This is a genomic window from Pseudomonas sp. 05L36 (genome assembly GCF_056398125.1).
This window is the reverse complement of sequence record NZ_JBFTOU010000004.1, coordinates 225,231-280,672: the sequence shown is the minus strand read 5'-3', so window position 1 is coordinate 280,672 and position 55,442 is coordinate 225,231. Positions and strand designations below refer to the sequence as shown.

The window sequence follows — 55,442 nt, the reverse complement described above, 5'->3', positions numbered from 1 at the left end:
GACCCGCAAAATCAGGTGGCTAACCGATACTTGGGATGAAAGCTACCCTGCCATGACAGGAATGGCTCAGAATCAATCATGCAACTTGCCCGATTTCTCTGAGACTAAATAAAGATATTTATTAAGGAGCGCAGGAAAATGGAATCAGCCACTGAGCATCAAGGCCGCATTCTGCTGGTGGATGATGAGTCCGCCATCCTGCGTACTTTCCGTTATTGCCTCGAAGACGAAGGCTACAGCGTGGCCACCGCTACCAGCGCCGCGCAGGCAGAAGCCCTGTTGCAGCGGCAGGTCTTCGACCTGTGCTTCCTCGATTTGCGTCTGGGTGAAGACAACGGCCTCGATGTGCTGGCCCAGATGCGTATTCAGGCGCCCTGGATGCGGGTGGTGATCGTCACTGCGCACTCAGCCGTCGACACCGCAGTGGATGCGATTCAGGCCGGTGCCGCCGACTATCTGGTCAAACCGTGCAGCCCCGATCAATTGCGGCTGGCCACCGCCAAGCAACTGGAAGTGCGGCAACTGTCGGCGCGACTGGAGGCCCTGGAAGGTGAAGTGCGCAAATCCAAGGATGGCCTGGACTCCCACAGCCCGGCCATGAAAGTGGTACTCGAAACCGCCCGCCAGGTTGCCACGACCGATGCCAATATCCTGATTCTTGGTGAATCCGGTACCGGCAAGGGCGAGCTGTCCCAAGCCATTCACGGCTGGAGCAAACGCGCGAAGAAATCCTGCGTCACGATCAACTGCCCGTCGCTGAACGCTGAACTCATGGAAAGCGAACTTTTCGGCCACAGCCGTGGCGCCTTCACCGGTGCCAGCGAAAGTACCCTGGGGCGAGTCAACCAGGCGGACGGCGGCACGCTGTTTCTCGACGAGATCGGCGACTTTCCCCTGACATTGCAGCCGAAGTTGCTGCGTTTTATTCAAGACAAAGAATATGAGCGCGTCGGTGATCCGGTGACCCGTCGTGCCGATGTGCGCATCCTTGCGGCCACCAACCTCAATCTTGAGGACATGGCCCGCGACGGTCGTTTCCGTGAAGACCTGCTCTATCGCCTGAATGTCATTACCTTGCACCTGCCACCGCTACGCGAACGCCACGAAGATATTCTCAACCTGGCCGACCGTTTCCTGGCGCGCTTCGTCAAGGAGTACGCCCGTCCCGCGCGCGCCTTCAGCGACGAAGCCCGGGAAGCGCTGCTGAGCTATCGCTGGCCGGGCAACATCCGTGAGCTACGCAACGTAATCGAGCGGGCGAGCATCATCTGTCCGCAGGAGCGGGTCGAGATCAGTCATCTGGGTATGGCCGAAACTCCGGTCAACAATGCACCGCGCATCGGTGCGGCACTGAGCCTGGAGGAGCTGGAAAAGGCCCACATCAGCGCGATCCTCACCACCGCCGACACCCTGGATCAAGCGGCGAAAACCCTGGGCATCGACGCCTCGACGCTGTACCGCAAACGCAAACAGTACAACTTGTGAGCAGCAGCGGATGAAACTGGCGATGAAATTGCGGACCCGGCTGTTCCTGAGCATCTCCGCACTGATGACCATCGCGTTGCTCGGGCTCTTGCTCGGGCTGGTCAGCGTGATGCAGATGGCCGGCAGCCAGGAAGTGCCCACCCGCAACAACTTCGTCACTCTGGACCTGGGGCTCAAGCTGCGTCAGACCCTGGATGATCAACTGATCATCATGCTCAGCGAGAAACCTGAATCCGCCGCTTTCGCCGCCTCGAAACAGCATTACTTCGAACTGCTGGAGGAAGGTATCGCCCAGGAGCCAGCGCAGTCCGGAGGCGAGTACGGCTTCAGAAAAGCCAAGGCCGACTATGAGCGCTTTATCCAGGCTTATGAAACGTCCCCGGCCCCGTCGAATGTGCTCGGCAGCCACGGCAACCTGATGGAAAAATTCAACGCGCTACGCAATGGCCTGATCGCCGAGCACAAGCGCGCACTGGATAACATCAACGATACCGATCGTCAGGCCCGGGAGCAGGCGCTGCTGATTGCCGGTTTGCTTGGCCTGGTGGGGCTGGCGGTGCTGATCGTCGGCTTCGTGACCGCGCAGGCCATCGCCCGGCGCTTCGGGGAGCCCATCGAGGCTTTGGTCAAGGCGGCGGACAATATCGGCCAGGGCAATTACGATGTCACCCTGCCGATCTCTTCGGCGGTGGAGTTGAACCAGCTGTCCCGGCGTTTCGGGATCATGGCCCAAGCGCTGCGTGAGCATCAGGCCACTAACGTCGATGAACTGCTGGCCGGTCAACAGCGTTTGCAGGCCGTGCTCGACAGCATTGACGACGGACTGCTGATGATTGACCGTCAGGGTCATCTGGAACACCTTAACCCTGTGGCCCAGCGTCAGTTGGGCTGGGAATCCGATCGTCTGGGTCTAGGGTTGGGCACGGCGCTGGAGCGCCCCGAACTCGATGAGCAACTACAACTGGTACTGCGCGGCAGCACGCTGGAGCGGGCGCCGGAAGACTTGAGCATCGAAGTCGATGGCGAGTCACGACTACTGACCTATAGCCTGACCCCGGTAAGCCATACCCAGGGACATATTCTCGGTGCCGTGATGGTGCTGCATGACGTCACGGAACAGCGTGCCTTCGAACGGGTACGCAGCGAATTTGTATTGCGCGCCTCCCATGAGTTGCGCACACCGGTCACCGGCATGCACATGGCTTTCGGATTGTTCCGCGAGCGCGCTCACTTTGCCCCGGATTCCCGGGAAGCCGATCTGCTCGATACCGTGAATGAAGAGATGCAGCGGCTGATGCAGTTGATCAATGACCTGCTGAATTTCTCCCGTTACCAGAACGGCTTGCAGAAACTCACCCTGGCGCCGTGTGCCATCGAGGCATTGCTGGAACAGGCTCAATCGCGCTTTGCCACATCGGCCGAGGAGAAAGAAATCAGTCTGCTGGTGGAAGTGCAGGGGCCTTTGCCGCGGTTACAGGCCGACCAGCCACAACTGGACCGGGTACTCGACAACTTGCTCGACAACGCCTTGCGTCACACCGGCTCTGGCGGGCGGATACGCCTGCAGGCCCGGCGCCACGGCGACCGGGTCATCATCAGTGTCGAGGACAACGGCGAAGGCATCGCCTACGGTCAACAGGGGCGGATCTTCGAGCCGTTCGTACAGGTCGGACGCAAGAAGGGCGGGGCCGGGCTCGGCCTGGCCTTGTGCAAGGAAATCGTGCAATTGCATGGCGGGCGCATGGGCGTCTACTCCCGGCCGGGGCAAGGTACTCAGTTCTACATGGCGCTGACCGTTTAGCTCACCTTCACACCTCGTCATCCAGACGTCGGCCAGCGCCGGCCAGGCGTCGGCCCCGGGTTATCAATTCAATGAACTGCACGGAGCTCAGCGCGCGGGCGAACAGCCACCCCTGGCCGAACTTCACGCCTTCACTGCTGAGGAATTCGGCCTGGGCCTCATGTTCGATGCCTTCGGCAATCACCTTCAGGTGCAGCGACTGGGCCATGTGAATGATGTGCGGGGCCACACCGCTGCTGGCGGCGTCATGGCCCAATGCATCGATGAACGCCTTGTCGATTTTCAGGCAATCCACCGGCAGGGTTTGCAAATAGGCGAGGCTGCAATAGCCGGTGCCGAAGTCATCGATCAACACCTGGTGTCCGACATCCCGCAAGGCTTGCAGGTTTTCCCGGGCCACCACCACATCGACCAGCCCGCGCTCGGTGACCTCAAAGGCAATTTGCTGCGCAGCGACACGGTGCAGGGTCAGCAGCCGCGCCATCACCTGACCAATCCGCGGAACCATCACATCACACGCCGCGAGATTGACCGAGATGTACAGTTGCGGGTTGGCACGCAGCAACTGGCCGAGTTGCTCAAGCAGGCGTTGCAGGACGAAGTCCGTCATCTGGCGAATCTGCCCGGTGTTCTCCGCCATCGGGATGAACAGGTCGGGACTGGTCAGAGTACCGTCCGGCCTGCGCCAGCGTAGCAGCGCTTCGGCCCCGACACAGTTGCGGCTATCGAGGTCGAAGATCGGTTGATACAGCACCTGCAACTCGCCACGGCGAATCGCGCCGGTCAGTTCGGCGTCCAGCGACTGCCGCTGGCGCACCAGCAGAAACACCAGGAACCCAACGCATATACCCAACGCGAGGCTCGCCGGCAGCAGCCACCACCAGACCGCCGGGATGTGCATGCCGGTACGCGGGCTGATCAACACCAATTGATACTCCGGGTTGTCGGTGGGCATGCGGTATATCAGGCGTGTCTGGGTGATCTGCAGCGCATCACGGTTTTTCGGTGGCCAGGCCTCGGCTGGTGGCCAGATCTGAGAAGCACCCAGCACCGGAATCGCCCGCGCGCCATGGTCCAGGACTACCAGCAGGCTGCTGCCCGGTGACAGGTCGACCATATCGGTCAAATGACCGCGAGAGGTCGCGACCCGGAAATTCCCGCGCCCGAGCATCAGCGCGGCGCGGTTTTCATCGGGTTCGGTGGTGGTGTTGAGCCAATAGCTGTAAGTCGGGCCTTTTATGTCTGGCGATCGACTCAGCGACAGCCCTTCCTGGCGAGGGCGATTGGAGCAGATTCGCGAGGAGTCCATGTAGGCGGCTTCGTAGACGAAGCGATAATTGAACGTAACCTGTTGCAAGGTCGCGATCATTTCAGCATCGCAGCCGCGCAACGGTTGCGCTTCAAGATCGTCAAGGCTTTCACGCAGTTGCCCGAAGAGCTGTTCCAGGCGGGCGAGGAAGCGCTCCCCCTGAGCATTCATTTCTTCGCTTTCGTTTTGCTCGACCTGGTGTATGGCGACGAACAGGCTGCCGGCCATCAATAACGTTGCGCTCAAGACAGCAGACAGCAGCCCCAAAAACCAGGGGCGATGGAACCAACTATGGAAGGTCTCTCGAGCAGCAGGCATTGTGTAATATCCGACGGATTACCAATGAGTTATAGCTGCTGATTGGAAAAAAGCCCTGACCGTCGGGCGGGCGTCATTATTTTGTCTGATTCAACACCAAAAGTAGCGCTGCAGTTTGCGCATCCGGAGTGCCATCGAAGCGCGCCGGGCGGAAATGCATCTGGAATGCCGCTATCACATGCCGTGTCGCGACATCGAGCTCGCCGGTTTGTGGCGAGGTATAACCCAGGCGGGCCAATTGCGCCTGAAACCAGCTGATGCTCGGCAATTGTTCGGCGAACTGCATTTGCTGGCGCGCCACCGACTGTTCGTTCGGCCAGATGCCCAGGCCTTCGGCAGCAAGGCGCTTCCAGGGGAACAGCGGCCCCGGGTCGAGTTTGCGCAACGGTGCAATATCGCTGTGACCAATAATGTCGCGAGGCCTTATACCCTGACGCTTGCTGATGTCCTTTAGCAATACGATCAAGGACTGGACCTGATCTTCGGTGTAGGGGTACCACACGCGTCCGGTCGGGGTGTCCTTGAAGCCCGGGTTGACGATTTCGATACCGATGGAACTGGAATTCAGCCAGGTCCGGCCATTCCACTCGCTCTCCCCGGCGTGCCAGGCCCGCACATTTTCATCCATCAGTTTGTAGATGGTGGCGCCCTTGTCGTCGCCGATCAGGTAATGGCTGCTGACTTCACCGTGGGTCAGCAATTGCAACGAACGCTCCAGCGAGGCGTTGGTGTAATGCACCACCACGAACTGCACACGGCTGTCGTAATTGGCTGAAGGGTGGCTGGTGTCAAAACGGGGACCGCTGGCGCAGCCGGCCAGCAGAATCAGTGACGCGATCAGAGCAAAATATTTCATGGCGAAGGCAGTACACATAAGACAATAATGCAACAGTGTAACGTAATGCCTGGCGGGCGGACGGCAATCAAACAAAATGGAACAATTGACGATCAGCCCGGCTCCACGCGGTTGCGCCCGGCATTTTTTGCGCGATACAGCGCCTGGTCGGCTCTTTTAAGCGCTTGATCGCCATGCTCACCCTGCCTGAACGCCGTCATTCCGATAGACACGGTGATGGTCACCGGCTCTCCCTTGAAGTGGAACGGACAGGCCTCAATCGAGGCACGCAAGCTTTCCAGCAACTTCAGCCCCGCCGCCGGCACCGTGGATGGCATTAACAGCACAAACTCTTCGCCGCCAAACCGCGCAATGAAATCCGTCCCGCGCAGACGCTTGCGCAACACGCTGGCGATGATTTTCAGCACTTTGTCACCGGCCAGGTGCCCGTAGTTATCATTGATACGCTTGAAATGATCGAGGTCCAGCATGGCCAGCAGCAACGTGTTGCCATGTTGCTGCCATTGTGTGACTTCATGGTCCAGGCGCTCGCTCCAGGCCGCGCGGTTGGGCAGATCGGTCAACGGGTCGACCAATGCCTTCTGACGCTGCTCTTCAAGGTGCTCACGGTAACCTTGGGCCTCCTGCTCCATATGGGCGACCCGCTCGGCCAGGCTATGCAAGCGCACAGCGACCTCTTGCTCGCGCTCATCGCGCTGTTTCTGGTGCTGGTCCATGGTGCCCAGCAAGCCTTCGAGATGGTTTTCCAGGACGTGCTTGAGATCTTCCAGGTCCGCGGCTTCCTGCATGCTGCTTTGCAAGCCATCGACCTGTTCGCGGATCTGCGTGTCCATCTGCCGCGCAGCCGAACGGTTGTCGGCGTGCCCTGCGGTGGCGGCCTGCAAGTTGCTCTGGAACGATTCGAGGCGCTCGTTCAATCGTTGTAGATAGGCTTCGAACTCATGCTGGCCGCTGTCGGTAATGGCCAGCATCAACGTGGCGAAGTCGTCGAGGATCGGCAGCAATTCGTACCAGTTCAAACCGTTTTTCAGACGATCGCGCATGGATTCGGCTTGCGGGCGATAACGTTCGGGCAATGTCAGGTCGTCGAGCAGCCCTAGCAGCGTGTCCTCGATGTGACTGGCCACCGAACTGTAGGAGGGCTCGGGGGAGTCCGGGAGTGCGTAGAGAATGTCGTGTTCGGATGGCGCCTGATCGGTGGCGACCACGTCCTCCGTCGGAATCGGAGGTACGGGCACATTATCCGTCGATGCTTGCGCGGTCAGCTCGTCGGGGTTCGCTTGCGGCTCAGGAGGTGTCGCAATGGTTTCCGGAGCTGGTTGCTCGGCCGATTCGATTTCTGTCGAGGCTGCACTGGATGGTTGAGGCTCCGCAGCCGGAGGTGCAAAAGCCACGGCTGGCTCAGTCGGCACGGACTCGTCCTCAGCTCGCTCAACAGCGGGTACCTCGCAGATTGCTGGCTCAATCACGACCGGGGCCGACTCGATAATCGCCACAGGGCTCTCGGCTACAGGGGCAGCCAGCGCAGGAGAAGTAGCCGTCGAGGCCGCCGTCTCCTGCGCTTCACGACCGCCGAACAACCGCTGCAGCAAGCCCGGCCGATCGGGTTCCGTCGGGGTCTCCAGCTGGCTCAGGGCCTTGCCTTGCAAGCCACTCAGTTCGCTGAGCAACAACGGTATCTCACGTGCCTGACTGACCCGCGCCTCCAGTTGCTTGGCGAAACTCTTGAGTGGCCGGCTCACATCCCGTGGCAGCGGCAATGTTTGCAGTTGAGTGACCAGCGCAGTCAGGGCGGCACTGGTCTGGTTGATCCGGGTTTCCCGACGCTGCTCGGAGTCGAGCACGGCTTTTTCCAGGCGTGGAATCAGCGCGGCCAGGCCGGCGTCCATATCGTCGGTACGCACGACCTCGCGCATTTCCTTCATGCACTGGTCAACGGCGCGGTCAGTGCCTTCCGCCGCCAGGGTGCTGCGCACCAGTCCACGGCGCAGCAAGTCGAGCCGCGCGTCCCAGCGACGTTCGAGCTTTTCCTGTTGTTCAATGCTTTTGAGGTATTTCTCTTTCCAGCGCTGTGTTTCGTCGCTCATTCATGGGATCCGCGAAGGGCAGGACTCAACGCGGGCAATGCATCGGCCGTGAGCGAACCCGGCAGACGAATCTCTACCGCGACCGGCAGGTGATCGGAAATGGGCTGTGCCAGCACCTCGACCTTTTCCAGGGTCAGGCTCGGGCTCAGCAGGATATGGTCCAGGCAGCGCTGCGGGCGCCAGCTGGGAAACGTCGCTTCCAGTTGTGGCGCAAGCAGGCCGAGATCGCGCAACGCAGAGTTTTGCAGCAGGTCACTGGCATGGGTATTCATGTCGCCCATCAGTACCTGGTGTTTGTAATCGCCAATCAGATCGCGGATGTAGGCCAGTTGCAGGCTGCGCGCCCGGGCACCCAAGGCCAGGTGCATCATGACCACCACCAGCGCTTCCGGGCCTTCGCCGAACCGTACCAGAATGGCTCCGCGACCTTTTGGCCCCGGCAACGGATGATCTTCAATGGCCCACGGACGCAATCGACTGAGCACGCCATTGCTGTGCTGGGCCAGGCGACCAAGGTTGCGATTGAGTTGTTGATACCAGTAGGGGAAGGCGCCGAGCTGGGCCAGGTGTTCGACTTGATTGACGTAGCCTGACCGCAGGCTGCCGCCATCGGCTTCCTGCAAGGCGACCAGATCGAAATCGCCCAGCAGATTGCCGATTTTCTGCAGATTGTCGGCACGCCCGGTGTGCGGCAGCAGATGCTGCCAGCCCCGGGTCAGGTAATGCCGATAACGCTCGGTACTGATGCCGACCTGGATATTGAAGCTGAGCAAGCGCAGACGACTGTCTACGGGCAGGCCCGTGGACTCCAGATGATGCTCGTTGACCCGCGGATCATGCCGGCCAACGACACGTTCAGTACCCCATCGGCGCATGGCAGTGACTGCCCTTAGTTGGCGGCAGCCTTGTTAGCCGCCCGCTCTTTGTCGATCAGTTTGTCGGCCAGTTGCAGGGCCTGTTCAGCACCGCCGGCAGAACCCACGTCAAACCGGTACTTGCCGTTGACGATCATGGTTGGAACGCCGGTGATTTCATACTTCTTGGCCAGTTCACGCGCCTTGACGATCTGACCTTTGATAGCGAAAGAGTCGAAGGTCGCGAGGAACTTGTCCTTGTCCACGCCTTGGGTAGCGAGGAAGTCGGCCATGTCATCCTTGTCGGTCAGTTTCTTGTGTTCTTTCTGAATCGCATTGAACACCGCGGCATGAACGTTGTGCTCGACCCCCATGGCTTCAAGGGTCAGGAACATCTGACCGTGAGCATCCCACGGGCCACCGAACATGGCTGGAATGCGTACGAAATTCACGTCCGTCGGCAGCTTCTCGACCCACGGATTGATCACCGGCTCGAAGGCGTAACAATGCGGGCAGCCGTACCAGAACAGCTCTACCACTTCGATCTTGCCAGGCACAGCGACCGGAACCGGATTGCTCAGTTCCACATAAGGTGCGGCGGGGGCTTCAGCAGCCTGGGCGGTCATGCCGAACAGGCTGGCAGCGGCAAAAACGGCGCTGATGATCAGATTACGCATGCTTCACTCCTGGACAAATTTTATCGCCTCGCGCGACTGTTTTCAGACAGATCCTGACGGGCTTGAGTTCTGTAGTGTAACGGCAGCGGCCACAAAAAAGGGCGGCCAAGGCCACCCTTTTTATACTTGCTGTCACGGATTAATCGAGCGTTAACGTTGCAGGCGATAAGCACCCTGTTCAACACCCGATCCGCCGGCCTCAGTGCAGGCCTTGAATGTAGCTGGACACCGCAGCGATGTCTTCGTCGCTCAGCTTCTTGGCAATGGTCTGCATGGTTTTGGCATCGCCGTCGTTGTTGCGGCCGCCTTCTTCCTTGCGGAAGTCGGTCAGCTGCTTGCCGATGTATTGAGCGTGCTGGCCGCCGAGGTGCGGGAAACCGGCAGCCGCGTTACCTGCGCCATTTGGCGAATGGCACCCGGTGCAGGCTGGCATCCCCTTGGCCAGGTCACCACCACGGAACAGGGCTTCACCGCGAGCGACGACTTTCGGATCGGCGGCGCCGACGCTGCCTTTCTGGCTGGCGAAGTAGGCGGCGATGTCCGCCAGGTCCTGATCGCTCAGGTTGGTCAGCAGACCGGTCATTTCCAGAACGGTGCGCTTGCCCGACTTGATGTCGTGCAATTGCTTGGTCAGGTAGCGTTCACCCTGACCCGCCAGTTTTGGAAAATTTGGCGCCATGCTGTTGCCATCCGGGCCGTGGCAGGCGCCACATACGGCGGCTTTGGCCTGGCCGGCTTTTGCATCACCCGGTTGTACTGCCTCACCTGCAGCATGGGCCATGCCGGAGATGCCCACGGTCAACAGCAGACTCACGATCAATTTCTTCATCAGCTAATCCAACTACGGCTAAGGGTTAAGAGTTATGGACCGGGCTTACTCGCTCATCCAAAGGATGGTGGCTTGGTAATCCTCGGCACTGCAGTCCATGCACAAACCACGCGGCGGCATCGCCTTGAAACCCTGGGTCACGTGTTGCACCAGCGTCTCCATACCTTTCGCCAACCTCGGCGTCCAAGCTTCCTGATCGCCTTTTTTCGGCGCCATGGGGAGTTGGCCGGAATGACAGGCACCACAAACACGGTTGTACACAGCTTCCGGATCCTGTGTAGCCTGAGCGCTGTAAAGCGGCATCAAGACACCGGCAGCTAGCAGCCATTTCGTCATAAAACGACCTTTTCAGGGTTGAGAGCGAGCTGCGTTCTAGTGCGCAATCAAGGTTTGTCGCTCTCGTGAACTTCATCCTACGCTGGGACAAAGCGCACACAAAATCTGCGGCATTATATACTGGCGTCACTGAAACGGAAGCGACACTGCTTGCCGCACCCATTCCTGGCGCCGCCCACATCGGAAATCCCATGCAACTCAAGAATCCCATCCTCGGTCTGTGCCAACAGTCCACCTTCATGCTCAGCGCCGCCAAAGTCGACCAATGTCCGGATGACGAGGGCTTCGAAGTCGCCTTCGCCGGGCGTTCCAACGCCGGCAAGTCGAGTGCCTTGAACACCCTGACCCATGCCAGCCTGGCGCGCACCTCGAAAACCCCGGGGCGCACACAGCTGTTGAACTTCTTCAAGCTAGACGATGAACGCCGCCTGGTCGACCTGCCGGGCTACGGTTATGCAAAAGTACCGATCCCGCTCAAGCAACACTGGCAGCGTCACCTGGAGGCATATCTGGGTGGTCGCGAGAGTTTGAAAGGTCTGATCCTGATGATGGACATCCGCCATCCGATGACCGATTTCGACCTGCTGATGCTCGACTGGGCCGTGGCTGCCGGCATGCCGATGCACATTCTGCTGACCAAAGCAGACAAGCTGACCTATGGCGCGGCCAAGAACACGCTGCTCAAGGTTCAGGCGGAAATCCGCAAGGGCTGGGGTGATCTCGTGACGATTCAGCTGTTTTCGGCCCCGAAACGCATGGGCCTGGAAGATGCCTACACCGTACTGGCTGGATGGATGGAACTGGCGGACAAGGGTGCCGAAGTAGAAGCCCAGTAAGCAGCGAAGGTTGCCTGGGGCGCCCCAGGCAGTTTTCTGCAGGCAAAAAAAACCCCGGGCTTCATATGGGGAGGGAGAAGTTCCGGGGTTCAAGCTCTAGACCGCTAGGGCGGGGTCCAGATATCTGCCAACACTTAACACAACATAGGAGCATCGAAGGGCTTCACCAGCCATTCAGTAACTCTGAGTGGTGGTTCGCAAGATTAGTTCAGATTTTTTTCAAATAGCTTTGGAATAACTCTGATAATTTTCCGGACTAAGTGGTTCACGCCCTTCTGCCGCGGCACTATGCCGCAGCAGAACACGACAATTTTCTGTAGGAGCGAGCCTGCTCGCGATGGAATTTCAGTCGAAATCGATGTGCCTGACACTCCATCGTCGGAACGCCGCCCGGAGCAAGCTCGCTCCTACAAGAAGGCTCAGTGAGCCTCATCCCAGTTATTTCCGACACCCACTTCGACCAGCAACGGGACATCCAGTTTCGCGGCCTCGCTCATGTGCACGCGAATTTCATCGCGAACCTGGTCGATCAGGTCTTCACGCACCTCAAGCACCAGTTCATCGTGCACCTGCAAAATGACTTTGGCGTCGAGGCCAGACGCGGTCAGCCAGTTATCCACCGCGACCATGGCTTTCTTGATGATGTCCGCCGCAGTGCCTTGCATCGGCGCGTTGATCGCCGTGCGTTCGGCGGCGGCGCGCTCTTGCGGCTTGTTGGAGTTGATGTCCGGCAGGTACAGGCGTCGGCCGAAGAACGTCTCGACATAACCTTGCTCGGCGGCCTGGGCACGCGTGCGGTCCATGTACTGGCGAACGCCGGGGTATCGGGCGAAATAGGTATCGATGTAGGCCTTGGCGGTCTTGGTGTCGACGCCGATGTCCTTGCCGAGCTTCTGCGCGCCCATGCCGTAGATCAGGCCGAAGTTGATCGCCTTGGCGCTGCGGCGCTGGTTGGAGGTCACGTCGGCCAGTTCGACCTTGAACACTTCGGCGGCGGTCGCGGTGTGCACGTCCAGATTGTGGCGGAAGGCGTTCATCAGCCCTTCGTCCCGGGAAAGGTGCGCCATGATCCGCAGTTCGATCTGCGAATAGTCCGCCGCCAGCAGCTTGTAACCTGCCGGGGCCACGAAGGCCTGGCGAATGCGACGCCCTTCGGCGGTGCGCACCGGGATGTTCTGCAGGTTCGGGTCGCTGGAGGACAGCCGCCCGGTGGACGCCACCGCCTGATGATACGAGGTATGGATCCGCCCGGTACGTGGGTTGATCTGCTCCGGCAGACGGTCAGTGTAGGTGCTTTTCAGCTTGCTCATGGAGCGGTATTCCATGAGCACTTTCGGCAATCGATAGTCGTCTTCTGCCAGTTTGGCCAGCACTTCTTCGGCGGTGGACGGCTGGCCCTTGGCGGTTTTCTTCAATACCGGCAGGCCGAGCTTCTCGTAAAGGATCACGCCCAGTTGCTTGGGCGAACCGAGGTTGAACTCCTCGCCGGCAATCTCGAAGGCTTCACGCTCCAGCGCCACCATCTTGTCGCCCAGTTCGATGCTTTGCACGCCCAGCAAGGCGGCATCGACGAATGCGCCCTGACGCTCGATTCGCGCCAGCACCGGCACCAACGGGATTTCGATGTCGGTCAGCACGCTGGCCAGGCTCGGAATGGCCGAGAGCTTTTCGAACAGGGTCTGGTGCAGACGCAAGGTGATATCCGCATCTTCGGCGGCGTAAGGCCCGGCCTGCTCCAGGGCGATCTGATCGAACGTCAGCTGCTTCACGCCTTTACCGGCGATGTCCTGGAAACTTACCGTGGTGTGGTCCAGATACTTCTGCGCCAGGCTGTCCATGTCATGGCGGGTGGCCGTGGAGTTGAGCACGTAGGACTCAAGCATGGTGTCGAAGGCGATGCCCCGCACGGTAATGCCATTGTCCTGATCGCCGCCGATGGCGCAGTTGGCCAGGATGTTCATGTCGAACTTGGCGTGCTGGCCGACCTTGAGTTTGCTCGGGTCCTCCAGAATCGGCTTGAGCGCACGCAGAACAGTGTCGCGGTCCAGCTGTTGCGGCACGCCGATGTAGGAATGGGTCAACGGGATGTAGGCCGCTTCGTTGGCCTGAACCGCGAATGACAGGCCCACCAGTCGTGCCTGCTGCGCATCGATGCCGGTGGTTTCGGTGTCGAAGGCAAACAGCTTGGCGTTGTTCAGCTTTTCCAGCCAGGCATCGAACCGCGCCTGATCGAGGATGGTTTCATAGGCGGCTTCAGCAGCGGCAACCGGTGCTTCGGCCTCTGGTTCGCTGAACAGATCCGCGGCCGGTGCAGGCTCGGCGGCAGCACTCAGTTCCAGGCGTTTGGCGTCGCGATCAAGGTCGTTCAGCCAGCTCTTGAATTCCAGCAGGGTGTACAGCTCGTAGAGTTTGGCCGGATCTTCAGGACCCATTTGCAAGTCGTCGAGTCCAACGTCCAGCGGCACGTCGACCTTGATGGTCGCCAGTTGATAGGAGAGGAAGGCCATCTCCTTGTGCTCTTCGAGCTTGGCTGGCAGGGTCTTGGCGCCGCGAATCGGCAGGGTCGGCACGATGTCGAGTTGCGCATAGAGTTCGGTCAGGCCGCCGTTCACACCAACCAGCAGGCCCGAAGCCGTCTTCGGACCGATGCCCGGAACGCCCGGAATGTTGTCGGACGAATCGCCCATGAGCGCCAGATAATCGATGATCTGCTCCGGAGCGACGCCGAATTTCTCCTTCACGCCCTCCACGTCCATGCTGCTACCGGTCATGGTGTTGACCAAGGTAATGTGACCGTCGACCAATTGCGCCATATCCTTGTCACCGGTGGAGATGATCACCGGACGATCCGCCGCCGCGCTGCTTCGGGCCAGAGTACCGATCACGTCATCGGCCTCGACGCCTTCGACGCACAGCAGCGGGAAGCCCAGGGCGATCACGCTCTGGTGCAGCGGCTCGATCTGCACGCGCATGTCGTCAGGCATGCTCGGACGGTTGGCCTTGTATTCGGCGTACATGTCATCGCGAAAAGTCCCACCTTTGGCGTCGAACACCACAGCGAACGGACTATTCGGATATTGCTTGCGCAGGCTCTTGAGCATGTTCAAGACGCCCTTGACCGCGCCGGTCGGCAGGCCTTTGGACGTGGTCAGCGGCGGCAACGCGTGAAAGGCGCGGTACAGGTAAGAAGAACCGTCCACCAGGACGAGGGGGGCTTGGCTCATGAGCAGGATCAACCTTTTCGGCGGGTCCGGCGCTAGAATAGCGGGACCGTTGACGACAAAGGGACAAGGTTATCATGCGCACACTAAATCGCCTGTTGCTGGCTGGCTTGTTTGCAATCGCACCATTGGCCGTCATGGCGGCGGACGATGCGCCGACACCCGAGCCGGAAGTCACGATCCACACGGAAGGGGATAAAGTCATTCAGGAGTACCGTCAAAACGGTTTTCTGTATGCCATCAAAGTCACGCCCAAGGGCGGAAAGCCATACTTTCTGGTGCGTGCGGACGGTACAGATGCAAACTACATCCGCTCGGATTACCCGGATATGCTGATTCCGGCGTGGAAGATCTTTGAGTGGAAATAGTTTCCTAATTTCAATTGGCGCTGGCTCACGAGCGGCGCCCGTACTGGCAGTTTAAACATGTCTGTGTTCACCCCCCTGGCTCGGCCCGAGCTGGAAGCTTTTCTCGCCCCTTATGGCCTCGGCCGCCTGCTTGATTTCCAGGGGATTGCCGCCGGTAGCGAAAACACCAATTTCTTTATCAGCCTGGAGCAGGGCGAATTTGTCCTGACCCTGATCGAGCGCGGTCCGGTTCAGGAAATGCCGTTCTTCATCGAACTGCTCGACGTGCTGCACGGCGCCAACCTGCCGGTACCTTACGCCCTGCGCACCACAGACGGCGTGGCCTTGCGCGAACTGGCGGGCAAGCCTGCGTTGCTGCAACCGCGCCTGGCCGGCAAGCACATCAAGCAAGCCAACGCGCAACATTGCACACAGGTCGGTGAATTGCTCGGCCATCTGCACCTGGCGACCCAGGCCAATATGATCAAGCGCAAAACCGATCGCGGCCTGGACTGGATGCTGGAAGAGGGCACGCAGTCCCTGTCGCATCTCGGTGCCGAGCAGAAAGACCTGCTGCAACGGGCGCTGGAAGAAATCACCCGGCAGAAAGAAAAAATCCTGGCACTGCCGCGGGCGAACATTCACGCCGACCTGTTCCGCGATAACGCGATGTTCGAAGGCACGCACCTGACCGGGCTGATCGATTTCTACAACGCCTGCTCCGGGCCGATGCTCTACGACGTGGCGATTGCCTTGAACGACTGGTGCTCCGACGACGATGGCGTGATCGATGGACCGCGAGCGCGGGCCTTGCTGGGCGCTTATGCAGCCCTGCGACCGTTCACCGCTGCCGAAGCCGAGTTGTGGCCGACCATGCTGCGGGTGGCTTGCGTACGGTTCTGGTTGTCACGCTTGATCGCCGCGGAGTCGTTCGCCGGACAGGATGTGTTGATTCACGATCCGATGGAGTTCCAGTTGCGCCTGGCGCAGCGGCAGACGGTCAATACGCCGTTGCCTTTCGCCCTTTAAAGCAAAAGATCGCAGCCTTCGACAGCTCCTACGGACCGCGGTAGGAGCTGCCGAAGGCTGCGATCTTTTTATGGGTTTATAACGACTCCAGACACCCTGCCAAATCATTCCCCAGCTTCTCCAACACCTGCTCATAGCCTAGGGCAGTCGCCGGCGTATACCCGCCCAGCGCATCCAGTTCAGCCAGTTTCACCGGCAAACCCGCCACCAGGGTTTCCGCCAGGCGCGGCCGCAGAGGCGGTTCGCTGAACACGCAGGTCTTGCCGACTTCCTGCAATCGCGCGCGCATCGCCGCGACATGCTGGGCACCGGGTTGCACTTCGGCCGCGACGCTGAACACACCCACGTGCTTGAGGCCGTAGGCGTCCTCGAAGTAGTCGAAAGCTTCGTGGAACACGAAGTAGGGCTTGCCCTGAACATCGGCCAGGCGTTTCTTCAGGCGCGTATCCAGTGCATCAAGGCGCTCGTCGAAGGCTTTCAGATTGCTCTGATAGCGCGCAGCATTGTCAGGATCGGTGGCACTCAGGTCGGCCGCCATTTTCGTAGCGATGACCCGGGCGTTAACCGGCGACAGCCACAGGTGCGCATCCAGGCTGCCCGGGCGGTGATCGTGGTCATGTTCGTCGGCTTCTTCAGCGTGGGAGTGGCTATCTTCGGCAAAGCGGCGCAGTTTCATGCCCGGCAAATCCTGCACGGCGACGCTGGGCAACGTACGACCATTGAGCACCCGCGGCAGGAAACCTTCCATGTCCGGGCCGATCCAGTACAGCAGGTCCACCGATTGCACCTTGCGCACGTCGGAAGGGCGCAACGCATAGTTATGCGGCGATGCTCCAGGTGGCAGCAAGACCTCGGGAATCGCCACACCGTCCTGCACCGCCGCGGCGATCAATTGCAGAGGCTTGATGCTGGTAAGGACCTTGACCTCGGCCTGCGCCGAACCGATCAGCAGAAAACTTGCGGTAAATGCGACAAAGATAGAAAAAAGTCGGGACACGATGACCACTCGAAGAGGCGAGAACGGGTAACATAATAACGTCTCTCACAAAACTCGTCGCCGCCCATGCTAAAAACACCGATCGCCAGCCGTCCCCACGACCACTCACATTGCGTTCACAGCGCTTTGTCCGAGGCCGATGCCCTGTGCGCACGTCAAGGCCTGCGCCTGACCGCGTTGCGCCGGCGAGTGCTGGAACTGGTGTGGCAAAGCCACAAGCCGCTGGGTGCCTACGACATTCTCGCGGTCCTCAGCGAGCAGGACGGTCGCCGTGCCGCGCCGCCGACGGTGTACCGCGCGCTGGATTTCCTGCTGGAAAACGGCCTGGTCCATCGGATCTCCTCGCTCAACGCCTTCATCGGCTGCAATCACCCGGAACATGCTCACCAGGGTCAGTTCCTGATCTGCCGTGGGTGCCACGCCGCCATCGAGCTCGAACAAAAATCCATCAGCGACGCGATCATCGCCAGCGCCAGGGATGTCGGGTTTATCGTCGAAAGCCAGACCGTTGAAGTGGTCGGTCTCTGCTCGGGTTGCCAGGGGGCTTGATGAGCAACGCGCTGATCCGTCTTGAGCAGGTTGCCGTCACCTTCGCCGGGCAACCGGTGCTGGACAACATCGAGCTGAGCGTCGAACCGGGGCAGATCGTTACCCTGATCGGCCCCAACGGCGCCGGCAAGACCACACTGGTGCGTGCCGTGCTCGGCCTGTTGAAACCGGACAGCGGCAGCGTATGGCGCAAGCCGAAACTGCGGGTCGGTTACATGCCGCAAAAACTTCACGTCGATCCAACCCTCCCGCTATCGGTCCTGCGATTCTTGCGCCTGGTGCCGGGCGTGGACCGTGCGATGGCCTTGGCGGCACTCAAGGAAGTCGGTGCCGAACAGGTGATCGACAGCCCGGTGCAAAGCGTTTCCGGTGGCGAAATGCAGCGCGTGTTGCTGGCCCGGGCCTTGTTGCGCGAGCCGGAACTGCTGGTGCTCGACGAGCCGGTGCAGGGTGTCGATGTGGCCGGCCAGGCTGAGTTGTACAGCCTGATCACCCGCCTGCGCGACCGTCACGGTTGCGGCGTGCTGATGGTCTCCCACGATTTGCATCTGGTGATGAGCACCACGGACCAGGTGGTTTGCCTTAATCGCCACGTCTGCTGTTCCGGCCATCCCGAGCAGGTCAGCGGCGATCCGGCTTTCGTCGAGCTGTTCGGAAAAAACGCACAAAGCCTGGCGATTTATCACCACCACCACGACCACGCCCACGACTTGCATGGCTCGGTGGTCAAGGCGCCCGCGTCGGGTAAACCCCATGTTCACGGAGATAGCTGCAAGCATGGCTGATTTTCTGCTCTACGCCCTGCTTGCAGGCCTGGCCCTGGCCGTCGTTGCAGGCCCGCTGGGGTCTTTCGTGGTCTGGCGGCGCATGGCCTATTTTGGCGACACCCTGTCCCACGCGGCATTGCTCGGTGTGGCCCTGGGCTTCCTGCTGGATGTCAGCCCGACCGTTGCCGTCACCGTCGGCTGCTTGCTATTGGCAGTGTTGCTGGTGACATTGCAACAACGCCAGCCGCTGGCATCCGACACACTTTTGGGAATTCTCGCACCCAGCACGCTCTCTCTGGGCCTGGTGGTACTAAGCTTCATGCACGAAGTGCGGATCGACCTGATGGCCTATCTGTTCGGCGACCTGCTGGCGATCAGTCCGACCGATCTGGCCTGGATTCTTGGCGGTAGTGCTGCGGTACTGGTCTTGCTGGTTGCGTTGTGGCGCCCATTGCTGGCGATCACGGTGCATGAAGAACTGGCCCGGGTCGAAGGCCTGCCGGTGGCTGGATTGCGCCTGGCCCTGATGCTGTTGATCGCCGTAGTAATTGCCGTGGCGATGAAAATCGTCGGCGTGTTGCTGATCACTTCATTGCTGATCATCCCGGCGGCTGCGGCACAACGTCACGCCCGCTCGCCAGAGCAGATGGCACTGGGCGCGAGCCTGCTGGGCATACTCGCCGTGTGTGGCGGGCTGGCACTGTCCTGGTTCAAGGACACCCCCGCTGGCCCATCGATTGTGGTGGCAGCCGCCGCACTGTTTCTGCTGAGTTTTGTTCTGCCCCGTCGAGGGGTGTAGACTTGCTCGTTTTTTGCGCAAATAGAGAGTCGCAGGAATGAAGTCGTTCGCCTCCCGTTATCTGCTCCTTGTCGCATTTTCTTTGCTGCTGGGCGCCTGCCAAAGCACGCCATCGGAAGCCACCAAGGCCGCCGACGCACGGGCCACGGCCATCGTGCAGCTGGAGCAAAACATCGCCAGCGATGAACTGGCCACCGCCGAGGACCAATTGGCAGCCTTGCAGGCCGAATCGCCCAACGATGCTTCCCTTGAGCAATACCAGCGGCAACTGGCCGAAGCCTACCTGCGCCGCAGCCAGATCGTGCTGCAAAAGGGTGATGTGGATGCCGCCGCGACCGCCCTGAGCCGTGCCCGCGCGTTGATGCCCAAGGCTCCGGCACTGACCGGCGGAGTCAACGGCTCGATTGCCCAGGCGCGCAAGGCCGAGCTGGAAAAAGCCGAAGCCGCCCTCAAGGCTGCCGAAGCCAAGCCAAAAGCCAAGGTTATCGACCTGACGGCTGAAAGCACCACGATCGTGCTGAATATCAACGATATGGGCAAACTGCGTCGCCAACTGGATGCCATTGCCGCTGATGTGGTGAATTTTCAGTGCGACGTGAGCATTCAGGCTCCACGCACCAATGATTACCCTTGGCTGGCTAACTTGCTGACCAAACGGGTGAAGAAGCTCGATCCTGAGTTTGATCTGAAGCTTGAGCGGCAGATTTTGCGCAGTGTTCCGGCGCAGATGGTTCTTAGCCCTCGGAAACCCTGAAAAGCTTCGCGGGCAAGCCCGCGAAGGCATCCTTTCTGGCAATAAAAATGCTCAGGCCGAAATCGCCTTGGCCTTCGCATACCTCTCCCAAACCCGATGCCGACCAATCGCTGGAGTGAGCCTCTTCAGCCGTTCCTTTTTTCTGACCTTTGATCGCGTTATTTCCAAATGACAGGACAAATGCGAAATAAATGCTAAGAACCTCTATACGGACAGGCTAAAATGCGCGCCCGGCTAACCGCTGATCCTTTTCTAACGCGCCCCACAAGGTTCGCTACGTGATCGAGTTTCAAAACGTCCATAAAACCTACCGCATCGCCGGTAAGGAAATCCCCGCTCTGCATCCGACCAGTCTGACGATTGAGAACGGGCAGGTTTTCGGCTTGATCGGTCATTCCGGTGCAGGAAAAAGTACCCTGCTGCGTCTGATCAATCGCCTGGAAAACGCCAGTGGCGGCAAGATCACCGTCGACGGTGAAGAAGTCACCGCGCTCGACGCCAATGGCCTGCGCCGCTTCCGTCAGCAGGTCGGGATGATTTTCCAGCACTTCAACCTGCTGGCCTCCAAGACTGTCGCCGACAACGTCGCGCTGCCACTGACCCTGGCCGGCGAGCTGTCGCGCAGCGAGATCGACTCGCGCGTGGCCGAGCTGCTGGCGCGGGTCGGTTTGTCCGACCACGCGAAAAAGTACCCGGCGCAATTGTCCGGCGGACAAAAGCAGCGTGTCGGCATTGCCCGCGCCCTGGCGACCAAGCCAAAAATCCTGCTGTGCGATGAAGCCACCAGCGCCCTTGACCCGCAAACCACCGCATCGGTGTTGCAGTTGCTGGCCGAGATCAATCGCGAGCTGAAACTGACCATTGTGTTGATCACCCACGAGATGGACGTGATCCGTCGGGTTTGCGACCAGGTAGCCGTGATGGACGCTGGCGTGATCGTCGAGCAAGGCTCGGTGGCCGAGGTATTCCTGCATCCGAAGCACCCGACCACCAAGCGTTTCGTGCAGGAAGACGAGCAGATCGACGAAAGCGAGCAGCGTGACGACTTCGCTCACGTACCGGGGCGCATCCTGCGCCTAACCTTCCAGGGCGAAGCGACCTACGCGCCTCTGCTGGGCACTGTCGCCCGGGAAACCGGTGTGGACTACAGCATCCTGGCCGGTCGTATCGACCGCATCAAAGACATCCCTTACGGGCAACTGACCCTGGCCGTGACCGGCGGTGACATGGAAGCGGCCTTTGCCCGCTTCACCGCAGCCGACGTCCACATGGAGGTGCTGCGCTAATGGAAGCCCTGACAAGTTTCTTCGCCAATATCGACTGGTTCGAAATCTGGCTGGCCACCGGCGACACCCTGCTGATGCTCGGCGGTTCGCTGCTGTTCACCGTGCTGCTCGGATTGCCCCTGGGAGTGCTGCTGTTCCTGTGCAGCCCGCGCCAGTTGCTGGAAGCCAAAGGCGTCTACGCGTTGTTGTCGCTGGTGGTGAACATCCTGCGTTCGCTGCCGTTCATCATCCTGTTGATTGTGATGATCCCGTTCACCGTGTTGATCACCGGCACGTCCCTGGGTGTCGCCGGTGCGATTCCGCCGCTGGTGGTGGGTGCCACGCCGTTCTTCGCCCGCCTGGTGGAAACCGCCCTGCGTGAAGTGGATCGCGGCATCATCGAAGCGACCCAGGCCATGGGCGCGACCACGCGACAGATCATCACCAATGCCTTGCTGCCGGAGGCTCGCCCGGGCATCTTCGCGGCGATAACGGTGACAGCCATTACACTGGTGTCCTACACGGCGATGGCCGGTGTCGTGGGTGCCGGTGGTCTGGGTGACCTGGCGATCCGCTTCGGATACCAGCGTTTCCAGACCGATGTGATGGTCGTGACGGTGGTGTTGCTGCTGGTACTGGTCCAGGTGCTGCAAACCGTCGGCGACAAACTGGTTGTGCATTTCTCCCGTAAATAAGACATGAGCCGGCCATTCGCTGGCAGGCGCCGGAAACCGGCGCCGCAAGCGGGCACCCACAAGGAGTTAGCTGAATGAAAAAACTACTCGTCGCCTTCGCTGCTGTTGCCGCATTCTCGGCCCACGCGGCCGACACCCTGACCGTCGCGGCTACTCCGGTTCCGCACGCCGAGATCCTCGAATTCGTGAAGCCGGCCCTGGCCAAAGAAGGCGTGGACCTGAAGGTCAAGGTATTCACCGACTACATCCAGCCGAACGTGCAGGTCGCGGAAAAGCGCCTGGACGCCAACTTCTTCCAGCACCAGCCGTACCTGGATGAGTTCAACAAGGCCAAGGGCACCCACCTTGTGTCGGTGGCGGGCGTGCACCTGGAGCCTCTGGGTGCTTACTCCAGCAAGTACAAGACCATTGCTGAACTGCCTGGCGGCGCCAACGTGGTGATCCCGAACGATGCGACCAACGGCGGCCGTGCGCTGTTGCTGATGGCCAAGGCCGGCCTGATCAAGTTGAAGGATTCGAACAACATCCTGTCGACCGTCAAGGACATCACCGAGAACACCAAGGACCTGAAAATCCGCGAACTGGAAGCCGCGACTATCCCGCGCGTGCTGACCCAGGTCGACCTCGCGCTGATCAACACCAACTACGCGCTGGAAGCCAAGCTCGATCCGTCCAAGGACGCGCTGTTCATCGAAGGCAGCGACTCGCCTTACGTGAACATTCTGGTGGCTCGCCCGGACGACAAGGACAGCGAAGCGATGAAGAAACTGGTGGCTGCCCTGCACAGCCCGGAAGTGAAGGCTTTCATTCTCGAGAAGTACAAAGGCGCGGTGGTGCCGGCGTTCTGATCGAGCTGCAACGAAAAGGGGGCGCATCGAATGCGCCCCTTTTTTGTGCCCGAAACACAGCCCTCCTGTGGGAGCGAGCTTGCTCGCGATGGGGCCGTCACATCCAACATAGATGTTGAATGTCAGTCCGCCATCGCGAGCAAGCTCGCTCCCACAGGGTTTGGTGGTGTTTTCAGTTGCGTTTGAGCATCACCGGCAACTGCGCCACCAGCTTCGCATTGTTCAACGGCGCCCGAATAAACCCGCGCTGGGTGCCGTCCGGCCCGATCACCGCGAGGTTGCCGCTGTGGTCAACGGTGTAGTTCGGCTTGCTGGTGTCCGCCGGAATGAACGGAATGCTCACCGCGTTGGCGATCTTTTGCAGCTCTTCGGTCGACACTGGGGTCAGGCCGATGAACTGTGGGTCAAAGTAACCCAGGTACTGCTTGAGCTGCTTGGGCGTATCGCGATTGGGGTCGATGCTGACCAGCACGATTTGCAGTTTATCCACCGCTTCTGGCGGCAACTCGCTCTTGATCTGTCGCAGCTGGGCGAGGGTGGTCGGGCAGATGTCCGGGCAGAAGGTGTAGCCGAAGAACAGCAGGCTCCACTTGCCTTTCAATTCATTGATCGCGACCGGCTGGCCGTCCTGATTGGTCATCGTCACGTCCGGCAGATTACGGCTCTGCGGCAGCAAAATGATGCCGGCGTCGATCAGCGCTGTAGGATCGCCCTGATTCTTCCCGGATAGCACCTTGTTGACGGTCAGGCCCAGGATCAGTGCGACCAGGGCAACGAGAATGAAGACGGTTTTCTGGGTTCGAGTCATAGGTTCAACAGTAAGTAGTGGTCTACGAGCAGGGCGATAAACAGCAAGAACAAGTAGTAAATAGAGTACTTGAACGTGTTGATCGCCGCGTGCGGCCGAGTGCCACGGTACAACACCACGGCCCATTGCAGAAATCGCGCACCCAGCCCGAGCGCACACGCCAGGTACAGCATACCGCTCATGTGGATCACGTAAGGCATCAGGCTGACAGCGAGCAACGCGAAGGTATACAGCAGGATATGAATCTTGGTGTAGTGCACGCCATGGGTGACCGGCAGCATCGGGATGTCGGCCTTGGCGTATTCCTCCTTGCGATGGATCGCCAGTGCCCAGAAGTGCGGCGGGGTCCAGGCGAAGATGATCAGCACCAGCAGCAGCGGTTCGGCGCTGACGTGGCCGGTGGCGGCGGTCCAGCCGAGCAACGGCGGGGCGGCGCCGGCCAGACCACCGATGACGATGTTCTGCGGGGTCGCGCGCTTGAGGAATCCGGTGTAGATCACCGCGTAGCCGAGCAACGAGGCGAGGGTCAGCCACGCAGTCAGCGGGTTGGTAAACGCCAGCAGCAGGGCTTGTCCGAGGAGCGCCAATACCAGCGCGAACGTCAGCGCGGCGGCCGGCGAAACCCGGCCTTCGGCGAGCGGCCGTTTGTGGGTGCGCGCCATGATCGCATCGATGCGCCGGTCCACCACATGATTGACCGCCGCCGCGCCACCGGCACACAAAGCGATGCCCAGGTTGCCGAAAATCAGCACCGTCCACGGCACGCCGGCACGGGTCGCGAGGAACATCCCCACCAGTGAAGTGATGAGCATCAGCACCACGACTTTGGGTTTGGTCAGCTCCAGGTAGTCACGCCAGATCGCCTGACTGGGACGTTCGCCGATCAGAATCGCCATGGCATCTCTCCTTTTATTGTTATGGGCCCGGCTGAGTGTTTACGTGGGCTGAAGTGCCAGCGCATTGGCTGTTTGACCCGGACCAGACTGGTTCTGGCGTGGTAATTGACCAGCACCATGGTCAGCAACAGCGCCGCGCCGCCCGCGTTATGCGCGACGGCCACTGGCAGCGGCAGATGGAACAGCACATTGCTGATGCCCAGTGTGATTTGTGCACCAAGGGCAATCAGCACCAGACCTGCCAGGCGCGTCATGCCGACAACCTTCAATTGCCAGGCCAGACCGAGCAACACCAGGGTGACCAGCAATGCACCGATGCGATGGGTCAGGTGAATGGCCGTACGGGCATCGCTGTCCAGTTGCCCGCCGAGATAGTTCGGACCGATGTGTTGGGTCAGGTGAAAGCCATTGGCGAAGTCGGCAGGCGGCAGCCATTGGCCGTGGCAAGTAGGAAAGTCGATACAGGCCACGGCGGCGTAATTGGAACTGACCCAACCACCGAGGGCGATTTGCCCGATCACCAGCAGCAGTCCGGCAGTCGCCCAGTGCTGCAGACGTCGCGGCACGGTCAGCGCCGGCAATACGCCGGACAGGCGCAAGGTCAACAGAAACAACAGGCTCAAGGTCGCGAAACCGCCAAGCAAATGCCCGGTGACCACCTGCGGCCAAAGTTTGAGCGTTACCGTCCACATGCCGAACGCGGCCTGGCCAAAAACCACCGCCAACAGAAACAACGGCAACTTCACCGGTTGCCCCGGATGGCGGCGATGCAACCACGCACGACCGGCCAACACCGTGATCAATATCCCCAGCGTGCCGGCGAAGTAGCGGTGGATCATCTCGTTCCAGCCCTTGTGGGCCTCGACTGGAGTGTCCGGAAAATGCAATTCGGCATGGGCCAGCTGGGCTTCGCTTTTCGGCACGCTGATGAAGCCGTAGCAGCCGGGCCAGTCCGGGCAGCCGAGGCCGGCGTGGGTCAGGCGGGTGTAGGCGCCGAGCAACACCACAATCAGTGCCAGCAAGGTGGCAAACAACGCGAGGCGAAATCCAGGTTTGGCCATGACGATGCCCTTATCCGATATTCGACAGTTTCAGCAGGTGACGCAGGTCGTTGAGCAGGTCCTTGCCCTTCACCGACGGGTCGTAGCGCAGCACCAGATTGCCGTGGGGGTCGATGATCCACAGGTGCGGCGCATCACTGCTCTGAGCGCCTTTTGTATAGGCAGGCAAGTCCAGTGAATAGCGTTGCAACTGCGGGTACTCGCGTTGAAGTTTAGTCTCGTAATCGCTGTTCAGCGTCTGCGTGGCGGCCAATGCATGGCTGGCGCGGGACGCATCGCGGCCGAGGCCGATCTGGATCTGCCGCGCCAGATACACCAGTTGCTGGCAGTCCACCGCGCAATCCTTTGGCGCCGTCACCAGCATCTGCCAGCGATCTTCCTGGGCCTGCACGCCGATATCGGCGCGGGTCTGGCCGTTGCCGATCAGTTCGCCGTGATAACTGCGGCCCTCGGGCACCCAGAAATTCAGCTTGTACATGCCGGTGGCGAGGATCATAGGACCGATCACCCCGAGCAAAATCAACAGCAGTTGCATGCGGCCCTTGCGCCGGTTCACCGAAGGTTTCGCCTCAGACATGCTGGGTGGATTCATGGCCGCTCCCATGGTGTTTCTCCTTTGCATTGTGCCAGCCGAGATAGAGATAAAGACCGAACAGGGCGATCGCCATGGCGAACCACTGCACGGCATAAGCGATGTGTTTTTCCGGGCCCATGGCTACCACCGGCCAGTCGGCCTGATAGGTGGCGGGGCCGGTTTCGGCGCGTAGCTCAAAGGCAAAGCCTTCGCGGTTCAATACTGTCCAGAGTTTGTTTGGCTCAACGGCCGTAATCAGCTTCGGCCATGTCGACGTTGTGGGATCTGCGTGCAATTGGAACGTCGCACCGGGGGAGACGTAGACCCACGCGTCGAGGCTGACCGCTTCGGTGGGTGTCTTGAATTGGGGTGGCGTGCGGCGCTCCGGCCACGGCAGCCAGCCGCGATTGACCAGCAGCCAGAGCCCGCTGGCCTGATCGTGAAACGGTTGCAACAGCTCGACACCAACCCTGCCGTTGCGTTGACTGTTGTCCAGCAGCAGGCTGTGTTCGACATCGAACTGGCCGTGCAGGCGAACCCGGCGGAAGGCCGGGTCTGTAGTGTGTTGCAGTTCGGTGCTGGCCATCGGCTCGGCGACACGGCGCTCGGCGTAGGTTTGCAGCAGCGCGCTTTTCTCCGCGCCCCGGCTCAACTGCCAGAACCCCAGGGACACCAGCAGCGGCAGCAACAGCGCCACCACAAGCGTTGGCACGATACCCGGCCGAAAGCATTTCATGGCATAGCCAGAAAGTCTGGTCATCGCGATAGCTATACTCAAATGCATCGCTTGTCCCCCGGAGTCTCACCATGCTCAAAGCAGCCATCGTCCTGATGCTGATTGCCACGGTTGTCAGCCTGTTCAGCGGCCTGTTTTTTCTGGTCAAGGACGACAGCCGCTCAAACCGCCTCGTCATTGCCTTGAGTGTGCGGGTAACGCTGGCCGCCCTTACCCTCGGTCTGATCGCCTGGGGGTTTTTCAGCGGCCAACTGGTCTCCCATGTCCCCTGGTAGCTGTAGGAGCGAGCTTGCTCGCGAAGGTGTGTCAGACACTTTGATTTCGACTGATACACCTTCGCGAGCAAGCTCGCTCCTACAAGCTGCTTTAGAGCACATAGACGAAAACGAAGAGCCCGATCCACACCACATCCACGAAGTGCCAGTACCAGCTCGCCGCTTCGAAGCCGAACTGGTGCTCGCTGTCGAAGTGCCCGCGCATGATCCGCATCAGCATCACGAACAGGATGATGGTGCCAATGGTCACGTGGGCGCCGTGGAACCCGGTGAGCATGAAGAATGTCGCACCGTAGATGCCCGAGCCCAGGGTCAGGCCCAGCTCGCGGTAGGCGTGCATGTACTCTTCGGCCTGGAACGTGAGGAACCCACAGCCCAGCAACACGGTGAACGCCAACCATAGCTTCAGTGCGCCGCGATGGCCCTTTTTCAAGGCATGGTGGGCGATGGTCACGGTCACGCTGGAGCTCACCAGCAACACGGTGTTGAGCAGTGGCAGGCCCCAGGGGCTGATGACTTCCTTGGGCGGCGGAAACAATTTCGAGTCGGGGTTGTTCAGCAACGGCCAGACGAACTCGAAGTTCGGCCACAGCATATGCGCGATGCCTTTGGCGCCTTCACCGCCGAGCGCCGGCCCGGAGATGTGACGCACATAAAACAGCGCGCCGAAAAAGGCGATGAAGAACATCACCTCCGAGAAAATGAACCAGCTCATGCCCCAACGGAATGAGCGATCCATCTGCGCGCTGTACAAGCCGCCGCGGCTTTCTTTGATGACCGTGCCGAACCAGCCGAACAGCATGTAGGCCAGCAGCAACCCGCCGACGAAAAAGATCAGTGGCCCGTGGGATTCCGGGCGCGCCGCTTTCAGATCGTTGAACCAGGTGGCCAGGCCGTACACGGTGGTGACCATGCCGAGCGTGGCGATGATCGGCCATTTGCTCTGGGCGGGAACGTAATAATGTTCATGAGTTGCCATTTATTGTTCTCCTTATCGGGCACGCTCAGCCGCCAGTGTTTACAGCTACCGGTGGATGTCGGGCGGTGATATCGAACAGCGTGTAAGACAGCGTCAGGTGCTTCACATCCTTGGGCATGTCACGGTCAACGATGAAACGCACCGGCATCTCGATCCGTTGACCGGGCTGCAGCACTTGCTGGGTAAAGCAGAAACATTCGGTCTTGTGGAAGTACGCTGCCGCGGTGCTCGGCGCAATGCTCGGCACGGCCTGGGCACTCATCGGCTTATCGGTGGGGTTGTGGGCGATGAAGATCATTTCGTTCACCGCCCCGGGGTTGGCTGTCAGTTCATCGTGCTTGGGATAGAAGTCCCAGGGCATATCGGCAGTGTTGGTCGACAGAAACTGCACACGCACCTGCCGCGAGGTGTCGACCGTCTGCTCACCCTCGTACTGCCCGCCGGTCTTGCCATTAATGCCGAAGGCCTTGCACATCACGTCGTAGATCGGCACCAGTGCAAACCCGAACACAAACATCGCAATCACCACGGTCAGCAGGCGCGTGACCAGTTTCCTCAACGAAATCGAGTCAGCCATGGTTTCCAGCCTCCACCGTGCCCCTTGTAGGAGCGAGCTTGCTCGCGATGGGCGTAAACGAAAACGCATGCTGTCTGGAAAAACGCGTCGCTTTCACATTCATCGCGAGCGAGCTCGCTCCTACAGGGGCCAAGGTATTCATTTCACTTCCGGCGGCGTGGTGAAGGTGTGATACGGCGCCGGTGACGGGATGCTCCACTCCAGGCCTTCAGCCCCGTCCCACGGTTTGGCCGGTGCTGGCGGACCGCCGCGAATGGTCTTGATCACGATGAACAGGAAGAAGATCTGCGTGGCGCCGAACATGAATGCACCGATCGACGACACCATGTTGAAGTCGGCGAATTGCAGGTTGTAGTCCGGAATCCGTCGCGGCATCCCCGCCAGCCCCACGAAGTGCATCGGGAAGAAGGCCATGTTCATGCCGATGAACGACAGCCAGAAATGCAGCTTGCCGAGGGTTTCGTCGTACATGTGGCCGGTCCATTTCGGCATCCAGTAGTAGGCCGAGGCGAAGATCCCGAAGATCGCCCCCGGCACCAGTACGTAGTGGAAGTGCGCAACCACGAAGTAGGTGTCCTGGTACTGGAAGTCCGCCGGGGCGATGGCCAGCATCAACCCGGAGAACCCGCCGATGGAGAACAGGATCACGAACGCCACGGCAAACAGCATCGGCGTCTCGAACGTCAGCGAGCCTTGCCACATGGTGCTGGCCCAGTTGAACACCTTCACGCCCGTTGGCACCGCAATCAGCAGTGTGGCGTACATGAAGAACAGCTCGCCCACCAGCGGAATGCCGACGACGAACATGTGGTGCGCCCAGACGATGAACGACAGGAACGCGATACTCGCCGTGGCGTAGACCATCGAGGTGTAGCCGAACAATGGCTTGCGCGAAAAAGCCGGAATGATCGAGCTGACGGCACCGAAGGCCGGCAGGATCATGATGTACACCTCGGGGTGACCGAAAAACCAGAACACATGCTGGAACAGCACCGGGTCACCGCCACCGGCGGCGCTGAAGAAGCTGGTGCCGAAATGGATGTCCATCAGCATCATGGTCACGCAGCCCGCCAGTACCGGCATCACCGCAATCAACAGGAACGCGGTGATCAGCCAGGTCCAGACGAACAGCGGCATTTTCATCAACGTCATGCCGGGGGCGCGCAGGTTTAGGATGGTCGCGATCACGTTGATCGCCCCCATGATCGAACTGATCCCCATCAAGTGAATGGCGAAAATGAAGAAGGTCACGCTTTCCGGCGCGTAGGTCGTCGACAGCGGTGCATAGAAGGTCCAGCCGAAGTTCGGCCCGCCGCCGGCGGTGAACAGGGTCGATACCAGCAGCAGGAACGCTGCCGGCAACAGCCAGAAGCTGAAGTTGTTCATCCGCGGCAGGGCCATGTCCGGCGCGCCGATCATCAGCGGGATCATCCAGTTGGCGAGGCCGACGAAAGCCGGCATCACTGCACCGAAGACCATCACCAGACCGTGCATGGTGGTCATCTGGTTGAAGAACTCCGGCTGGACGATTTGCAGTCCCGGCTGGAACAGCTCGGCACGGATCACCATGGCGAACGAGCCGCCAAGCAGGAACATGGAGAATGCAAACCACAGGTACAGCGTGCCAATGTCCTTGTGGTTGGTGGTCAGCACCCAGCGCATCAAGCCTTTGGCTGGGCCGTGGGCGTGGTCGGTGGCGGTGGCGGTATGAACATGTTCATCGATTACAGCAGTCATGTCCTGTCTCCTGCAAACAGATGGGCTGGGCAGGCCGGGGTGCATAGCCCCGACCGGTTCCGTACGTGCGCAATAGACCGGGTCATTTGCTTTCCGCCTGTTTCAGCTCCAGTACTTCTTTAGGCGTGACCATGTCGCCCTTGTTGTTGCCCCAGGCATTACGTTCATAGGTCACGACTGCCGCGATATCGACTTCCGAGAGTTGCTTGCCGAACGCCGCCATGGCGGTGCCGGGCTTGCCGTGGAAGACCAGGCTCAGGTGAGCCTCTTTTGGCCCGGTGGCGATTTTCGAGCCCTTGAGCGCCGGGAACATCGGCGGCAGGCCCTGGCCTTCGGCCTGGTGACAGGCCACGCAGGTGGTGTGATAGACCTTGTCGCCGCGATCCTTGAGTTCATCGAGCGTCCATTCCTTGCTGGTCAGCTCTTTGAGCTGTGCGGCCTCGACCTTGCGATCGGCCAGCCATTTTTCGTAATCGGCCTTTTCCTTGACCTCGACCACCGTCGGCATGAAGCCGTGATCCTTGCCGCACAACTCGGCGCACTGGCCACGGTAGATGCCGGGCTTGTCGATGCGGGTCCAGGCCTCATTGACGAACCCGGGAATCGCATCGCGCTTGACCGCGAAAGCCGGCACCCACCAGGAGTGGATCACGTCGGCGGAGGTCACCAGGAAGCGCACCTTGGTGCCGACCGGCAGCACCAATGGCTTGTCGACTTCAAGCAGGTAGTGCTCGCTCTTGGTTTCCTTGTTGTGAATTTGATCCTGGGGGGTGGTCAGGTTGCTGAAGAACTCGACGTCCTGGCCCAGGTATTTGTAATGCCACTTCCACTGGTAGCCGGTGATCTGTATATCGATCTCCGGCTCGCTGGCGTCGTACATCTTGATCAGGGTTGCGGTAGCGGGAACCGCCATGGCCACCAGGATCAGGAAGGGCACGATGGTCCAGAGGATTTCGACGGTGGTGCTTTCATGAAATTTGGCGGCCACCTGCCCGGTCGAGCGGCGGTGGAGAATCATCGACCAGAACATGGCACCAAAAACGATGATGCCGATCACCACACAGATCCAGAAAATGGTCATGTGCAGGTCGAATACTGCGTGACTGATTTCAGTCGCTCCAGGCGCCATATTCACAGTCCAGGCCGCTTGCGCCTGACTGAAAATCGACCACAACAGGAGGCCCATCCAGACATGTGGATGTCGCATCATTGCGGGTTCCCCTTATCGTTCTTGTTATCCCGCCGGCTTTCACCTGCGGCAAGGGAGCGGCTGCATCAGACTACGAACTTGAATCGCCGGGCCTTGCTGCACATGCAGTCGGGCGTCATCAGCTAGCTCCATTCCAACCCGAGTATAGACAGCGACTCCGACCTCGCAACGCGATGACGTAAATGATCTGAAACAGCGGGGACTTGCGTTCAAGGGCACGATTGGAGAAGGATGCAGACGAGTGGTGGCAAATCGATATAACGCAGATGCATCAAGGATGAAATAATTATGACAAATGCGTCTTAGCATTTTTCATAAGCCAGCTAAGTTATGTCTTCCCTATTTCATTGCCTTGTTTCCTGGAGTTTTCATGAACACCGCCGCATTGCGCGAGCAGATCCAAAAAGCCCAACAACATGAAGCCGAGACCGGCCTGCTGACGCGTCAGCTGGAAAGTAAACTGCCTCATCTACACCCGGCGATCCAGTTGCCGGAGACCGATACCAACGGCGTACTGACGCGATTTGTCGCCGCCTACATCGAAGAAGTGCCTGATCTGCTGGATGCAGCCAATGAAGTCGCCAGGGAAGCGGGCATTGAGTCACAGATCAAACCGGTGCTGGAAATCGCCGAGCAGTACTTCCTCCAGCCGCCAGCCATCATGGAAGGCCATGTCGGGCTCGACAGCCTGCTGGATGAAGCCTATCTGGCGCACCGGTTTGTCGAAGAGGTGAACGACCTGTACATCAAGCATTTCGGCCAGCCACTGATCCCCTTGGACATGACTGTCGCCAACCTGATTGCTCACCAATTGATCGGTGAGGAGTTTGCCAACCAACTGGACGAAGTAGTGCATCACGCCATCGACGAGATGCTCAATGACGAAAGCTTCGCGCTGGAGTCGGTGGAAGCCTACCGTGAAAAGCTCAACAGCCCGGACACCGGCGCCGCGTGGAAACGCTGGCCGTGCATGTCCCGCCGTTTGGGTGTGGGCCTGGAACTGGATCAGCCGGCAGCTTGATCCAGAGCTCAACACAGTACCTGTAGGAGCGAGCCTGCTCGCGATTCAGTCGACGCGGTTTGTCAGGCAGACCGCGTTATCGTTCATCGCAAGCAGGCTCGCTCCCACAAAGGACTGTCGTTAAACCACTGTCGAACCGACGCCGGTATTCGTCCGCACCCGCCCCTCGAGCCTGCGCTTCAACCCCCGCGATTCAATCAACAGCTTCGAACCCTTGGCCGCATTCGCCCGCCCCCATTCCTCCAGCAGTTCCAGACACGAGTGATCGATGTAGCTCAAATTGTTGAGTGGCACATGCACTGTTGTGCCCGGCGCAATGCTGCCCAGCACCTGGGTCAGCGCCGGCACTTTGAGGAAGGTCGCCGCGCCCACCAGGCGCAATTCCATTTGCCCTTCCTGAGACAGGTCGATCAGGCTGATTTTCAAGCGCGAGGCTTTAAGCGCCAGCTTCACCAGCGTCAGACCGAAGCCAATCAACACGCCAGTCAGCAGGTCCGTGAAAACGATGGCGAGCGCGGTTGCCGCGTAAGTGAACATCGGCGCCCGACCATATCGGCCCAAACCACGGAAGACCTTGAGATCCACCAGTTTGAAACCGGTGTACACCAGCACGCCCGCCAGGCTCGCCACCGGAATGCTTTGCAGCACGCTGGACAGCAACAGCACGAACGCCAACAACCACAGGCCGTGGAAAATGGTCGAAAACCGCGTGGTTGCTCCGGCCTGAACGTTCGCCGAGCTGCGCACGATAACGCCGGTCATCGGCAACGCCCCTAGCAGGCCACACAGCATGTTGCCGACACCTTGCGCCAACAATTCCCGGTCGAAGTCCGAGCGCTGACCACTGTGCATGCGATCAACCGCGGCGGCTGAGAGCAAGGTTTCGGCGCTGGCGATGAATGCCACGGCAAACGCCGCGATCAGCAAGGTCGGATCAGCCAGGTTGAGCAGATCCGCTGGCTTCAGCCAGTCGATGGCCTCCATCAGGTTGGCCGGCACCTCAACCCGTTTGACCTGCAATGCCAACACCAGGCTGGCAAGCGTGGCCAGACCGACGCCGAGTAGCGCGCCGGGAATGAAGCGCAGGGATTGCGGACGGAATTTCTCCCACAGCCACATGACGGCGATCGTCGACAAACCGAGTAAACCGGCTTGCCAGCCAAACGTGGGCAACGCCTGAGCTAGCGCTGCCGGGAAAGCTGCCAGGTTATCCAGGCCCGAGGGCTTGGGCACGGCATCAAGCATTACATGCACCTGAGACAGCACGATCAACACGCCAATCCCGGCCAGCATGCCGTACACCACCGCAGGCGCCGTCACCCGAAACCAGCAGCCCAGCTTCAATCGGCCAGCAACCAGTTGCAGCAAACCCGCCAGCAACAGAATCGGCCCGAGCATGGCGATGCCATGCTGGCGGACCAACTCGAATACCAGAACGGCCAGGCCCGCCGCAGGGCCGCTGACTTGCAGTGGCGAACCGGCCAACCAGCCGACCACCAGACCACCGATGATGCCGGTGATCAGACCCTTGGCCGGCGGCAGCCCCGAGGCAATCGCGATGCCCATGCACAGGGGCAGGGCGACCAGAAAAACAACCACCGAAGCCAGCAGCTCCCGTGGCAGAACAGCTTTGAGTCGAGCAGCACGCATGGTGAGTCTCCCGAAGTTTTCTTCAGGCATGGCAAAGCCAGGCTGCCTGAACGGCAGCCTCGGATGAACCACACAACGATTTAGGAGGGTTTAGAAGCGCGCTTTGGGCGTCGCCACAGGAATCGGCAGGCTGCCATTGAGCGGCAGGAAACAGCCTCGATCGGCGTCGTACGCTTTGATTTCGCTGGTTTCGATGTTGTAGACCCAGCCGTGGATAAACAGCTGACCGTTGGCCATGCGCGAGGCCACCGACGGATGGGTGCGCAGATGCTGCAATTGGGCGATCACGTTCTCTTCGGTGAGGATGTGCATGCTTTCGCTTTCGCTGGAGCAGTTGCAGTTCTCCTGCACCATGGTTTTGGCCACTTCGGCATGACGTAGCCAGGCTTTGACCGTGGGCATTTTTTCCAGACTGTCCGGGTTGAGCACCGCACGCATCGCGCCGCAGTCGGAATGCCCGCAAATGATGATGTGATGCACGCCGAGGGCCAGCACGGCGTACTCGATAGCCGTGGAAACACCGCCGTTCATTTGCCCGTAAGGCGGCACAACATTGCCGACGTTGCGAGTCACGAACAGATCGCCTGGGGAGCTTTGAGTGATTAATTCAGGAACAATGCGCGAATCGGCGCAGGCAATGAACATCGCTCGCGGCCGCTGGGCCGTGGCGAGTTTCTTGAAGAGCTCTTCCTGCTGGGGAAAGACCTCATGATGAAAATGCAAAAAGCCGTCAACGATGTGCTGCAACGCTGCATCGGCGGTTTCCGCCTCGGGTTGGGCTGAAGCCGACGCAGCCAACGGCTGTTTATCCTTGTCACTCATCAATTCATCCTCATTGGCGGGCTCAGGGAGTCATCCCGTGTGTTCCGGTGTGATGCCAGTGGCTGGTTAAAAAACATCCAGGCCAAACATCTCGACCCATCAGTCACTCGATGAACAAGGTAGCGGCCGAATCTTAATTGAAACTGAATAAAACGCTCTAGGACGCGTGTTCCAGGTCACAAAAAACGTGACCAGCCTAAGGCGTGAGCGCGATCTTCAGTACTCAACCATAGGCCAATTGTCCTCAAATCAACGACATTTGGCGACCGGGCGGACAAAAGGCTTCGCAGTCCAGATTGAACCCCTCCCGGTGATTGAGCCCCAGCCGTTTGATCGCTTTGGCAAAGCGCTGCGCCAGCAGGTCCGCAAACGGGCCTTCACCGCGCATCCGCGCACCAAAGCGGCTGTCATAAAGCTCGCCGCCACGGCTCTGGCGAATCAGGCTCAGCACATGCGCCGCCCGTTGAGGGTAGTGGGCCGCCAGCCATTCCTCGAACAGGGGCGCCACTTCAAGTGGCAAGCGCAGCATCATGTAAGCGGCGCTCTGTGCCCCGACCGCATGGGCCTCGGTGAGCAGGTTTTCGAGTTCGCTGTCGTTGATCATCGGAATCATCGGTGAACACAGCACGCCCACCGGGATGCCTGCATCGCGCATGACCCTGATCGCCCGCAACCGGGCCTTGGGCGCTGCGGCGCGCGGTTCGAGGATGCGCTTGAGTTCGTCGTCCAGGGTGGTCAGGCTGATCATTACCGCAACCAGTCTTTGGCTGGCAAGCTCGGTCAGCAAGTCCAGGTCGCGAAGAATCAGCGATCCCTTGGTAACGATGGTTACCGGATGGCGGTAGCGCAGCAACACTTCGAGGGTTCGGCGGGTGATTTGGTATTCACGCTCAATCGGTTGATACGGGTCGGTGTTGGAACCCAGATTGATCGGTGCGCATTGATAACCACGTTTGGACAGTTGCTCTTCCAGCACATCCACGGCGTTGGTCTTGGCGATCAGCTTTGTCTCGAAATCCAGCCCCGGCGACATGTCCCAATAGGCGTGACTGGGGCGCGCATAGCAATAAATGCAACCGTGCTCGCAGCCGCGATAGGGATTGATCGAGCGATCGAAGGGCAAGTCCGGCGACGTGTTGCGGGTAATGATGGTTTTCGCCGTTTCGATGCGCACCTCGGTGCCCTGTGTGAGCGGTACTTCCTGGTACCAGCCGTCGTCCTCAACCACCGAATGGCTGGGGGCAAAACGGTTGTGCGGGTTGGTTGCGGTGCCGCGGCCGCGGCCGCGAGGGGGTAGTGAAGTGGTCATCGACGGACCCTCTTGACTGTATATTCATACAGTACACGAAAGCGTCGCTAGCGCCCAGTACCGTTCGGCCTGCGATTCGATGGCAGATCGCTCAGCTGATAATTAACACGCCAGCCGCAAACTAACGAAACATATAGCGCGTGGCTGAATTCAATACCAAATCGTATATTCACCTCTCCTGCAACGCCACCTACACCTAACCAATAAAAGGATTTATTGATGTCTTTTTTTAATCAGCGCGGTATCTTCCTCCAACTGATGCAACCGAGCCTTTCGGAGCCCAATACAGTTGTTTCTCTGCAACTGGCACGCAAGGAACTAAGCTGGGATGCCGATAACGAAAAGCAAGTTGAAGCACTGGTGGACTCGGTTTTTTTCAATGCCGTTTCCTCTGACGGCGGTAATTCTTTCAGCATCAGGGTCGTTGGAAAGGATGTAGACGGTGACGGTGACGTCGATGCCGACGACAAAGCCAAGCTACAGGCGCTGGCAAAGGCTTATGCCAGTATCGTCAATCCCTGAGCCCTGACTTTTCAATCACTGGAAAGCGCTATTGCCGAATGCATGCGGGCTCCCGCATGCATTCCAGACAGCCACGAGAATAAAAATGTCCACGCCCATAAAAACCGGTGCTTATCTACAACAAATAGAAACGCCGGAAGATGTGCAGGTAGTTATCAAGCTAATAAGGGCAGGCGAGTATCTGAACAAAACAATGGGGCAGTTCGCTGATGCTCTCGCGACTGCTCCATCCGTGACACTCCATATAAAAGACGACGGTAAAACTTTAAAGCTCGATTTTGACCCGTGGTCCGACATTAATGTTACCCCAGACAATAGTATCGACGAAAAGGACAATGCAGCTCTTACGGAGCTTGCACTCGCTTTTTATCATCAACAAATAATTGCTCCTGAGGGCATAGCGTATCTTTATCGTCTTCCCGCTGAACCACCCGAGCTTCGAGTAGATGTTGAGGTCTTCGACATTGATGAAGAGGATCACCAACTGTATAGCCTCGGTGTGTACGAGACCAAATCTGCGGACTCCGGCTCGCCTTTTGAAGGTAGTGAGCGCAACCCTGAAACTGGACAGGTGTTTGACTATGGGACCGCACTGAACGAGTTGCTCAAAACATTCATCAAACTGAAACTGTAACCCGAGCGCGGACTTCACGATTCTTTGACGGTCCGCTCACAGGCCTTTGACCGTGCATGACTAATCCTTGCCACCATCTTCCCGTCCCTTTCTGAACGGTCGCTCAAGCATGCCTTTACCACGTTTTTTATCTGCAATATGCCTGTCGCTGGTCGCACTCGTTAACCTGACATCGGCACTTGCTGACGACAGTGTGATGCACCGTCCGGCAGACTGGGCTCAACCGGTAGAGAAGCAATACAACCTCTTCCAGATGTCGCCGACGCTCTATCGCAGCGCCTTGCCGGACAAGGGGGCGGTGCCGCTGCTGGAGACACTCAAGGTCGGGACGGTGATCAACTTCCTGCCTGAAGCGGACTCCAGTTGGTTGTCTACGCCAGGCATCACTCAAGTACAACTGCCTTATCGCACCAACCATGTGGATGACGCCGATGTACTCAAGGCCTTGCGCGCCATCAAGTCTGCCGAAGCCAAAGGCCCGGTGCTGATGCATTGCAAACACGGCTCCGACCGTACCGGCCTGATGGCGGCCATGTACCGGGTTGTCATCCAGGGCTGGACCAAGGAAGAGGCCCTGAACGAAATGACCCAGGGCGGCTTTGGTGACAGTACCCACTTCAAGGACGGCATCCGCTACATGATGCAGGCCGACGTCGAAAAACTGCGCACGGCCCTGGCCAATGGCGATTGCAGCACCAGCCCGTTCGCCACGTGCTCGATGAAGAGCTGGTTCAAGTCCGCCCATATTGAATAAAAAAAGCCCCCGCTGCATGGCGCAAGGGGGCTTTTTTTCACTCAGTGCTGTTCGTCCGGCTTTTTCTTCAGTTTCGGGTTCGGGAAGAACTGAACCGCCTGAACCTTGGTGCCGGCTGGTTTGAGTGCGCTGGTATTAACCCGCGTACCCAACTCCTTGGGCACCGATAGCCCTTGTTCATTGAGCGTGTCGGAGTAACCGCAGGCCACGCACTCACGGTGCGGGACCTGGTCTTCATTCCACATCATCAATTTGTCCGGCTCGCTGCATGCCGGGCAGACCGCCCCGGCGATAAAGCGTTTTTTCGTAATCACAGGTCCCTCACTCATGCTGCCGCGTCCTCACTCAGGCCGCTGTGGCGCAAGAGTGCGTCAATTGATGGCTCACGACCACGGAAGTCGACGAACAGCACCATCGGTTCCTGGGAGCCGCCACGGGCCAGGATTGCTTCGCGGAAGGCGCGACCGGTGTCGGCGTTGAGCACGCCTTCTTCTTCGAACTTCGAAAATGCATCGGCGGACAGCACTTCAGCCCATTTGTAGCTGTAGTAACCCGCGGCGTAACCGCCAGCGAAGATGTGCGCAAAGCTGTTGGGGAAGCGGTTGTAGGCCGGTGGACGCATCACCGAAACCTCGTCGCGCACGCCTTCGAGCACTTGCAGCACGCTGCGGCCGTCGCCGTGGGTGGCGTGCAGTTCGAAGTCGAACAGCGAGAACTCCAGTTGGCGGACCATCATCAGGCCGGACTGGAAGTTTTTCGCCGCGAGCATTTTCTGCAGCAGGTCCTGCGGCAGTGGTTCGCCGGTTTCATAATGACCGGAAATCAGCGCCAGACCTTCCGGCTCCCAGCACCAGTTTTCCATGAACTGGCTTGGCAGTTCGACCGCATCCCAGGCCACGCCGTTGATGCCGGACACGCCAGCATGCTCGACGCGGGTCAGCAGATGATGCAGGCCGTGACCGAATTCATGGAACAGGGTGGTGACTTCGTCATGGGTCAGCAGCGCAGGCTTGCCGCTGTCGGCCGGGGTGAAGTTGCACACCAGGTTCGCCACCGGGCTTTGCAGCACGCCGCCAGCCGTGCGGCGACGGTCGCGGGCGCCATCCATCCAGGCACCTCCGCGCTTGTTGGCGCGAGCGTACAGGTCGAAGAAGAAGCGACCGACGTGCTGGCCGTTTTCCTTGATTTCAAACAGGCGGACATCCGGGTGCCAGGTGTCGAAGCTTTTGAGCTCGGCGATTTCGATGCCGTACAGGCGCTGAACAATGGCAAATAGACCACTCAACACCTTGTCGATCGGGAAGTAGGCGCGCAGGGCTTCCTGGGCCACGCTGTAACGCTGCTCACGGAGTTTTTCACCGTAGAAACCGCTGTCCCAACTCTGCAGATCCGGGCAGCCTTGTTCGGCGGCGTAAGCCTTGAGCTGCTCCAGATCCTGGGCGGCGAACGGCTTGCTGCGCTTGGCCAGATCGCGCAGGAAACTCAGTACCTGATCGCTGGATTCGGCCATTTTGGTCGCCAGGCTCAGCTCGGAGAAACTGCTGAAACCCAAGAGTTTTGCCAGTTCCTGACGCAGGTCGAGGATTTCTTCCATGACCGGGCCGTTATCGTTCTGGCCGGCATTCGGGCCTTGGTCCGACGCACGGGTGCAGTACGCCGCGTAAACTTCTTCACGCAATGCGCGGTCCTGGGCGTAGGTCATCACCGCGTAATAGCTCGGGAATTCCAGCGTGATCAGCCAGCCATCCAGGTCCTTCGCCTGGGCCGCGGCGGCCATTTGCGCCTTGGCGGAATCCGTCAGGCCGGCGAGGGCGGCTTCATCGGTGATGTGTTTCGTCCACGCCTGAGTGGCGTCGAGTAACTGGTTGGAGAAACGGCTGCCCAGCTCGGACAGCTTGCTTTGCACTTCGGCGTAACGCTTCTGCTCGGCTTCCGGCAGGTCGATACCCGACAGACGGAAGTCACGCAGGGAGTGTTCCAGGATAGTTTTCTGCGCCACCTCGAAACCGGCCGCTTCCGGGCTACTGGCCAGGGCTTCGAAGGCCTGGAACAGTTCGCGGTTCTGGCCCAGCTCGGTGGAGTAGGCGCTCAAGGCCGGCAGGCACGACTCGTAGGCTTCACGCAGTTCGGCGCTGTTGCACACGGCATTGAGGTGGCTGACCGGGCTCCAGGCGGCGCCCAGGCGATCGTTGAGCTCGTCCATCGCCAGCACCAGGCCGGCCCACGTTGGCTGTTTGGCCTGGGTCTTGAGGATCTCGACGATGGCGGCACGGTTGTCAGCCAGGATCTGTTCAATGGCCGGTTGTACGTGTTCGGCGCGGATGGCGGAGAACGGCGGCAGGTCGTAGGACTGCAAAAGAGGGTTGTTCACGCTCACGGTTGATACCTTGGCTGGAGAAACATGCAGTCATCTTAATTACAATCGACGCTCACCGCAGCTATCAGCAACAGAGAGAAACCCTATCGTGAACCTTCGCAAGTATCAGAACCACACGCCGCTGCTGGGTAAAGGCGCTTTTGTCGACGGCTCGGCGGTGGTGATCGGCGACGTTGAAATTGGCGAAGACAGCTCCATCTGGCCGCTGACAGTGATTCGTGGCGACATGCACCGCATCCGCATCGGCGCGCGCACCAGCGTGCAGGATGGCTGCGTGTTGCACATCACCCACGCCGGGCCGTTCAACCCGGATGGCTTTCCATTGCTGATCGGCGATGACGTGACCATCGCCCACAAGGTCATGCTGCATGGTTGTTCGATAGGCAGCCGAGTGTTGATCGGCATGGGCAGCATCGTCATGGACGGCGCGGTCGTCGACGATGATGTGATCATCGGTGCCGGCAGCCTGGTGCCGCCGGGCAAGCATCTGCAAAGCGGCTTCCTGTATGTGGGCAGCCCGGTGAAGCAGATCCGCCCGCTGACCGACAAGGAGCGCGCCTTTTTCACCTACAGCGCAGCGAACTACGTGAAGCTCAAGGACCTGCATCTGGCCGAAGGTTACGACCAGCTTTGACCCGGCACTCTTATTCAGGATTCAACATGCATTACCAAACCGTTTTGTTCGACCTCGATGGCACCCTGACCGACCCACGCGAAGGCATCACCCGCTCTATTCAATTTGCCTTGAGCAAACTAGGGATCGATGAGCCGGACCTGAGCAAGCTCGAACACTTCATTGGCCCGCCGCTGTTGCAGGCGTTCATGCAGTTCTACGATTTCGACGAGCCGAAGGCGTGGGAGGCGGTGAATTTCTACCGCGAGCGCTTCAAGGTCACCGGACTCTACGAAAACCGGGTGTTCGATGGTGTCACGCCGCTGCTGGAAACCCTGAGCGGGCAAGGCCGACAGCTGTATATTGCGACCTCGAAGCCGTGGGTGTTCGCCCGGGAAATCGCCCGGCATTTCGACTTTGCCAAACACTTCAAGGTGATTTACGGCAGCGAACTGGATGGCACCCGGACCAACAAGGTCGAGCTGATTGCTCACCTGATGGCCGAAGAAAACCTGGACCCGGCCAACACCCTGATGATCGGCGACCGCAAGCACGACCTGATCGGCGCACGCAGCAACGGGCTGGACGCGGCAGCGGTGGGTTACGGGTTCGGCAGCCACGAAGAGTTGAGCGCCGAAGCGCCGGCGTATCATTTTGAAACGCTGGTTGAACTGCATCAGGCGTTTTTGCAGCGCTGATACGGCCGACACAAATCAACTGTGGAGAGCTTGCTCGCGATAGCGGTGTGTCAGGCACAATGATTGTGAATGTACCTCAGTCATCGCGAGCAAGCTCGCTCCCACAGGGGACTGCGCAGGCTTTCAAGGTCTGGGTGGCGGCGCCAGCCTCTGCCCTTGCTCAACCGCCCAGTTCACCACCTGCGTGGTCAACTGATCGTTCGCCTGACCGAACCCGACCACCACAGCCGGGACCTGCACATCGCTGAGTGGCTGGCGCACTTCAAAGCGGCGGCTGGCGAGGATGCGCTGGTCGTAACTGCGCACCAGCAATGCATCCAGACGCACGACCGTGCTGGCATTCGTGCCCTGGTATTCAGTCTGGAACGCCTGCAGGCTGCCGCCCAATTCAAGATCGGTCTGGAAAATGCTGTCATCGGTGCTCAGCAACGGCACCCGTCCGTCATGCTGGAAACCTTCCAGCAGGCGATTGCGCACCAGCACCGGCGTCGGGTCGCTCCAGCGTGAACCCTTGTAGTGGCTGATCACATCGCCCTGAGGAATCACGGCAATATTCGGACTGTTCAACGCTTCGCTGGACTGGAACTTGCTCAGGCGCAGCGACCAGCGCTGCGGCGTGCCATGGCTGGCCGATGCGCTCTGAGCCGACGGCAATCGATAGACTTCGAAGGGCTCGGGCTTGGGCAGGATCGAGCACGAACTGATCAGCGTGAAGCCAGCGAAGAGGGCAATCCGAATCAGCTTCATGGCGTGAATTCCTTGGTCTTTTCACTGCCCAGCAGGTAACCGCTGGGGTTGGCTTCCAGGCGTGTGGTAATGGTGCGCAACGAACTCAGGGTTTCGCGCATCTCACGCACCGCCGGGCCCAGGCCATTGAGGCCTTGCATGCCGCTGTTGAGAGAATCCTGATTTGCGGTGATCAGTTTGTTGAGGGTGCCACTGCTCTCCTGCAGCGACTTCATCGCCTGCTCGGCGCTGCCCAGCGCTTCCTTGCCATGTTCGTTGAGCAGCCCGTTGGCATTGCGCATCAACGCCGTGGTCTGCTCCAGCATGGTGTTGGCCTGCTTGCCCACCGAGGCCAGTTGCTGCATGGCCTGGCGGATATCGCCGCGCTGCTCGGCAATGGTCCCGGTGGTTTGCTCCAGATGCTCCAGGGTGTTGCTGATGCGCTCGATGTTTTCCGTGGAGAACATCAGGTTGGCGTTATGCATCAGCGTGGTCACCCCGGCCATCAGGTCCTCGCTGTCATTGAGCAGGCGGGCGATGGGCGAGGGCAAGGCGATAATGGTCGGCAGGTTGCCGTCCTTGCCCTTGAGCGTCGGGCTCTGAGGCGTGCCGCCACTGAGCTGGATGATCGAGGTCCCGGTGACCCCGGTCAGGGCCAGCTTGGCATTGGTGTCTTCCTTGACCGGGGTATCGCCGGCCAGGCGAATTCGCGCCAGTACCCGGCGCGGGTCTTTCGGGTCCAGGCGCAGCGAGATCACGTCGCCGACCTTGATCCCGCTGTACTGCACCGAACTGCCCTTGGACAAACCGCTGACGGCCTCGTTGAACACGACTTCGTAGTCCTTGAACTCGGTGTCGACACTGGACTTGGCCAGCCACAGGCCGAACAGCAGCGCGGCCGTCACCACAATCACCGTGAACAGGCCGATCAATACATGATGGGCTCGGGTTTCCATGTCAGACCTCGTTGAGCTGTTGGGCGGCCGTCAATGCCGCGCGGCCACGAGGGCCATGGAAGTATTCGTGAATCCACGCATCGTTGGTTTCCGACACCTTGTCGATGGCGTCCGCCACCAGCACTTTTTTCTGCGCCAGCACCGCCACCCGGTCAGTGATGGTGTAGAGCGTGTCGAGGTCGTGAGTCACCAGAAAGACACTCAGGCCCAGAGCATCGCGCAGGGTCAGGATCAATTGGTCGAACGCAGCGGCACCGATCGGATCGAGGCCGGCGGTGGGCTCGTCGAGAAACAGGATGTCCGGATCCAGCGCCAATGCCCGGGCCAGCGCGGCACGCTTGATCATGCCACCGGACAGCGACGAGGGATACTTCTCCGCCGCCGACAGCGGCAACCCGGCCAGGGCCATTTTCACCGCTGCCAGGTGCTCGGCGTCGTTGCGGCTCAAGCCGGCGTGTTCGATCAGCGGCAGGGCGACGTTCTCGGTTACGGTCAGCGAAGAGAACAGCGCGCCTTTCTGGAACAGCACGCCGAATCGCCGCTCCACCAGCGAACGCTCGTGTTCGGACAAGGACGGCAGGTTTTTCCCGAAGACTTTCACCACGCCTTCGCTGGGCTGGCGCAGCCCGACAATGCTGCGCAGCAGTACCGATTTGCCGCTGCCGGAGCCGCCGACCACGGCGAGGATCTCGCCTTTGTACAAGTCCAGGTCGAGGTTCTCGTGCACGCTCTGGCGGCCAAAGCGGTTGCACAGTCCACGGACTTCAATCACCGCCTCGGAGGGCGCACGGGGGACACGACTCACCAACCCATCTCCATGAAAAACATCGCGGCTATCGCATCCATCACGATCACCACGAAAATCGACTGCACCACGCTCGACGTGGTGTGGGCGCCGACGGACTCGGCGCTGCCACTGACCTTGAAGCCTTCAAGACAACCGATGGCAGCGATAAGGAAGGCGAAGACCGGGGCTTTGACGATCCCCACCAGAAAGTGCTGAACGCCGATGTCCGTTTGCAGTAGCGACAGGAACATCGCCGGCGAGATATCCAGCGCCAGCGCGCAGACCACGGCACCGCCGATAATCCCCGACAGCATCGCCAGGAAGGTCAGCATCGGCAGGGCGATCAGCAACGCCAGGACCCGCGGCACCACCAGCAACTCCACGGGATCGAGACCCAGGGTGCGGATGGCGTCGATTTCCTCGTTGGCCTTCATCGAACCGATTTGCGCCGTGAACGCACTGGCGGTGCGCCCGGCCATCAGGATCGCAGTCAGCAACACACCGAACTCGCGCAGGAAGGCAAACCCCACCAGGTCCACGGTGAAGACGGTGGCGCCGAAAGTGGCCAGCACCGTCGACCCGAGAAACGCCACCACGGCGCCCACCAGAAAAGTCAGCAACGCAACGATGGGGGCGGCGTCGAGACCGGTCTGTTCGATATGGGCGATCATCGGTGTGACGCGCCAGCGCTTGGGACGGAACAGGCCGCGGACGATGGTTTCGATGATCAGGCCGACGAAACCCAGCAGTTGCAGGGTGTCCTGCCAGACGATGTCCACAGCGCGACCAATGCGGGTCAGCAACTGAATGGTAACGCTGACTTCCGGCTCCTTGATCGGTATGCAGAAATCGGTCAACGAGCAGTAGACGGTTTGCAGCAACGCCCGATCGGCGGCGCAGAGTGTGCAATCAGGATGTTCGGCGGAGCGGCCAAGGCGCTCGGAGCCGAGCAGCTCTACCAATAGCGAGGCGCCGGCGGTGTCGAGGGCGCCGAGACCGTTGAGATCGATGGGGGTGTTGGCGTCGTACTGGCCGTGGAGCTTTTCGCTCAACAGTTTGAGGTCAGCGTAATGGGTAAGCGTCCAGTCGCCCGTCACCCGCAACCGCGCAGGGGTAAGCGACGTGTCTAATCGGGCGTTGCCGGCCATCGTGCTGCTGATCATAAGCTCCGTGCTTGTTCAGTGATTACGCAGCCTACGTAATAGCACGAACCGGATTACTTTTCTTTGATCGCTGTGCTGTCCGTGACTTTGAAGCGCAGCACGCCGATGACCTGGCCATCTTCGGTCAGCACCCGAACCTGCCATTTGCCAGCCGGGTTGCCCGGGAAATTCTGCTTGTGGGTCCAGGCCCGGTAACCTTCCTTGCGCCCGCCGTGAATATCCAGAGGAATGCGGTCGACCTCTTTACCGTTGAACTGCCAGACGTGATAAATCCGCTCGTCCAGGCCACGCGGGGCGTTGATCGCGGTGTACGCGTAGAGCCCGCCATTGCGTATCTGTTCGGCACTGACTTCTTCGAGGCTGGCACCAGGCGTGCGGTCCTGCATTTGCGTGCTGATGGCCACGTCGGTCATCCACAGCGTCGCCGGCGGCACCCACGAGCGCAGCTCCCAACCGACGACGCCAATGCCCAGGGTGATACTCAAAATCGCCAACGCACTGCGTATGGTACGAATCGGGAAGATCGACGCCAGGCTCGGAAACGACAACAGCACCGAGATGCCCAGCGCCCATTTGAAACTTTGTGCGGTGGTCAGGTGCATGATCACCGGCAACGCAGTGAGCAGGGCGGCGAACAGGGTCAGGGTGTGCAGGGCCAGAAACGCCCAGCGCCGTGGCGCCAGCCACTTGTAGTAGAGCGGGTCGATGATCGAAATCAGCGCCGCGACGCCCAGCAGCCCAGTGAAAACCAGCTGGCCGCTGTTCCACGTCGTGGTGATGAAGAAGAACGGCAGGACAAAGAACAGGCTTTCCTGATGGATCATCTGCGTTGCATAGCGCAGCAACGGTTCCGGAATTTCGCGCTTGAAAATGCGCGTGAACAGCTTGGTCAGACTGTTTTCCAGCATCAGCCAGATCCAGCTGATCAGCATGATGGTGGTGATCCAGCTCGCCAGGCCTTGCTGGCGATCGACCAGAATGAAACTGCCCACCCCGGAGATGAAACCACCAAGTGCAATAACCCCAGGGTAGCGCTTCATCAATTCGAGGATGCGCTGTACGAATAGGGTCAGGTTTTGCATTCGGCGGTTTCACAGTAGTCGTAGGAAAAAACCTCGACAGGGTACCGTTGGTGCGGCGCTGTGGCGAGGGGTCGTTCAGCCTGACCGAACATAAAACCCGGTGAGCAGACAGAAGATCAAATGTGGCTAGGGGGCTTGTCGGATCGCCACAGTTAGTCACTCGCCAGATGGAATGATTACTGTCGGCGGTGCAAACGCCAGCCCAGCAATATCAGTACGATCAGCCCCGCCACACCGACCGCCAACCACATCAACTGGTCATAGCTGAACAGCGGCTTCTCGATCCGCAAATACCCCGGCTGCAACAGCAGCTCACGCACGGCCTTGTTCGCCTCTTCCAGCGTCACCCCTTGCAGCTCACGGGCCGGGTCGGTGAAGCGGCCGTCCTCGTAATCACCGATGGCGCTCCAGTAGTAGTCGGCCAACGCGCTGTTGCCTTGTACGGCCCAGGCCTGACGGGCAATCGCGGCCTGTTTGAGGCGGTTGAAGGTGTCGGCATTGAGGCCGTCCTTGAGCAGTCCGGCCTTCAAGTCATCGAGCACTTGTTCGGCCGCGAGCACGTCGTCGCGTTCAAGATCGGCATTGAGGCTCATGAAACCCACGCCGCCGAACACCTCGCGTTCCGCCCACGGGCCGTAGGACAAAGCGTGAGCCAGGCGCAGCTGCCGATAGAGCGCCCAATCCAGGTAGTCCTTGAGCAAATCGAAGGTTTGGTCGTGCCCGTCGTCCAGCACCGGCTCCGGCACCAGCCAGTGCAACTTGGCGCTGTTGCCGACCAGACCGTGGGTCAAGGTGCGCTCATGGGCGGCGCTGGCCTGGATTTGCGGCAGCGGCGGATGCTCGCCAGGCGTAATCGCGTCCAGCGCGCCGTACGCCCGCTCCAGATAGGCCGGCAGCAACTTGTCGAGGTCGCCGACCACGATCAGGGTCATGTTGTTCGGCGCATACCAGTCCTTGCGCACCTGCTCCAGTTGCTCATGGGTCAGATCATCGACTTGCGCACGCTCCGGGCACTTGAGGCCCAGCTCCACGGCCAGTTGGTTGCTAGCCGTGTGGCCGAGGTCCTGACGATCGAGCCAGCGTTGCAGGTGCGAGTAGTGGCCACCGTCTTCACGCTCGACCACTTGCTTGGCCGCGTGGATGGCGTTGTCGTCGAAACGGGTCTGGGTCAGCAGCGCCAGCAGCAGGTCGAGCACCTTGCGCTGGTTTTTCGCCGGCGCTTCGATGACGAAAGTCGTATCGGCATTGCTGGTGAAGGCGTTCCACTCACCGCCCAGGGCCTGCATGCGTTCTTCCAGGCCACCTTCGCCACTGGCGTCGATGCCGCTGAACAACAGGTGTTCCAGCAGATGCGGCAATTCCTTTTCTTCGCAATTGAAATCGTCCAGGCCAACGCCGACCACCAGCCGGATCGCCACATGCCCGCGGTCAGTGCCGGGTTTGAGTAGCAACTGCAAACCGTTGCGCAGGGTGTAGCCCTCGACCTGGAAGCGATCCAGGGCCAGCGACGGAAAAGAACCAAGCAACAGGCAGGCGAACAACAGGCAACGCATAACAAGCTTCCGTACGGCTAGCGTGAGTTCAACAGACTTCAAGTAACTGTGGACGTTCAGGGTGAATGCGTAATGTCAGTCAAATCGTCGACCACCAGCGCGCCGGTGTCTGATGTTTCCAGCACCACGTAGGCACTGCTGCAAAACAGCGAATTCAGACGCTTCATGTCGGCGATCAGCTCCAGGTGCAACGAACTGGTTTCGATACTCTGCACGATTTTACGTTGCAAACGGCTGACATGAGCATGGGCCAGGCGCCGCTCCTGTGCACGGAAACGACGTTTTTCACGCACCAACTGGCGAGCGCTTTCCGGGTCGGCGCTGAGAAACACCGACATCCCGAGTCGCAGGTTGGAAATCAACTGCGTCTGCAACCCGGTCAATTCGTCCAGCCCGACTTCGGAAAACGACCGGCGCTGCGAGGTTTTCTGCTGCTGGACCTTGCGCAGCATGCGTTCGATCAAATCGCTGGCGAGTTTCAGGTTGATCGCCAGTTCGATGATTTCCGCCCAGCGCCGACTGTCCTGATCGCTGAGATCTTCCCGGGGCATTTGCGCCAGATACAACTTGATCGCGCTGTAGAGCGCTTCGACATCGTCAGTCAGGCGGCGCATTTCCTGGGTGACGGCGGTTTGCTTGCCGCGCAACACGTCGAGCATGGCTTCGAGCATGTTGTCGATCAGGTCGCCCATGCGCAGGGTTTCCCGGGCCGCGTTGGCCAGCGCCAAACCGGGCGTGACCAACGCTGTGGGGTCAAGGTGCCGGGGCTTGGCCGTGCCGTTGGCCTGCAGGCGCTCCGGCAGTACCCAGGCACAAAATCTGGCCATCGGCCCGACACTGGGCAGCAGGATCAGACAGCGCACGGTGTTGTAGAGCAGGTGAAAGCCGATGACCATTTCCTGAGGGCTGAAGTCGAGGCCATCGAGCCAGCGCACCAGCGGATCAAGTACCGGAATGATCAATAAAAGACCAATCAGTTTGTACAGCAGGCTGCCCAGCGCCACTTGCCGCCCGGCGGCGTTCTGCATGCTGGTGCTGAGGAAGGCGAGTACGCCGCTGCCGATATTGGCGCCGATCACCAGCCCGATGGCCACCGGCAGGCTGATCACGTTGGCGCCCGCCAGAGTCGCGGTGAGCAACACTGCGGCCAGGCTGGAATAGGAAACCATCGCGAACAGCGCGCCGACCAGGGCGTCGAGCAGGAGGTCGCCGGTGAGCGAGGCGAAAATCACCTTCACCCCTTTGGCATGGGTAATCGGATGCGCGGCTTCGACAATCAGTTGCAGCGCCAGAATGATCAAGCCCAAGCCAATGGCGACACGGCCCATCTGCCCGAGTCGGGTCTGCTTGCGCGACAGAAAGAAAATCACCCCGGCAAAAATCAGCAGGGGCGACAACCACGACAGATCGAACGTCAGCACCCGCGCCATCAGGGCCGTACCGACATCGGCACCGAGCATGGTGACCAGTGCCGGGGTCAGCGCCATCAGGCCCTGGCCGACAAAGGAAGTGACCAGCATGGCGGTGGCGTTGCTGCTCTGGACCATCGCCGTCACGGCGATCCCGGAGACGAAAGCCAGCCAGCGGTTGGACATGTTATGGCTGATGACATGGCGCAAATTGGTGCCGTAGACCCGCAGGATGCCGGTTCGGACGATGTGCGTGCCCCAGATCAGCAGGGCCACGGCAGAAAGCAAATTGAGCAGGGTGAGCATAATGACCCCCTGTGGTGTAGCGCCCCAATGGAGCAAGTTGACGGTACCGCGCGACGTTCTACGTTCTGTACTTAAGCTGTAGTTGGCTAACGGTCTGCGCGCCAGCATCGCATAGCCAAAGAAGGGATTGAAACAAAACTGTCATGAAATCCCGTTCATGCAGACATGAAAAATGGGCCCGAAGGCCCCGATTTTAAGTAGGAGCGAGCTTGCTCGCGATGGTCGTTAACGAAAACGCGTGTTTACGAGGTAAACACGGAGCGCTCGAGTCCATCGCGAGCAAGCTCGCTCCTACAAGGTTACTGGCCCGGAATGTCCTTGCGCAGCTTTACCGGATCCTGCTGTTTCTTCTTTTTCGCGATGGCAGTGCGCATCCTGATGTTGATCGCTTCCACCGCCAGCGAGAACGCCATGGCGAAGTAGACGTAGCCTTTTGGCACGTGCACGTCGAAGGATTCGGCAATCAGCACCGTACCGACGATCAACAGGAACGACAGCGCCAGCATCTTCAGCGATGGGTGCTTGTCGATGAACTCACTGATGGTGCCAGATGCCCACATCATCACCAGTACCGCCACGATGATCGCCGCGACCATGACTGGTACGTGGGACACCATGCCGACCGCGGTGATCACCGAGTCCAGGGAGAACACGATGTCGATGATTGCGATCTGGATGATGGTGTAGAGGAAGTTGCCGCCCTTGCCCGAAGGTTCGTCGTTGCTTTCATCTTCACCTTCCAGCGCGTGGTACATCTCTTGCGAGCTTTTCCACAGCAGGAACAGACCACCGAAGAACAGGATCAGGTCGCGTCCGGAAATACCCTGGCCGAAGACTACGAACAGGTCCGCCGTCAGGCGCATGACCCAGGTGATCGACAGCAGAAGCAGGATTCGCGTGACCATGGCCAGCGCCAGACCGAAAATCCGGGTGCGCGCCTGCATGTGCTTGGGCATGCGGCTGACCAGGATCGAAATCATGATGATGTTATCGATACCCAGGACGATTTCCAGGGCGGTCAGGGTGAAGAAGGCAACCCAGATTTCAGGGTTGGTCAGCCATTCCATGTGTATTCCTTTGAGCAATTGTTAAACCACAACGGGCCCGGGCTTCAAACAGCGAAGCCTGGACCCGAAGTGGTGAGTCTTGGGCTTATAGAGTGCTGAACACCGGGAAAGTCCCCAACAGCAATGCAGCAATCAGTATGCAGGTACAAACCAGCACTGCCCACTTGAGGGTGAAGCGCTGGTGGTCACCGAAATCGATGCCGGCCAGGGCCACCAACAGGTAGGTCGATGGAACCAGCGGGCTCAACAGGTGGACGGGCTGACCGACGATCGAGGCACGTGCCATTTCCACCGCGGTTATACCGTAATGGCTGGCGGCCTCGGCAAGAACCGGTAACACGCCGTAATAAAATGCATCGTTCGACATGAAGAAGGTGAACGGCATGCTGACCAGCGCCGTGATCACCGCCAGGTACGGGCCGAGGAAATCCGGAATCACCGCCAGCAGGCTTTTCGACATGGCATCGACCATCCCGGTGCCGGTCAGGATACCGGTGAAGATACCGGCCGCAAAGATCAACCCGACTACCGCCAGAACGCTACCGGCGTGAGCCGCCACGCGATCCTTCTGCTGTTGCAGGCAAGGATAGTTGACGATCATGGCGATACTGAACGCCACCATGAACAGCACCGGCAACGGCAGCAGGCCGGCGATCAGGGTGCCCATCAGGGCCAGGGTCAGGGCGCCGTTGAACCAGATCAGGTTCGGACGACGGGCATCCGGGAACTGCGAAACGCTGATTTCGCTGTGGTCGATTTCATCACCCACCAGGTGCAGTTCACCCAGGCGAGCACGTTCACGCTTGCCGTAGAAGTAGGCGATGACCAGGATCGCCACCACACCGGCCAACATCGCAGGAATCATCGGTACGAAGATGTCGGACGGGTCAACATGCAACGCACTGGCAGCGCGAGCGGTCGGGCCGCCCCATGGGGTCATGTTCATCACGCCACCGGCGAGGATGATCAGGCCGGCCATGATCCGCGGGCTCATGCCGATACGGCTGTAGAGCGGCAGCATGGCAGCCACGCAGATCATATAAGTGGTCGCGCCGTCACCATCGAGGGAAACGACGAGCGCCAGTACGGCGGTGCCGACCGAAACTTTCAGCGGGTCGCCCTTGACCAGTTTGAGGATCTTGCGCACGGCCGGGTCGAACAGGCCGGAGTCGATCATCAGGGCGAAGTACAGAATAGCGAACATCAGCATCACGCCGGTTGGCGCAAGTTTGGTGATGCCTTCGAGCATCATCGGGCCGATCTTCGGCGAAAAACCGCCGAACAGGGCAAAGATGATCGGAATGATGATCAGGGCGATCAGCGCGGACAGGCGCTTGGTCATGATCAGGAACATGAACGTGATGACCATGGCGAAGCCAAGGAAAGTCAGCATGGGAATACTCCAGGCGTAGCGCGACTAGGGAATGGGCAGATCGGGCGGGATCAGCGCAGAACGGGAAGCACGAGACGTACGGGCGGAGTTACAGCGAAGTGGCGGGTAGAAGAGGACATCAGAATCACCATTGTTGTTGTTAAATGGGCTGTGCGAGCAATAAAACGCTGGCATTGGCCAACCGGTCTGTTGCCGGTAGTGGGGGCGATCCTAATCGGGGAAGCTTTCAGCCAGCTTTCGAGAATGAAAGCGTTGACCGGAAGTACAACCGGTCGTCGGATTGGGACAATGAGGTGTAAATCGGGTTGAGGCCTTCGCAAGCAGGCTCGCGAAGACGTCAGTCAATCCACGTCAGGAGGAAACAGCATGGTCGAAGTTCACACCGGCGGCTGCCACTGCGGGCAACTGCGCTATCAATTCAGCGGGCCGCCGCACGACATCGCCCACTGCCATTGCTCGATTTGCCGGCGGGTCAGCGGCGGCATCGTGACCACCTGGATCACCGTGCCAGCATCAGCCTTTCAATGGCTGGCCGGGACGCCATCGCGGTACGATTCTTCATCCACCTGTGCGCGATATTTCTGCGGCCACTGTGGGGCGCAACTGGCGCTGGTGACGCACCTGAGCCCGGAAAGCATCGACCTGACCATCGCCACCCTCGACCATCCCGAGCAAGCACCGGCCGAGCGGCACATCTGGACCGACAACCGTTTGCCATGGCTGCACCTGGACGAACATTTGCCCGGCGAGGCTGGAGAAACACTCTGATCAAAAAATAGACAGGTCCAGCGGACGAATAGCGCCCATCCAGATCGCGTGCTCGGTGTGGTCAAGCAGATCGTTGCCGGTGTCCGGGTGCAGAAATACCACCAGACCCTTGCGGTTCAGCGCCAGCCACGGCAGCACGTCGCCCAGCACCTGCGGCTCGAACGCCAACTGGCAGCTCCAGTCCGGGTGCGGACCGACCGGGCGTTCGTGCACGCGACCCATTTTCAGTGGAAACAAACGCGCCGCCTGTTCACACAAGGCCCGCGCCTGCCCGATCGTGCTGGCATCGAAATAAACGTGGGCGTGGTAACCCGTGATCTGCTGCATCTGAACCCCTCTGAAAACTGTTCGAACCCTCGCCGGTTCCTGCGGGTCAAACATCATATAGGCGCTGGAAAACAGGAAGCCCAGCCATGAAAAATGCCGAAACCCCCGTCGTGAAAGTGGTGCTGTATGGTGCCATGAGTAGCCTGGGCAGTGCGCTGATGGCTGAAATGCTGCGGCGCCAGCATGAAGTGATCGCAATTCTCGATGACCTCAATGCACTGGCACCCCGTCCGGGGCTGCGCACCAAGACTGGCGATCTGTTCGACGCGCAACGGGTCAAGCAGAGTGTGGCCGGCAGCTCCGTGGTCATCTGTTTACTGGACGCTCCAGGCTTACCGTTCAACAGCGAACACGTAGAAAAAACCATCGTACCGGGCCCAGTCGAGCAGGTGCTGGCAGTGGATGCACTAATCGATGGCATGCAGACAGCAAACATTTCCCGATTGTTTCTGGTGGGTGATTTCGACGTGCTGGACGATCCGGAAGTCGAGGACAGCTTGCAACGTCACGCCGCCGAGGAAATCCGCGAGGCACTGCAAAGCAGTCCTTTGAAGTGGACGCTGGTTAACGAACCGCGCGGAGTACCGGGGCTGACCATCGAACATTTTGCCGAAATCGGTGGCAACCTCGAGCCGCGGTTGGCCGAACCGCTGGAACGGCTGGCCCGCACCGCCGTGGGCATTGCCGATGAATTGCACTTGAACCTGCACATCCGAGAGCACGTCAACTTCATCGCAACCGACAGCTAAACCGCAATGGACGGCAGCGTCAGGCCGTTGAGCGATTGCGCACTGCTGGCCTGCTCGGCCATCAACCAATCCACAAACTGTTGAATTAACGCTCCGCGTCTTTTGCGCTGGGGCAGCACCACGTAGTAACCCAGCCTCGACATCACCGTTTCGCCGATCGGTCGGCACAACAATCCTTGCGCCAGCAAGTTATCCACAAGGTGCCGCCAGCCAATGGCTACGCCCTGGCCGCCAATCGCCGCCTGAATCAACAAAGTGTAATTGTCGAAGCGCAACTGCCCGGGCGCCGGGGGCGAGGTGATGCCCAGCTCGCGGAACACACCACTCCAGTCGAACCAGTTACTGCTGTGTTCCCCACGCAGGTGCAGCAACGGAAACTCCAGCAATGCCTGGGCCGGCAAGGGCAGGGGACGTTCGCTCAACAACTGCGGGCTGCATACCGGAAACACTTCCTCGCTGAACAGCCAATGGCTCTCACCCTGCTTGAAGCGGCCATCGCCGAACAGCACCGCCACATCGATATCGGTACGTAGCATGTTATGGCTGCGTTCACTGGTGACCAGGCTGACATCCACTTGCGGATTGGCCGCGTGAAAGCGGTGCAAACGCGGCATCAACCAATAGGCGGCGAAGGCAAAATCCGTGGCCACCTGCAGCACTTCATGCTGTTGCTGTGCGCTGATTGCGCTCAATCCTGCGTCTATGTTCTGCAAACCGAGCTGAACCTGCTCAAAAAGTATCTGCCCGGCCTCAGTCAACTCGATACCGCGATAAATACGGTCGAACAGGCGTGTCGCCAGTTGTTCTTCCAGGCGCTTGATCTGCTGGCTGATGGCCGGTTGCGTGGTGCCCAGTTCAACCGCCGCCGCGGTAAAGCTGCGCTGACGGGCAGCCGCTTCGAAGGCGCGAAGCAGATCCAGTGACAGGTCACCAAGGGCGTCATACATAAGCTGTACTTATCCTAGTCATTGCCGTGCATGGGCTTTACCGCAAGGTGCTGGGGTTTCATTCTCGAAGCCAGCACTCTCGCATAAACATCCACTATGGAATGCCGCGATCACATGAAGCGCAAGAACATTCTTTTCATCATGGCCGATCAAATGGCCGCGCCAATGTTGCCGTTCTACGGCCCATCGCCCATCAAACTGCCTCATCTCAGCCGCCTCGCCGCACAAGGCGTGGTGTTCGACTCCGCTTATTGCAACAGCCCCCTGTGCGCGCCGTCGCGTTTCACCCTGGTCAGC

At 59.7% G+C, this 55,442-nt stretch carries 56 protein-coding genes (1 of these 56 only partly in view); 22 read left to right on the top strand and 34 right to left on the bottom strand.

Annotation, left to right across the window (positions count from 1 at the left end; genetic code table 11):
- The first annotated feature begins 138 nt into the window (after positions 1–138).
- Entirely contained in the window at positions 139–1,485 is a 1,347-nt protein-coding gene (gene algB, locus AC1DKH_RS06885; protein WP_477797788.1) for a sigma-54-dependent response regulator transcription factor AlgB, read from the top strand.
- Between the two features lie 10 nt (positions 1,486–1,495).
- Entirely contained in the window at positions 1,496–3,286 is a 1,791-nt protein-coding gene (locus AC1DKH_RS06880; protein ID WP_477754119.1) for an ATP-binding protein, read from the top strand.
- A gap of 7 nt (positions 3,287–3,293) precedes the next feature.
- Here AC1DKH_RS06880 and AC1DKH_RS06875 read toward each other — a convergent pair whose 3' ends face one another.
- The 7 genes from AC1DKH_RS06875 to AC1DKH_RS06845 form a co-directional block, all read right to left on the bottom strand.
- Positions 3,294–4,913: an EAL domain-containing protein gene (locus tag AC1DKH_RS06875; RefSeq protein WP_477797787.1), complete on the bottom strand. Its 1,620-nt coding sequence runs from the start codon at positions 4,911–4,913 to the stop codon at positions 3,294–3,296.
- Between the two features lie 76 nt (positions 4,914–4,989).
- Positions 4,990–5,769: an N-acetylmuramoyl-L-alanine amidase gene (locus tag AC1DKH_RS06870; RefSeq protein WP_477754121.1), complete on the bottom strand. Its 780-nt coding sequence runs from the start codon at positions 5,767–5,769 to the stop codon at positions 4,990–4,992.
- A gap of 92 nt (positions 5,770–5,861) precedes the next feature.
- Positions 5,862–7,856: a GGDEF domain-containing protein gene (locus AC1DKH_RS06865; protein WP_477797786.1), complete on the bottom strand. Its 1,995-nt coding sequence runs from the start codon at positions 7,854–7,856 to the stop codon at positions 5,862–5,864.
- A complete protein-coding gene (locus AC1DKH_RS06860) occupies positions 7,853–8,731 on the bottom strand; it encodes an endonuclease/exonuclease/phosphatase family protein (RefSeq protein WP_218431436.1) in 879 nt (292 codons plus the stop codon). The genes AC1DKH_RS06865 and AC1DKH_RS06860 overlap by 4 nt, the downstream gene beginning before the upstream one ends.
- A gap of 14 nt (positions 8,732–8,745) precedes the next feature.
- Complete coding sequence (locus tag AC1DKH_RS06855) at positions 8,746–9,387, bottom strand: thiol:disulfide interchange protein DsbA/DsbL (protein ID WP_108218734.1); 642 nt, start codon at positions 9,385–9,387, stop codon at positions 8,746–8,748.
- Positions 9,388–9,586: 199 nt separating this feature from the next.
- Positions 9,587–10,216, bottom strand: coding sequence for a c-type cytochrome (locus AC1DKH_RS06850; protein WP_477754123.1), 630 nt, complete (start codon positions 10,214–10,216; stop codon positions 9,587–9,589).
- A 45-nt stretch (positions 10,217–10,261) separates the two neighbouring features.
- On the bottom strand, positions 10,262–10,552 hold the full coding sequence (locus AC1DKH_RS06845; RefSeq protein WP_223455051.1) for a c-type cytochrome: 291 nt from the start codon (positions 10,550–10,552) through the stop codon (positions 10,262–10,264).
- Positions 10,553–10,743: 191 nt separating this feature from the next.
- On the opposite strand from AC1DKH_RS06845, the gene yihA reads away from it, so the two are divergent.
- Positions 10,744–11,388 (top strand): ribosome biogenesis GTP-binding protein YihA/YsxC, encoded by a 645-nt coding sequence (gene yihA / locus AC1DKH_RS06840; protein WP_008002192.1) that lies wholly within the window; start codon positions 10,744–10,746, stop codon positions 11,386–11,388.
- A 419-nt stretch (positions 11,389–11,807) separates the two neighbouring features.
- Here the strand turns inward: yihA and polA are convergent, their stop codons facing one another.
- On the bottom strand, positions 11,808–14,612 hold the full coding sequence (gene polA / locus AC1DKH_RS06835) for a DNA polymerase I (protein WP_477797785.1): 2,805 nt from the start codon (positions 14,610–14,612) through the stop codon (positions 11,808–11,810).
- Positions 14,613–14,686: 74 nt separating this feature from the next.
- On the opposite strand from polA, the gene AC1DKH_RS06830 reads away from it, so the two are divergent.
- Positions 14,687–14,977, top strand: coding sequence for a DUF2782 domain-containing protein (locus tag AC1DKH_RS06830; RefSeq protein ID WP_477797784.1), 291 nt, complete (start codon positions 14,687–14,689; stop codon positions 14,975–14,977).
- A 57-nt stretch (positions 14,978–15,034) separates the two neighbouring features.
- Complete coding sequence (locus tag AC1DKH_RS06825) at positions 15,035–15,985, top strand: homoserine kinase (protein WP_477797783.1); 951 nt, start codon at positions 15,035–15,037, stop codon at positions 15,983–15,985.
- Between the two features lie 76 nt (positions 15,986–16,061).
- On the opposite strand, the gene znuA is transcribed toward AC1DKH_RS06825, so the two are convergent.
- Positions 16,062–16,982: a zinc ABC transporter substrate-binding protein ZnuA gene (znuA, locus tag AC1DKH_RS06820; RefSeq protein ID WP_477797782.1), complete on the bottom strand. Its 921-nt coding sequence runs from the start codon at positions 16,980–16,982 to the stop codon at positions 16,062–16,064.
- Between the two features lie 66 nt (positions 16,983–17,048).
- Between znuA and zur the strand changes: the two genes are divergently transcribed.
- From zur to AC1DKH_RS06785, 7 genes are all read left to right on the top strand, one after another.
- Positions 17,049–17,531 (top strand): zinc uptake transcriptional repressor Zur, encoded by a 483-nt coding sequence (zur, locus tag AC1DKH_RS06815; RefSeq protein WP_477753426.1) that lies wholly within the window; start codon positions 17,049–17,051, stop codon positions 17,529–17,531.
- The gene (gene znuC, locus AC1DKH_RS06810; protein WP_116262474.1) at positions 17,531–18,316 is read left to right on the top strand and encodes a zinc ABC transporter ATP-binding protein ZnuC; all 786 of its coding nucleotides are present in this window, start codon (positions 17,531–17,533) and stop codon (positions 18,314–18,316) included. The genes zur and znuC overlap by 1 nt, the downstream gene beginning before the upstream one ends.
- The gene (gene znuB / locus AC1DKH_RS06805) at positions 18,309–19,097 is read left to right on the top strand and encodes a zinc ABC transporter permease subunit ZnuB (RefSeq protein WP_477753427.1); all 789 of its coding nucleotides are present in this window, start codon (positions 18,309–18,311) and stop codon (positions 19,095–19,097) included. Before znuC ends, znuB begins: the two co-directional genes overlap by 8 nt.
- Positions 19,098–19,134: 37 nt before the next feature.
- Positions 19,135–19,851 carry a PA5502 family lipoprotein gene (locus AC1DKH_RS06800; protein WP_477753428.1) on the top strand — a complete coding sequence of 239 codons (717 nt, stop codon included), beginning with the start codon at positions 19,135–19,137 and terminating at the stop codon, positions 19,849–19,851.
- Positions 19,852–20,129: 278 nt separating this feature from the next.
- Positions 20,130–21,137 (top strand): methionine ABC transporter ATP-binding protein, encoded by a 1,008-nt coding sequence (locus AC1DKH_RS06795; protein WP_477753429.1) that lies wholly within the window; start codon positions 20,130–20,132, stop codon positions 21,135–21,137.
- Positions 21,137–21,811, top strand: coding sequence for a methionine ABC transporter permease (locus AC1DKH_RS06790; RefSeq protein ID WP_477753430.1), 675 nt, complete (start codon positions 21,137–21,139; stop codon positions 21,809–21,811). The genes AC1DKH_RS06795 and AC1DKH_RS06790 overlap by 1 nt, the downstream gene beginning before the upstream one ends.
- A 74-nt stretch (positions 21,812–21,885) precedes the next feature.
- Complete coding sequence (locus tag AC1DKH_RS06785; RefSeq protein WP_477759763.1) at positions 21,886–22,659, top strand: MetQ/NlpA family ABC transporter substrate-binding protein; 774 nt, start codon at positions 21,886–21,888, stop codon at positions 22,657–22,659.
- Positions 22,660–22,831: 172 nt separating this feature from the next.
- Here AC1DKH_RS06785 and AC1DKH_RS06780 read toward each other — a convergent pair whose 3' ends face one another.
- The 5 genes from AC1DKH_RS06780 to AC1DKH_RS06760 are packed head-to-tail and all read right to left on the bottom strand — an operon-like array spanning position 22,832 to position 26,734.
- Positions 22,832–23,467: an SCO family protein gene (locus tag AC1DKH_RS06780; protein WP_477753432.1), complete on the bottom strand. Its 636-nt coding sequence runs from the start codon at positions 23,465–23,467 to the stop codon at positions 22,832–22,834.
- Positions 23,464–24,363, bottom strand: coding sequence for a heme o synthase (cyoE, locus tag AC1DKH_RS06775; protein ID WP_477763136.1), 900 nt, complete (start codon positions 24,361–24,363; stop codon positions 23,464–23,466). Before cyoE ends, AC1DKH_RS06780 begins: the two co-directional genes overlap by 4 nt.
- Positions 24,351–25,424 (bottom strand): COX15/CtaA family protein, encoded by a 1,074-nt coding sequence (locus tag AC1DKH_RS06770; protein ID WP_477753434.1) that lies wholly within the window; start codon positions 25,422–25,424, stop codon positions 24,351–24,353. Before AC1DKH_RS06770 ends, cyoE begins: the two co-directional genes overlap by 13 nt.
- A gap of 10 nt (positions 25,425–25,434) precedes the next feature.
- Complete coding sequence (locus AC1DKH_RS06765) at positions 25,435–26,028, bottom strand: hypothetical protein (protein ID WP_477797781.1); 594 nt, start codon at positions 26,026–26,028, stop codon at positions 25,435–25,437.
- Positions 25,994–26,734 carry an SURF1 family protein gene (locus AC1DKH_RS06760; protein WP_477753456.1) on the bottom strand — a complete coding sequence of 247 codons (741 nt, stop codon included), beginning with the start codon at positions 26,732–26,734 and terminating at the stop codon, positions 25,994–25,996. The genes AC1DKH_RS06765 and AC1DKH_RS06760 overlap by 35 nt, the downstream gene beginning before the upstream one ends.
- A gap of 71 nt (positions 26,735–26,805) precedes the next feature.
- Between AC1DKH_RS06760 and AC1DKH_RS06755 the strand changes: the two genes are divergently transcribed.
- On the top strand, positions 26,806–27,009 hold the full coding sequence (locus AC1DKH_RS06755; RefSeq protein WP_223455081.1) for a twin transmembrane helix small protein: 204 nt from the start codon (positions 26,806–26,808) through the stop codon (positions 27,007–27,009).
- Positions 27,010–27,100: 91 nt separating this feature from the next.
- Here AC1DKH_RS06755 and AC1DKH_RS06750 read toward each other — a convergent pair whose 3' ends face one another.
- The 4 genes from AC1DKH_RS06750 to coxB all read right to left on the bottom strand — a co-directional run bounded on the left by AC1DKH_RS06750 (position 27,101) and on the right by coxB (position 31,512).
- Positions 27,101–27,988 (bottom strand): cytochrome c oxidase subunit 3, encoded by an 888-nt coding sequence (locus tag AC1DKH_RS06750; protein WP_477753436.1) that lies wholly within the window; start codon positions 27,986–27,988, stop codon positions 27,101–27,103.
- Between the two features lie 25 nt (positions 27,989–28,013).
- Complete coding sequence (locus AC1DKH_RS06745) at positions 28,014–28,565, bottom strand: cytochrome c oxidase assembly protein (protein WP_477753437.1); 552 nt, start codon at positions 28,563–28,565, stop codon at positions 28,014–28,016.
- Between the two features lie 138 nt (positions 28,566–28,703).
- Positions 28,704–30,302 (bottom strand): cytochrome c oxidase subunit I, encoded by a 1,599-nt coding sequence (gene ctaD, locus AC1DKH_RS06740; RefSeq protein ID WP_477753438.1) that lies wholly within the window; start codon positions 30,300–30,302, stop codon positions 28,704–28,706.
- A gap of 82 nt (positions 30,303–30,384) precedes the next feature.
- Entirely contained in the window at positions 30,385–31,512 is a 1,128-nt protein-coding gene (gene coxB / locus AC1DKH_RS06735; protein ID WP_477753439.1) for a cytochrome c oxidase subunit II, read from the bottom strand.
- Between the two features lie 370 nt (positions 31,513–31,882).
- On the opposite strand from coxB, the gene AC1DKH_RS06730 reads away from it, so the two are divergent.
- Positions 31,883–32,533 carry a hypothetical protein gene (locus tag AC1DKH_RS06730; protein ID WP_477797780.1) on the top strand — a complete coding sequence of 217 codons (651 nt, stop codon included), beginning with the start codon at positions 31,883–31,885 and terminating at the stop codon, positions 32,531–32,533.
- A 120-nt stretch (positions 32,534–32,653) separates the two neighbouring features.
- Here AC1DKH_RS06730 and AC1DKH_RS06725 read toward each other — a convergent pair whose 3' ends face one another.
- The 3 genes from AC1DKH_RS06725 to AC1DKH_RS06715 form a co-directional block, all read right to left on the bottom strand.
- Positions 32,654–34,183, bottom strand: a complete 1,530-nt coding sequence (locus AC1DKH_RS06725; protein WP_477797779.1) for a SulP family inorganic anion transporter — start codon at positions 34,181–34,183, stop codon at positions 32,654–32,656.
- A gap of 90 nt (positions 34,184–34,273) precedes the next feature.
- Entirely contained in the window at positions 34,274–35,005 is a 732-nt protein-coding gene (locus AC1DKH_RS06720) for a carbonic anhydrase (RefSeq protein WP_477797778.1), read from the bottom strand.
- 244 nt (positions 35,006–35,249) lie between these two features.
- Complete coding sequence (locus AC1DKH_RS06715) at positions 35,250–36,314, bottom strand: PA0069 family radical SAM protein (protein WP_477797777.1); 1,065 nt, start codon at positions 36,312–36,314, stop codon at positions 35,250–35,252.
- A gap of 219 nt (positions 36,315–36,533) precedes the next feature.
- Between AC1DKH_RS06715 and AC1DKH_RS06710 the strand changes: the two genes are divergently transcribed.
- From AC1DKH_RS06710 to AC1DKH_RS06700, 3 genes are all read left to right on the top strand, one after another.
- Positions 36,534–36,836: a hypothetical protein gene (locus AC1DKH_RS06710; RefSeq protein WP_056726732.1), complete on the top strand. Its 303-nt coding sequence runs from the start codon at positions 36,534–36,536 to the stop codon at positions 36,834–36,836.
- An 85-nt stretch (positions 36,837–36,921) separates the two neighbouring features.
- Entirely contained in the window at positions 36,922–37,470 is a 549-nt protein-coding gene (locus tag AC1DKH_RS06705) for a hypothetical protein (protein WP_477797776.1), read from the top strand.
- A 109-nt stretch (positions 37,471–37,579) separates the two neighbouring features.
- The gene (locus AC1DKH_RS06700) at positions 37,580–38,224 is read left to right on the top strand and encodes a phosphatase domain-containing protein (protein ID WP_477753445.1); all 645 of its coding nucleotides are present in this window, start codon (positions 37,580–37,582) and stop codon (positions 38,222–38,224) included.
- Positions 38,225–38,265: 41 nt separating this feature from the next.
- On the opposite strand, the gene AC1DKH_RS06695 is transcribed toward AC1DKH_RS06700, so the two are convergent.
- Both AC1DKH_RS06695 and prlC read right to left on the bottom strand, forming a co-directional pair.
- Positions 38,266–38,553, bottom strand: a complete 288-nt coding sequence (locus tag AC1DKH_RS06695; RefSeq protein ID WP_477797775.1) for a YheV family putative zinc ribbon protein — start codon at positions 38,551–38,553, stop codon at positions 38,266–38,268.
- Entirely contained in the window at positions 38,550–40,601 is a 2,052-nt protein-coding gene (prlC, locus tag AC1DKH_RS06690) for an oligopeptidase A (RefSeq protein ID WP_477797774.1), read from the bottom strand. The genes AC1DKH_RS06695 and prlC overlap by 4 nt, the downstream gene beginning before the upstream one ends.
- Before the next feature lie 88 nt (positions 40,602–40,689).
- Between prlC and AC1DKH_RS06685 the strand changes: the two genes are divergently transcribed.
- A complete protein-coding gene (locus AC1DKH_RS06685) occupies positions 40,690–41,235 on the top strand; it encodes a gamma carbonic anhydrase family protein (protein ID WP_477797773.1) in 546 nt (181 codons plus the stop codon).
- A gap of 26 nt (positions 41,236–41,261) precedes the next feature.
- On the top strand, positions 41,262–41,912 hold the full coding sequence (locus AC1DKH_RS06680; RefSeq protein ID WP_477797772.1) for an HAD family hydrolase: 651 nt from the start codon (positions 41,262–41,264) through the stop codon (positions 41,910–41,912).
- Positions 41,913–42,035: 123 nt separating this feature from the next.
- Here AC1DKH_RS06680 and AC1DKH_RS06675 read toward each other — a convergent pair whose 3' ends face one another.
- The 9 genes from AC1DKH_RS06675 to AC1DKH_RS06635 form a co-directional block, all read right to left on the bottom strand.
- Positions 42,036–42,659 carry an ABC-type transport auxiliary lipoprotein family protein gene (locus tag AC1DKH_RS06675; protein ID WP_477797771.1) on the bottom strand — a complete coding sequence of 208 codons (624 nt, stop codon included), beginning with the start codon at positions 42,657–42,659 and terminating at the stop codon, positions 42,036–42,038.
- Positions 42,656–43,594, bottom strand: coding sequence for an MlaD family protein (locus tag AC1DKH_RS06670; RefSeq protein WP_477753450.1), 939 nt, complete (start codon positions 43,592–43,594; stop codon positions 42,656–42,658). Before AC1DKH_RS06670 ends, AC1DKH_RS06675 begins: the two co-directional genes overlap by 4 nt.
- 1 nt (position 43,595) lies before the next feature.
- Positions 43,596–44,399 carry an ABC transporter ATP-binding protein gene (locus AC1DKH_RS06665; RefSeq protein WP_477759764.1) on the bottom strand — a complete coding sequence of 268 codons (804 nt, stop codon included), beginning with the start codon at positions 44,397–44,399 and terminating at the stop codon, positions 43,596–43,598.
- Complete coding sequence (locus AC1DKH_RS06660; RefSeq protein ID WP_477797770.1) at positions 44,396–45,544, bottom strand: ABC transporter permease; 1,149 nt, start codon at positions 45,542–45,544, stop codon at positions 44,396–44,398. The genes AC1DKH_RS06665 and AC1DKH_RS06660 overlap by 4 nt, the downstream gene beginning before the upstream one ends.
- Before the next feature lie 53 nt (positions 45,545–45,597).
- A complete protein-coding gene (locus AC1DKH_RS06655; RefSeq protein WP_477763121.1) occupies positions 45,598–46,626 on the bottom strand; it encodes a DUF5924 family protein in 1,029 nt (342 codons plus the stop codon).
- A 176-nt stretch (positions 46,627–46,802) separates the two neighbouring features.
- Entirely contained in the window at positions 46,803–48,179 is a 1,377-nt protein-coding gene (locus AC1DKH_RS06650) for a M16 family metallopeptidase (protein ID WP_477797769.1), read from the bottom strand.
- Positions 48,180–48,235: 56 nt separating this feature from the next.
- Positions 48,236–49,894, bottom strand: coding sequence for a Na/Pi cotransporter family protein (locus tag AC1DKH_RS06645; protein ID WP_477753455.1), 1,659 nt, complete (start codon positions 49,892–49,894; stop codon positions 48,236–48,238).
- Between the two features lie 299 nt (positions 49,895–50,193).
- Positions 50,194–50,961: a TerC family protein gene (locus tag AC1DKH_RS06640; protein ID WP_477763119.1), complete on the bottom strand. Its 768-nt coding sequence runs from the start codon at positions 50,959–50,961 to the stop codon at positions 50,194–50,196.
- A gap of 85 nt (positions 50,962–51,046) precedes the next feature.
- Complete coding sequence (locus AC1DKH_RS06635) at positions 51,047–52,354, bottom strand: CitMHS family transporter (RefSeq protein WP_477754524.1); 1,308 nt, start codon at positions 52,352–52,354, stop codon at positions 51,047–51,049.
- A 366-nt stretch (positions 52,355–52,720) separates the two neighbouring features.
- Here AC1DKH_RS06635 and AC1DKH_RS06630 point away from each other — a divergent pair, with 366 nt between their 5' ends.
- Positions 52,721–53,122 carry a GFA family protein gene (locus AC1DKH_RS06630; RefSeq protein WP_477754525.1) on the top strand — a complete coding sequence of 134 codons (402 nt, stop codon included), beginning with the start codon at positions 52,721–52,723 and terminating at the stop codon, positions 53,120–53,122.
- On the opposite strand, the gene AC1DKH_RS06625 is transcribed toward AC1DKH_RS06630, so the two are convergent.
- On the bottom strand, positions 53,123–53,449 hold the full coding sequence (locus AC1DKH_RS06625) for a DOPA 4,5-dioxygenase family protein (protein ID WP_477754526.1): 327 nt from the start codon (positions 53,447–53,449) through the stop codon (positions 53,123–53,125).
- A gap of 86 nt (positions 53,450–53,535) precedes the next feature.
- Here AC1DKH_RS06625 and AC1DKH_RS06620 point away from each other — a divergent pair, with 86 nt between their 5' ends.
- On the top strand, positions 53,536–54,198 hold the full coding sequence (locus AC1DKH_RS06620) for an NAD(P)-dependent oxidoreductase (RefSeq protein WP_477754527.1): 663 nt from the start codon (positions 53,536–53,538) through the stop codon (positions 54,196–54,198).
- On the opposite strand, the gene AC1DKH_RS06615 is transcribed toward AC1DKH_RS06620, so the two are convergent.
- The gene (locus AC1DKH_RS06615; protein ID WP_150728139.1) at positions 54,195–55,145 is read right to left on the bottom strand and encodes a choline sulfate utilization transcriptional regulator; all 951 of its coding nucleotides are present in this window, start codon (positions 55,143–55,145) and stop codon (positions 54,195–54,197) included. The genes AC1DKH_RS06620 and AC1DKH_RS06615 overlap by 4 nt on opposite strands.
- A 114-nt stretch (positions 55,146–55,259) precedes the next feature.
- Here AC1DKH_RS06615 and betC point away from each other — a divergent pair, with 114 nt between their 5' ends.
- Positions 55,260–55,442, top strand: partial view of a choline-sulfatase gene (gene betC, locus AC1DKH_RS06610; RefSeq protein ID WP_477797768.1) — the beginning only. 1,332 nt of this gene lie beyond the right edge of the window; 183 of the gene's 1,515 nt are visible here — the first part of the coding sequence; the start codon lies at positions 55,260–55,262; its stop codon lies beyond the right edge, outside the window.

Excerpts from the sequence above, each read along its gene's own strand:
- AC1DKH_RS06870 (WP_477754121.1), bottom strand. The coding sequence starts at position 5,769 with ATGAAATATTTTGCTCTGATCGCGTCACTGATTCTGCTGGCCGGCTGC.
- AC1DKH_RS06875 (WP_477797787.1), bottom strand. The coding sequence starts at position 4,913 with ATGCCTGCTGCTCGAGAGACCTTCCATAGTTGGTTCCATCGCCCCTGG.
- AC1DKH_RS06695 (WP_477797775.1), bottom strand. The coding sequence starts at position 38,553 with ATGAGTGAGGGACCTGTGATTACGAAAAAACGCTTTATCGCCGGGGCG.
- AC1DKH_RS06630 (WP_477754525.1), top strand. The coding sequence starts at position 52,721 with ATGGTCGAAGTTCACACCGGCGGCTGCCACTGCGGGCAACTGCGCTAT.
- AC1DKH_RS06660 (WP_477797770.1), bottom strand. The coding sequence starts at position 45,544 with ATGATCAGCAGCACGATGGCCGGCAACGCCCGATTAGACACGTCGCTT.
- AC1DKH_RS06790 (WP_477753430.1), top strand. The coding sequence starts at position 21,137 with ATGGAAGCCCTGACAAGTTTCTTCGCCAATATCGACTGGTTCGAAATC.
- zur (WP_477753426.1), top strand. The coding sequence starts at position 17,049 with ATGCTAAAAACACCGATCGCCAGCCGTCCCCACGACCACTCACATTGC.
- znuB (WP_477753427.1), top strand. The coding sequence starts at position 18,309 with ATGGCTGATTTTCTGCTCTACGCCCTGCTTGCAGGCCTGGCCCTGGCC.
- znuC (WP_116262474.1), top strand. The coding sequence starts at position 17,531 with ATGAGCAACGCGCTGATCCGTCTTGAGCAGGTTGCCGTCACCTTCGCC.
- AC1DKH_RS06635 (WP_477754524.1), bottom strand. The coding sequence starts at position 52,354 with ATGCTGACTTTCCTTGGCTTCGCCATGGTCATCACGTTCATGTTCCTG.
- AC1DKH_RS06715 (WP_477797777.1), bottom strand. The coding sequence starts at position 36,314 with ATGACCACTTCACTACCCCCTCGCGGCCGCGGCCGCGGCACCGCAACC.
- AC1DKH_RS06650 (WP_477797769.1), bottom strand. The coding sequence starts at position 48,179 with ATGCGTTGCCTGTTGTTCGCCTGCCTGTTGCTTGGTTCTTTTCCGTCG.
- AC1DKH_RS06625 (WP_477754526.1), bottom strand. The coding sequence starts at position 53,449 with ATGCAGCAGATCACGGGTTACCACGCCCACGTTTATTTCGATGCCAGC.
- AC1DKH_RS06765 (WP_477797781.1), bottom strand. The coding sequence starts at position 26,028 with ATGGGAGCGGCCATGAATCCACCCAGCATGTCTGAGGCGAAACCTTCG.
- AC1DKH_RS06780 (WP_477753432.1), bottom strand. The coding sequence starts at position 23,467 with ATGACTCGAACCCAGAAAACCGTCTTCATTCTCGTTGCCCTGGTCGCA.
- AC1DKH_RS06720 (WP_477797778.1), bottom strand. The coding sequence starts at position 35,005 with ATGAGTGACAAGGATAAACAGCCGTTGGCTGCGTCGGCTTCAGCCCAA.
- AC1DKH_RS06750 (WP_477753436.1), bottom strand. The coding sequence starts at position 27,988 with ATGGCAACTCATGAACATTATTACGTTCCCGCCCAGAGCAAATGGCCG.
- AC1DKH_RS06830 (WP_477797784.1), top strand. The coding sequence starts at position 14,687 with ATGCGCACACTAAATCGCCTGTTGCTGGCTGGCTTGTTTGCAATCGCA.
- AC1DKH_RS06620 (WP_477754527.1), top strand. The coding sequence starts at position 53,536 with ATGAAAAATGCCGAAACCCCCGTCGTGAAAGTGGTGCTGTATGGTGCC.
- AC1DKH_RS06670 (WP_477753450.1), bottom strand. The coding sequence starts at position 43,594 with ATGGAAACCCGAGCCCATCATGTATTGATCGGCCTGTTCACGGTGATT.
- AC1DKH_RS06680 (WP_477797772.1), top strand. The coding sequence starts at position 41,262 with ATGCATTACCAAACCGTTTTGTTCGACCTCGATGGCACCCTGACCGAC.
- polA (WP_477797785.1), bottom strand. The coding sequence starts at position 14,612 with ATGAGCCAAGCCCCCCTCGTCCTGGTGGACGGTTCTTCTTACCTGTAC.
- yihA (WP_008002192.1), top strand. The coding sequence starts at position 10,744 with ATGCAACTCAAGAATCCCATCCTCGGTCTGTGCCAACAGTCCACCTTC.
- algB (WP_477797788.1), top strand. The coding sequence starts at position 139 with ATGGAATCAGCCACTGAGCATCAAGGCCGCATTCTGCTGGTGGATGAT.
- coxB (WP_477753439.1), bottom strand. The coding sequence starts at position 31,512 with ATGATGCGACATCCACATGTCTGGATGGGCCTCCTGTTGTGGTCGATT.
- AC1DKH_RS06850 (WP_477754123.1), bottom strand. The coding sequence starts at position 10,216 with ATGAAGAAATTGATCGTGAGTCTGCTGTTGACCGTGGGCATCTCCGGC.
- AC1DKH_RS06800 (WP_477753428.1), top strand. The coding sequence starts at position 19,135 with ATGAAGTCGTTCGCCTCCCGTTATCTGCTCCTTGTCGCATTTTCTTTG.
- AC1DKH_RS06745 (WP_477753437.1), bottom strand. The coding sequence starts at position 28,565 with ATGGCTGACTCGATTTCGTTGAGGAAACTGGTCACGCGCCTGCTGACC.
- AC1DKH_RS06825 (WP_477797783.1), top strand. The coding sequence starts at position 15,035 with ATGTCTGTGTTCACCCCCCTGGCTCGGCCCGAGCTGGAAGCTTTTCTC.
- AC1DKH_RS06860 (WP_218431436.1), bottom strand. The coding sequence starts at position 8,731 with ATGCGCCGATGGGGTACTGAACGTGTCGTTGGCCGGCATGATCCGCGG.
- AC1DKH_RS06700 (WP_477753445.1), top strand. The coding sequence starts at position 37,580 with ATGCCTTTACCACGTTTTTTATCTGCAATATGCCTGTCGCTGGTCGCA.
- AC1DKH_RS06655 (WP_477763121.1), bottom strand. The coding sequence starts at position 46,626 with ATGCAAAACCTGACCCTATTCGTACAGCGCATCCTCGAATTGATGAAG.
- AC1DKH_RS06865 (WP_477797786.1), bottom strand. The coding sequence starts at position 7,856 with ATGAGCGACGAAACACAGCGCTGGAAAGAGAAATACCTCAAAAGCATT.
- AC1DKH_RS06755 (WP_223455081.1), top strand. The coding sequence starts at position 26,806 with ATGCTCAAAGCAGCCATCGTCCTGATGCTGATTGCCACGGTTGTCAGC.
- ctaD (WP_477753438.1), bottom strand. The coding sequence starts at position 30,302 with ATGACTGCTGTAATCGATGAACATGTTCATACCGCCACCGCCACCGAC.
- AC1DKH_RS06855 (WP_108218734.1), bottom strand. The coding sequence starts at position 9,387 with ATGCGTAATCTGATCATCAGCGCCGTTTTTGCCGCTGCCAGCCTGTTC.
- cyoE (WP_477763136.1), bottom strand. The coding sequence starts at position 24,363 with ATGGCGATTCTGATCGGCGAACGTCCCAGTCAGGCGATCTGGCGTGAC.
- AC1DKH_RS06845 (WP_223455051.1), bottom strand. The coding sequence starts at position 10,552 with ATGACGAAATGGCTGCTAGCTGCCGGTGTCTTGATGCCGCTTTACAGC.
- AC1DKH_RS06725 (WP_477797779.1), bottom strand. The coding sequence starts at position 34,183 with ATGCGTGCTGCTCGACTCAAAGCTGTTCTGCCACGGGAGCTGCTGGCT.
- AC1DKH_RS06640 (WP_477763119.1), bottom strand. The coding sequence starts at position 50,961 with ATGGAATGGCTGACCAACCCTGAAATCTGGGTTGCCTTCTTCACCCTG.
- AC1DKH_RS06705 (WP_477797776.1), top strand. The coding sequence starts at position 36,922 with ATGTCCACGCCCATAAAAACCGGTGCTTATCTACAACAAATAGAAACG.
- AC1DKH_RS06615 (WP_150728139.1), bottom strand. The coding sequence starts at position 55,145 with ATGTATGACGCCCTTGGTGACCTGTCACTGGATCTGCTTCGCGCCTTC.
- AC1DKH_RS06770 (WP_477753434.1), bottom strand. The coding sequence starts at position 25,424 with ATGGCCAAACCTGGATTTCGCCTCGCGTTGTTTGCCACCTTGCTGGCA.
- AC1DKH_RS06880 (WP_477754119.1), top strand. The coding sequence starts at position 1,496 with ATGAAACTGGCGATGAAATTGCGGACCCGGCTGTTCCTGAGCATCTCC.
- AC1DKH_RS06760 (WP_477753456.1), bottom strand. The coding sequence starts at position 26,734 with ATGAAATGCTTTCGGCCGGGTATCGTGCCAACGCTTGTGGTGGCGCTG.
- AC1DKH_RS06710 (WP_056726732.1), top strand. The coding sequence starts at position 36,534 with ATGTCTTTTTTTAATCAGCGCGGTATCTTCCTCCAACTGATGCAACCG.
- AC1DKH_RS06730 (WP_477797780.1), top strand. The coding sequence starts at position 31,883 with ATGAACACCGCCGCATTGCGCGAGCAGATCCAAAAAGCCCAACAACAT.
- AC1DKH_RS06785 (WP_477759763.1), top strand. The coding sequence starts at position 21,886 with ATGAAAAAACTACTCGTCGCCTTCGCTGCTGTTGCCGCATTCTCGGCC.
- AC1DKH_RS06645 (WP_477753455.1), bottom strand. The coding sequence starts at position 49,894 with ATGCTCACCCTGCTCAATTTGCTTTCTGCCGTGGCCCTGCTGATCTGG.
- AC1DKH_RS06675 (WP_477797771.1), bottom strand. The coding sequence starts at position 42,659 with ATGAAGCTGATTCGGATTGCCCTCTTCGCTGGCTTCACGCTGATCAGT.